Origin of the sequence: Phocaeicola coprophilus DSM 18228 = JCM 13818 (assembly GCF_000157915.1) — a bacterium.
In the GTDB taxonomy this organism is placed as follows: Bacteria; Bacteroidota; Bacteroidia; order Bacteroidales; family Bacteroidaceae; genus Phocaeicola; species Phocaeicola coprophilus.
The window spans coordinates 712,353-753,697 of the sequence record NZ_EQ973643.1; the positions used below are offsets into that span (position 1 = coordinate 712,353).

Consider the following 41,345-nt stretch of genomic DNA (forward strand, 5'->3'; position numbering starts at 1 on the left):
AAAAAGTTCCACCAGCACGATACAAAAGTTTTCTCCAGACGAAACCGGATAATCCTCTCTTCGGATGTACCAGATGAAACCTTTACTGACGCTGATCAGTCAGCCAGAGTCAGCGCTACAATACAGTCCGTATCCGGTTTCAGATCTGCTGTATGAAGCACCACTCCGCCATCAATACGCTCTGCCTTGACTTTCTCTCCACCATCAAAAAGTACAGCTTTCTTCACACGTTCCTTCAGAGGCAGCGTAATGAATGACGGCATTTTGTCGGCAAGGATATGTACATACAGCATATTTCCCTTCCGGGTAGTCGTACCCCATTCCGATGATTCTACACCACCACGGGTGGTACCATAAATCGTCTCACCGTATTTATTCATCCATTCTCCCATTCCTTTCAGACGATCAAGCGCCAAAGCCGGAAGTTCTCCATTCGGCTGAGGGCCGATATTCATCAGCAGATTGGCTCCTTTTCCTGCAGCACGAACCAGCAGACGAACCAAAGTAGGTACAGATTTATAGTTTTGGTCCTTCACCCGGTAGCCCCACATTCCGTTCATGGTTTCACAAGTTTCCAGCGGAAGCTGACCGATTTTTGACGTTCCGGAAAAACCGGCTTTGTTCTCACCGGGCAGATCACGTTCGAACATCTGGAAATCTTCGCCTTCGATAGGAGCCCGGTGATGGTTGTTACCAATCATACAAGCAGGCTGCAGTTTATGAATCAAGGCATACTGTTCTCCCAGTCTCCAGTCAAAATTCTTGTCGACTTCCCAATGATCCCATACTCCGTCAAACCAGATAGCTCCGACAGGTCCATAGTTGGTGAGCAGCTCTGTCAGCTGGTTGTTCATAAACTGGTAATAGGTATTCCAGTCTCCATGTTTGGTACGTCCGGTATTATGTCCGGTATATCCGTAAGGATAATAATCCTCACGCGTCCAGTCAAGGTGAGAATAATACAGATGCAGTTTGATTCCCTGTTTCTGACATTCCTCGGCAAGTTCCTTGATGATATCCCGCTTGAAAGGAGTTGCATCTATAATGTCATAATCCGAATAGCGGGTATCAAACATGGAGAATCCGTCATGATGACGGGTTGTGATGCAAATATACTTGGCTCCTGAAGCCTTAATGGCTGCCACCCATTCCTTTGCATTGAAGCGGGACGGATAAAAGCCGGAAGCAGCCTTCGCATACTCATGGCAGTCAATGCCCGAAGTTTCCATATACCATTCCCCCTGTCCGAACATACTGTAAATTCCCCAATGCAGGAAAATACCAAACTTGCTGTCGCTAAATTCCTGACGTGCCTGCAAATTCTCCGGTGTAGGCTGATAGCCGGTCTGTCCCTGTTGGGCAAACAAGGAAGAAACCCCGAGGAAAGTTCCCAACAGAACTCCCTGCCAACGATTACCTTTGTGTCTTTTCATGTTTCTACAATTTTAATTACTATATTAATTATGCAATAATTTTCTATTTATGTTTCCCCCGACTTCTTCTGCAGAATCATTCTTCTGTCATTTCCTTTTTCCGCTGCTGATAAAGCTGCCAGGAATTGACCACATTATGCCATACGCTATAAAAACCGGCTGCCACAGCTGTAACAGGAGTAAAGAAAGTATATCCCATCCAAATGGCAAGAACCGTATTTTTCTGTCCCAAAGCCTGCCCGGCACTGACAGCATCATTATAATGGCGTCCGATCTTGCGCCCCAGCCAGAACTGCAGGGCACAGCATACCAATGAAACAACAGCCAGTCCGAACTGGTATTCCCAGGAGACTTCACTATGGACAATACTTTTCACCGTCACGGCAATGGCCAGTGTCAAAGCGACAGCCCACAGGTAAAAAGAGAGCCCGGAAATATCTCCCAAGCGTTTGTGAAGTCCCGGAGAAAGATAGCGCAACAGGATAGCTGCGATAAAGGGTCCCAGCAACAAAGGAAACACTTTCCCCAGAATCAGCGCAAAAGAAGCTCCGAATCCCAATCCGGGATGCGGATGGATAGACGGAACAACCAGTGGCACCAGAAAGGCAACCAGCAGGTTGATCAGAATCGTATAGGAGGTCAGATGAGCTGCATCACCTTTCAGTTTCCGGGTAACAACCGCAGCAGCCGTCGCCGTCGGGCAAATCAGACAAAGCATTCCTCCTTCCACCAGCACATGAGCCGGAATATCCGGAAAGAGCCAGATCAGCAAAGCCAGCAACAGGAAAGCTCCTCCCTGAATCAGCAAGAGCCAGAGATGCCACCGGCACGGACGCAGTTCCGAAACGTTCACTTTACAGAAAGTCAGGAACAGCATCAAAAAAATCAGAACCGGCTGAACAATGGCCACAGCATGTTCCACATAGGGCTTCGTCGGCTCCAGAAATGGGATATTTACATACACAAAATAAAGGACAATACCCATCAGCATAGCGATAGGTAATGTCCAGTTCTTCATGAAACGTATAATTTTCATTTCTTTCTCGTATCAGGACTCAAACAGTTTGCAACGTGACAGCATACAAGCACCGACCACTCCTGCCTTGTCCTGTAATTTGGATAAAACAATTGCAGAATCCCTGCTTACCAGATTCAGAGAATATTTACGGACCGCGCTTTTTACCGGCTGAAGTACATAATCGCCCGTCAGGGCCAACGTACCGCCGATAACAACCAGTTCCGGATTCATCAGGTTAATCAGACCGGCCAGATAACGTCCCAGTTTACGTCCGATTTCCTCAACCAGTTCAATGCACAGTACATCTTCCTTATTGGTTGCCGCTATGATCTCATCCAACATCAGGGGTGTTTTGCCTGACAAAATCCTTTCTGACAGGATTGAAGACTGGCCGGCACGCACACGTTCACACAACACACGGTGTAAAGCTTCTCCGGAAACTTCTGTCTGCAAACAGCCTTTCTTTCCGCAACGGCAGATTATTTCATTATCAAAGACATTAAAATGTCCGAACTCTCCCGAGAATCCGGAACGTCCCGAATAAATCTTTCCGTCGATGACAAAAGCAGATCCAAGTCCCCAGCTCAGGTTGATGTAGACAATGTTCTTCTCACCTTTTACAACTCCTTTCATCAACTCACCATATGCCATAGCACGGGTATCGTTGTCAATGCTGACCGGATAATTCAGTTTTTCGCTCAAGATATCAGCCAACGGGCGTTCTTCAAAATTAAAGGTACTGAAACTATAGCCTTCTTCCGGATTGACACGTCCGGAAATATTAACACCAATCTGAAGAATCTTGGTCTTGTCAACAGGTGTCTGATCAATGAAGTTCCGGATATGACGGCAAAGTTCTTCCAGCCCTTCCGGAGTATTCTCCAGATGGCACTCTATCTCCATTTGCAGATCAATCATATCTCCCGTGAAATTCATCAAACCGATATTTATACAATACGATTTGATATCCACTCCCACCAGATATCCGGAATCAGGATTCAGACCATACAAATTAGGCGGTCTTCCTTCTGTACTCTCCTGCTTTCCGTAACTGACCAGATAACCGGCATCACACATTTCGGTTATGAACTTCGTAACCGTAGGAATGCTTAAATCTATTTCTTTCGCCAAGTCAGGAATCGTGGAAGAGTGATTATGCATATAATAGGTGATAATCCGTTTCTGGGTCATTACATTTTTTGAACCACTATCAAGTTCGCTAATCAACTGGTGCACCATAATTATTCAGGCAAAAAGGTTTCTTATATTTCTTAACAACCGAATCTTATCAACTCAGAGTTTGGCATTTTTCTTTTGAAGCGCTAAAATAACTATTTTATGCATCTTATCCAACAAAGTGAGACATTATTATTCCATAAATGAGCAAAAGCCATTATTTACGTCAGAATCAGAGCCAGATTCAAATTATTTTTTTAACTTCGGAGCAACTTAAAACCAACTTCACATGAGAATCATCCAATTATGGCTGACACTGTTCAGCATATTCCTGCTTCCCTTCACAGGTTCAGCACAAGAAAAAAACACCTGTTTATCCGGCCATCTGCCCGACTATCCCCTGCCCAAAGGTGTCTCTGCCCCCTTCGCCGGATTCATCGGAGACTGGCTTGTCGTAGCAGGAGGATGTAATTTCCCGGACATACCAGCCTCAGAAGGAGGGAAAAAAGTTTATTACAGCCAGGGATATGCACTGGACACACATGCAGCTTCTCCCCAATGGCTTCCCCTCCCCGACCTTCCATACCCCGTTGCCTATGGCGCATCCGTAGAAACTCCTCAAGGTCTGGTCTGCATCGGTGGCATGAATGCAGACTCCTGCCTGACACAAGTATACAGACTTACCTGGAATGAGGCAGAAGGATTCTCTGTTCAGCAGCTCCCCGCTTTACCGGAAACCATAGACAATGCTTCTGCAACCCGGGCAGGAAATAACATATATGTTACCGGAGGAAATCAGCAATATGGACAAAACAACCTGTACACTTTAAACCCGGAAACAGATTCCGTCTGGACCAAACTTACTCCCTATCCCGGTCCGTACCGGGTACAGCCGGTTCTTGCAGCCGGTAAAAATCATCTGTTTTTAGCCGGAGGATTCCAGTCTTTTCCGGAATCCAAAACCTGTACTCTTTCCTCCGACCTGCTGGAATATGACATCCATTCCGGACAATGGAAACAAAGTATTCAACTTCCTTCTGAAAAAGACGGACAACCCAGATGCCTGGTTGGAGGTGCAGGTGTCAGCCTGAACAATCAAATTATTTTTACCGGAGGAGTAAACTACAAAATATTCCAGCACGCTTTAGAGGGCAAAGCCGGAAAAGACTATCTGCAACATAGTCCCGAATGGTATCGTTTCAATGATGATTTGCTATTGTTTGATTTCCAGAAGGGAACCTGGAAAATCCTGTACGACATTCCCGGAATGGCCAGAGCCGGAGGAATACTGCTCCATCATAATCATACATTATATATGATATGTGGCGAACTGAAGCCTGGTATCCGGAGTGCACAGATCACGACATATCCGTTAAATAAATAACGACAGAAATAAATGTTAAAAGATTTGTGTTATTAAAAACATCATCTTATATTTGCCGATATAAATAAATAATTTTATTAAATACAACGCCATGGAAAAGATTATTGGACTAATTGACGCCCCTTTCACTCCTTTTTATGAGAATGGAGAAGTAAATTATGAACCTATTGAAGCCTATGCCAAAATGTTGGCCAAAAATGGCTTGAAAGGTGTATTTATCAACGGTTCCTCTGGAGAAGGCTACATGCTGACAGAAGAAGAGCGTATGAAACTGGCCGAACGCTGGATAGAAGTTGCTCCTGAAGGCTTTAAAGTAATCGTGCATGTAGGAAGCTGCTGCGTCAAAGCCAGCAAAATGCTTGCTGAACACGCCCAGAAGATCGGAGCCTGGGGTATCGGTGCAATGGCTCCTCCTTTCCCGAAAATCGGTCGCATTGAAGAATTGGTAAAATATTGCGAGGAAATCGCAGCCGGAGCTCCGGAACTTCCATTCTACTATTATCACATACCGGCATTCAACGGAGCATTCCTTCCGATGACGGCCCTGCTGGAAGCTGTAGACGGACGTATCCCGAACTTTGCCGGAATCAAATATACCTATGAAAGCATCTATGAATACAACCAGTGCCGCCTCTACAAGAACGGTAAGTATGACATGCTGCACGGACAGGATGAAACGATTCTTCCGTCACTGGCCATGGGTGGTGCACAAGGCGGTATCGGTGGAACAACCAACTACAACGGAATAAATCTGGTAGGAATTATTGATGCATGGAAAGCAGGTGACATCGAAAAAGCACGTGAACTGCAAAACTTCTCTCAGGAAGTTATCAACGTTATCTGCCATTATCGCGGCAACATTGTAGGTGGAAAGCGTATCATGAAACTGATCGGACTTGACCTGGGCAAAAACCGCACTCCGTTCCAGAACATGACAGACGAAGAAGAACAGCGTATGAAAGCTGAACTGGAAGCAATTCATTTCTTTGACCGTTGCAACAAATTCTAAGCACCATGAACTTAAATACTTATTTCAGCTACTGGGCAGAATTATATAAGGAAGACATGATGAACAACATCATGCCTTTCTGGATGAAATATGGTCTTGACACCCAGAATGGAGGTATCTATACCTGTGTAGGACGCGACGGCCAGTTACTGGATACCACCAAATCCGTATGGTTCCAGGGACGTTTTGCTTTTACCTGCTGCTTTGCCTACAACAACATAGAACCCTGTCAGCAATGGCTTGATGCAGCCAAATCTACTTTGGATTTCATTGAAGCCCATTGCTTTGACACCGACGGCCGGATGTTTTTCGAAGTAACAGCAGAAGGTACCCCTCTGCGTAAAAGAAGATATGTCTTCAGCGAAAGTTTCGCAGCCATTGCCATGGCTGAATATGCACTGGCAACAGGTGATCAGGCCTATGCACAGAAGGCCTTGTCTGTTTTCAAGGATATGCGCCGTTTCCTGAACACACCGGGAATTCTGGAGCCCAAATACCTGCCCAGCGTACAGGCTCAGGGACATTCCATCACCATGATTATGATTAATGTGGCCAGCCGTATCAAGAAGGTAATCAGTGATCCGGAACTGGATCTGCAAATAGACGAATCTCTGAATGCACTGAAGAAATACTTCATGCACCCGGAATTCAAAGCTTTGCTGGAAACAGTCGGTCCGAATGGTGAATTTATTGATACGATCAACGGACGTACCATCAACCCCGGTCACTGCATCGAAACAGCCTGGTTCCTGTTTGATGTAGCAGCCGACCGCAATGGAGACCGTGAACTGACCGACATGGCCCTGACCATTCTCAACTGGTCATGGGAATGGGGATGGGACAAAGAATATGGAGGTATCATCAACTTCAGAGACTGCAAGAATCTTCCTCCCCAGGACTATTCACAAGACATGAAGTTCTGGTGGCCACAGACCGAAGCCATCATTGCAACCCTTTATGCATACAAACTGACCAAAGATCCGAAATATCTGGAGATGCACAGACAAATCAGTGAATGGACGTATGCTCATTTCCCCGATCATGAATTCGGTGAATGGTATGGTTATCTCCACCGCGACGGTTCAGTGGCTCAGCCTGCCAAAGGTAACCTGTTTAAAGGACCTTTCCACATTCCCCGCATGATGACTAAAGGATATATGTTATGTAAAGAACTGCTTGCCGGTGAATAATCGGCAGGCAGATTTCCGTTAACTTGGTTATTTGAATATATATGAAGAACTCTAAAATATATCCGTGGGTAGTTGTTGCCCTTCTCTGGGGAGTAGCCCTGCTGAACTATATGGACCGCCAGATGCTGAGCACCATGAAGGATGCCATGCAAATGGACATCACAGAACTTCAGTCAGCCACCAATTTCGGCAGACTGATGGCTGTATTTTTGTGGATCTACGGTTTTATGAGTCCGGTCGCCGGTATGATTGCCGACCGCCTCAACCGGAAATGGTTAATTGTCGGAAGTCTGTTCGTGTGGTCAGCTGTAACTTACTTAATGGGTATAGCCGATACATTCCAGCAAATATTCTGGCTCAGAGCCCTGATGGGAGTAAGTGAAGCTCTTTATATCCCGGCAGGCCTTTCTCTGATTGCCGATTACCATTCCGGCTCATCCCGTTCACTTGCCGTAGGTATTCACATGACCGGTCTTTATACAGGACAGGCCATCGGTGGTTTCGGTGCAACGGTTGCTGCAGCATTTTCCTGGCACACCACCTTCCATTGGTTTGGTATCATCGGTATTGCATATGCTGTCGTCCTGATGCTTTTCCTGCATGACAAGAAAACAGAAAAGGTAAAAACCGAACGCCCCAGTCCGGGAACGAATCAAAGCAGTCTGGGCAAAGGATTACGGGTATTATTCACTAACACTGCTTTCTGGGTCATCTTATTCTATTTTGCAGCATCCAGCCTTCCCGGATGGGCTACCAAGAACTGGCTGCCGACTCTGTTTGCTGAAAATCTGAACTTACCGATGTCTGAAGCCGGACCGATTTCTACAATTACCATTGCCGTATCTTCATTTATCGGTGTCCTGCTCGGAGGAACCCTTTCAGACCGGTGGGTACAAAAGAATCTGCGCGGTCGTGTCTATACCGGAGCCATCGGACTGGGAATGACTATTCCGTCATTGCTCCTGCTAGGATGCGGTCATCACATAGTAGCTGTCGTCGGAGCCGGACTTTTGTTCGGTATCGGTTTCGGAATCTTTGATGCAAACAATATGCCGATCCTCTGCCAGTTTGTCTCCGCCAAACAACGGGCAACCGCTTATGGAGTGATGAACATGATCGGAGTATTTGCCGGAGCCTTCATTACAGACTTGCTGGGCCAGTGGAGCGACGGAGGAGATCTGGGACTGGGATTCTCCATGCTTGCGATCGTAGTGGCTGCTGCCTTATGTGCACAACTTTACTTCCTGCGCCCCAAAACCGACAATGTTGAATAATTAATTGTTATAGTTCTATGATTATCTCAAATTTACAGAATAGTTCAAGAGTGGAGTCCTTGCACCCACTCTTCAAAAAACTCTTTGATTATGTAAAGACGCACGACCTGCTGCATACAGAATGCGGACGCATCGAACTGGACGGTGACAACCTGTTCATCAACAATTCAAATCCTACTTGCGTTACTGCCGACCAGCAGGTTCTTGAAGTACACCGTGACTACATTGATGTACATATTCTTCTGGAAGGACAGGAAACCGTCGGATGGAAAGCTCTGGAAGATCTGACCCAAGAGACCAAAGTCTATGAAAAGGAAGGTGACTGCGCACTATATGCTGACCGTCCGACAACTTATGTAACCTTGCAGCCGGGACAATTTCTGATCGTTTATCCGGAAGATCCGCATGCACCGATCATCGGCGAAGGAAAGATCCGCAAACTGATCGGTAAAGTAAAAGTTAATTTCACTCTTTAAAGTATAGACACATGAAAAAGTTTTTATCACTGACTGCAGGTCTTCTTTCGGTCATGGCCGTACAAGCAGCCGACACCTTGTTTATTAAGGCGCCACAAGTGCCTATCCTGATAGAGCGCAATGACAATGTTCTCTTCTACATGCGTATGGATGCCAAGGAAACCAAAACCCTGGACGAAGTAACAGTCACCTTTGGCAAGGATGTTCCTCTTTCTCAGATCAAGTCCGTCAAGTTGTATTACGGTGGAACGGACGCCTCACAAGATCGGGGCAAGAAACGCTTCGCCCCCGTGGAATACATTTCCAGCAATACTCCGGGCAAGACGCTGGCAGCCAATCCATCTTACTCCGTACGCAAATCGGAAGTACAGCCAAAGAATGACCGCACTATCGTATTGAAAGGAGAACAGAAACTCTTCCCCGGCTACAACTTCTTCTGGGTAAGTCTGGAAATGCAGCCCTCTGCATCACTTCAGACCAAAGTCACTGCCGACATCACCTCGGTAAAGGCTGACGGCAAAGAAAATCCCACCAAACTGGTTTCAGACAAGAACATCGAACGAAGAATGGGTATCGGTGTACGTCATGCCGGCGACGACGGCTCTGCCGCATTCCGTATTCCCGGACTGGTTACGACCAACAAAGGAACCCTTCTTGGCGTATACGACGTACGTTACAACAGCAGCGTAGACTTACAGGAACACATTGATATCGGTCTGAGCCGAAGCACTGACGGCGGAAAGACTTGGGAAAAAATGCGTCTTCCCCTTGCATTCGGCGAATACGACGGCCTGCCTGCCGCACAAAACGGTGTGGGAGACCCCTCTATCCTGGTAGATACCAAAACCAATACCGTATGGATCGTTGCTGCATGGACGCACGGTATGGGTAATCAGCGTGCCTGGTGGAGTTCTCACCCCGGCATGGACCTGAACCATACAGCCCAGCTGGTCATGGCCAAGAGTACAGACGACGGAAAGACATGGTCAGCTCCGATCAATGTCACCGAACAGGTAAAGCTTCCTGAATGGTATTTCCTGTTGCAAGGACCGGGACGAGGCATTACTACAAGTGACGGAACACTGGTTTTTCCGATCCAGTTCATCGACAAGACACGCATTCCCAATGCAGGAATCATGTACAGCAAGGACCGTGGAGAAACCTGGAAAATTCATAACTATGCGCGTACCAACACCACCGAAGCACAGGTGGCAGAAGTTGAGCCGGGAGTGCTGATGCTGAACATGCGTGACAACCGGGGTGGAAGTCGGGCTGTCTATACAACAACAGACTTCGGACAGACCTGGAAAGAACATGAATCCTCACGTACAGCCCTGATCGAACCGGTCTGCATGGCCAGCCTCATCAGTGTCAAGGCCAAGGACAATGTACTCGGAAAAGATCTGCTGATCTTCTCTAACCCGAACAGCACAAGCGCCCGTAAGGATATGACCATCAAGATCAGTATGGACGGAGGAAAAACCTGGTCAGCCGATCATCAGCTTTTACTGGATGAAGACTACAACTGGGGATATTCCTGTCTGACCATGATAGACAAGGAAACAATCGGTATCCTTTATGAAAGCAGTGTCGCACATATGACTTTCCAAAGCATCAAGCTGAAAGATATCGTGAAATAACATACCTGCAATATATTGCATAGAAAACACACTGATTTAATGTCAGATGACAAAGGATGGGCTTCTACCGGATGAAACCCATCCTTCTTTTTTTGCCACAGGAACTGTCTCCGGCTCCATAGCCCCAGCCTGCAGATGCCATATATTTCCTGAGCCCAGCCAACCAATACATTTACAGGTCCTTTTGCAAACAAAGTTTGCAGAATTTGAAAAAATTTGCAAACTTTGCAAGAGAGCTTCATTCTCTAGACTAAAACATGAAAAACCTCTTAAAAACATAACAACAAAATGAAATCAAAACACTTACTCATGGCTCTCCTTTCAGGAGGACTCACCTTCGGCAGCTGTACTTCGACACCTCACGTACCGGAAGGTAAATATCTGATAGCAGGCATGCTAAAAAATGTACCCGACAGCACTGTTATCAGTCTATATAAAAGCGATGGGAAACTGCTCAAACAGATACAGACAGACACTGTCATCAATGGGAAATTCTCTTTTCAGGATACGGTCAGTAGCCCTTCTCCCCAACAGTTGATATTATTATCCGACAATGAAGGATTTCCCGGCGTATGGCTATACGTATGGGTACAGTCCGGCAAATATATTCAAATCACAGGCGAAGACCGTCTTTTACCCTTGTGGAAGGTAAGCAGTGAAATCGAAGAGCAACAGGCGACCAATGATTTTATGGCTTTATGTCCTTCGGAAAGAAAGCGCTCCATGCAGTGGCATGCCCAGGAATCCGATCTGTTCCGTGCTGCAAAAGGAAAGAATATCGACTGGAAGAAAATAGATTCTCTGCGTACATTGTATGACCCGTTGGACAGTCTCATCTATGTAGCCGAACTGAATTATATGAAAGATGCTCCGATTACAGCTACATGGCTGAACAACTACCAGTCGTACAGTTCTTTCCTGCAATACAACCCCGAATTCGGCCACAAAGAACTGATCCGTTCCCTCTATGCCCGAATGTCTGAAGCAGACAAAGCAACTGAAGCCGGACAAATTATTACCGGATATATGAATTTGCCGGAAACAGTCAACGTTGGTGATGAAATGGCAGACGGTGATCTGTATGATCTGGACGGCAATGTACGTCACCTTTCGGAATTCAAGGGAAAGTACATTCTGCTTGATTTCTGGAGCCAGGGTTGCGGTCCCTGCCTGCAGTCACTTCCGGAATTGGAAGAAGTCACCGAACAGTACAAGAACCAGATGGTAGTTGTCAGCATCAGTCAGGATTCTGAAAAGTCATGGAAGGAATTCATTGCCAAGAAACAGCTGAAAGGCAACCAGTGGAACGAACTGCTTAAAGGGAATACCGGTCTCGGAGCCGCTTATCAGGTAACAGGAATACCGCATTATGTCATGATCTCACCGGACGGAAAAGTAAAACAGATCTGGAGCGGATATGGCAAAGGCTCCCTGAAAGCAAAGATGAAAGAACTGATCCAATAACGGAAACAACTCACATAGCTATATAAAAAGGAACCGCAGTGATTACTGTCCGACTGATATTGTCTCCCGTAATCCCTGCGGTTCTTGTTTCTAATCTATATGTTATCTTCCTACCCTAGTATTTACATAGCTGTAAGCTCCAGCACATGGCTTTGTGTAGCAGCAAATCCAAAGACTTCAATACCTACCTTCATCAGATAATCACCGGTGTAAGTCTGTCCGTTTGATTTCAGTGCAGAATCAACACCCGGCATCAGGTTGATTTCTTCCACTTTATATGTCTTGTTCGGATCAAGTCCCTGCAACTTCACATTAATCAGTTTTTCCTGGAAGCGGGGATATACATCGTATGCAAACAATACAGCCTTCTTCTGATCTTTGCTGACATAATTGACAGCCATATGATTTGTTTCGTAAGGAGAAACCAGACGGTACTGGTCACCATCCATAATAGCTGGCTGCAAACGTTTCCAGTTGGCAACAGCATCCTGGCAATATGCCAGTTCATCAGCGGTCATATCTTTCAAGCCTATATCAAATCCCAGTTTGCACATGGAAGCAACATCTGTACGGAACTTCACGGAAGTATTCTTGTTCCAGCTTGTCACGTGTGCACACATGGCTTTTGCCGGGAAGAACTGTGAGAATCCCCACTGAATATATACTCGTTCCACCGGATCGGTATTGTCACTGCACCAGAATTCCGTGAAGTACTTCAGAGCTTCATAATCGCAGCGGGCACCACCACCGGAGCAAAGCATCATCGGCACGTTCGGATAGTTTTCTTTCACACGTTTCATCACATTGTAGACGCCACGCACATGATCAATGTACAACTGGCCTTGTTTATCCTTCAGGTAAGGAGAATAGATGTTCGTGATCGGGCTGTTGCAATCCCATTTGAAGAAAGCAATTTCCGGATTTTCTTTCATCAGATTTTCTACAACACCATATACGTAATCCTGTACGGCGGGGTTGCTTAAGTCAAGCACCAGCTGGTTACGGTAATAGTAAGTCTTTCTGTTTGCATCATGGATAGCCCAGTCAGGATGTTTCTCGAACAACTCACTCTTGGGATTCACCATTTCAGGTTCAATCCAGATACCGAACTTCACTCCGGCTTCCTTCGCAGCTTTCACAAGAGCAGGTACACCACCCGGCAGTTTGCTGTGAGTTACTTCCCAGTCGCCCAGACCAGCATGGTCATCTTTACGGGGATATTTGTTTCCAAACCATCCGTCATCCAGCAAGAACATATCTACACCCAGGTGTTTGGCTTCCTTCATCAGGTTGGCCAGAATTTCCTGATTGAAATCAAAACCGGTGTTTTCCCAGTTATTCAGCAGAGTCAGACGAGTACCCTTACCATCCTTCAGGCTGTAATTACGGGCCCATTCATGCAAATTGCGGCTTCCTTGTGAACTACCCTGATTGCTCAGTGTGAAGATAAATTCAGGAGTTGTAAACACTTCATCCTTTTTCAGTTCATAATTGGAAGCATATGGATTAATAGCCGGAATGACACGCAGGCTACCTGCATTATCCACTTCAAACGTAAAGCGGAAGTTACCGGTCCATCCCAGTGTTCCCATCAGGACATCTCCCTGATTTTCGCTGACGGACTGATCCAGTCCCACTTCGAAGAAAGGATGTGTGTGCATGGCTGCGCGGCTGCCCAATTTAGTATCGATCACTTTCTTTCCGAACTGCAGCTGCTGGCTGCTCATTCTTGCTTCCTTAGCCCAGTCACTGCTGAATTCAGTCAGGTAATAAGACGAACGGCAGAAGTAAAGCATGGTAGAAGCATAGGTAGACAGAATGATCGGTTTCTTTTCCTGATGCTTGATTTCACTCCAGGTCTTGATGACATTTTCTTTCGGATAAGCCACATAATGCAGGGTTACATCCACCGGATATTTGTCATCCCGCAAATTAATGGTAGTCTGTGTTCCGCCTTCAACCGGAGAAGTAGAGGAAGACACATAGTATAAATAAGTAGAAGTGTTTCCATCATTGTGGGTGATAGCTACAGCCGGTTCAAAATAATCTTCATTACCGGAACCACTGTATACTTCCCATCCGCGCTGACTGATACTTCCGTCTGAACCGGCATGTATATCCCAGGAAAAACGATTCACATCAGCTTCATGTAATAGTTTTTCACCTAAATAAGTCTGATAAAGACGACCGTTCTCACCTACTTTCAGAATCAGATCGGTCTGATCCGTTGAGATACGAATCACTTTACTCTCCTCTGCATTCATTTGAAGAGCAGCAAGTGTCAATGCACCTGCAAAAAGAATTTTTTTCATGGTTGATATCAATTAATGGTTATATTCTGTAATACTTCTATTTCCCCTCATTCATCAAAACTTGAGACTTGCAGAAAATTCAACGGTAAACGGACGAAGGTAACTACCGCTCATGTAACATCCTGCATATTGTGAAGCCTCATCTTTGGTAATCAGTTCCGAGCCACTGATTGTTCCTTTGGCACCTTTCTGATTCAGGAAGTTCACAACAGTCACACCCAGATCCAGATGTTTGTTGACAGCCCAGTTCACACCACCAAAGGTTTCCCAGCGGCCATTGAAATAAAGAGCTTCCTGCAGATTGGCATAAGTCTTGCCAAAATAACGAAAACTTAACCACAAACGCAAATCCTTTGTAATATTATAGCTGGGATCCAACTCTATTAATGTTTGAGGGATTTCCTTTACAATCATATTATTTGCATTCACTCCCATCTGCGTACCATCATTAAAGGTTACGCTGGCACTATAGTTTTTATACACCGGTTTCTGGTAAGTGAACAGAGCATGCAGATGGAATCCTTTAAACGGATCGATTTCAGCAGAAGTCGTCCAACCCAGAGTCTGGATATCATAGATCAGCAACACAGTCTTTCCTTCACTGGTACCCGGTTTAGTCAGGTTCTGCTGGTCAATATTGTTCGTCTTGGCAATGTAAGTCACCATGGAAGTAAGATCCAGCCAGTCATTCTTATAGAACAGTCCGCCACGTACCAAAGGAATAGTTACACGTTTGTATTGTTCTTCAGTAGGACCTGTACCGGCATATTCATTGATCCTCGGATAGCGTGTTGCTACGGTTCCGTCGGCTGTCAGACCGAATTGTTTGGTCACATTGTAGGTTACACGGGCTGTTGCCGCATAATTCAGTTTGTCTTTAGTCACTTTAGCCGGTGTGATTACTTCTCCGTCGGGAGCCGTATCGCCAATATAGAAACCAGAATAGCGAGAATGAGCAATCTGATCGGCAGACATACGGTAGTATTCCAGACGGGCACCATAATAAATATTCAGTTTCGGAGAAACCTGCCAGTCGTCTGTCAGATAAAGAGCCAGTTTGTTTTCGTAGCCCTTGGTGTATTCCGGACTCAGTTCATTAAAGCCACGGAAGCGGCTTCCGTCGGGAGCAGTAAGGATTTCAGGATATTCCTGCACTGAGCCTGTCCACTGGAAAGAAGAAGAATGATAATCCAGATGATAGTACCATTCATTCAATCCCAGACGCATCTGATGGTTTCCAAAACGCTGGGCCAGTTCCGAAGTTACCAGGAAGTTTTTCACTTTACCGAAGTGAAGCCAGGTACGACGTCCTTCCACCAGTCCTGCATAAGGCGTACCGTCAGACAAAGTATATCCGTCGCTTTCTGTCAGCTCACTGATGGTACTTCCACCAAAATCTACATAATTGGCTTCCGGTGCTGTCATATATTTCATATCCAGATTCCATTTCAGACCACTGTCGAATGTATAGTCTGTCAGGAACGTTACCTCATGAGAACGGTTGTCTTCCAGATCACGAAGATTGGCTTTCTTCATCTTGCCGTCCATGATATCCAGATACTCTATTTCGCCACTGGTAGGACCATATGAAGCCAGTCCCGGTTCAAAGCCCGGAATCTCCTTGATGGAACCATCACCTACATATATAAAAGGAGCTGCATTCAGTTCGTTACCGGAATTACGGCTATAAGCATACTTGTACATCAAGCTTGCCTTACCCTTCCGGTTGTTGAAAAGACGAGTCAGCCCGGCACGGTAGATTTGCATACGATCGGCATATTCATCAAACTTCACATCGAAAGTTCCCGGATCAAAAGTCTGATAAACACTTCCTGAATACAACCAGTTGTTACCGATTCCGCCGGAAACATTCAGATCAAACTGCTGAAGTCCGAAATGATTAGTCTTATAATTTAAGATTCCCTTGAATTCTTTTTGTCCAAGTTTGCTGGACGAGTCTACAGAATAAGCGATATTTCCCGTACGGATAGCTGATTCAGAAGGAGTCATCAGTCCGACTTCTCCCAGACTTGCATCACTGCGCCAATGATATTGCAGTTTATGAACAGCCGAAGAATAAACAGCCGGCAGTCCGTTTTCATAAACATTCACATCTTCACTTGGCAAACCAATCTGAATTTCTCGTGGTTTAGTGGCATCCGAAGCATTCAGCATCACGTTACGTTCACTGCCCTTCGCCTTTTTCACTTCCAATGAATCGTTGGAGATAACTTTCTTGTCTGCCTGTCTGGCATCCCGCTGTGCTGATGCATTTGCTGAAACCGACAGAAAAACCGCACACATTGCAAAAGGTAAAAAATTCTTTTTCATGAGGTTTAATTTAAGGATTCATATTCATCTATTCTCATTTTCCATCGTAAGTACTTCTGTTCCTCAATGGCGATAGCAAATGTAGATGATTTTATTTCATTCAGTTTTCAGGAGTAGAAGCCAGGTAGATGGAATACAGATATGCCGATCATATAAATAGCTGATAATTAACACTCATCAAAAAGAAATACTTGATATCAAAGTAGACCGAAGAACAGAGCCGGAAGAGTCTGATTCAGCAAGAATGCTTTTTTTATTTCCTCGATATAGAAAATTAAGACAAAATCACTAAATTTGTCTGAATGGTAATTTCTAGCCCCGACAAGAATATGAAACGGTACATTTATCTCCTTATTATATTGAGCCTGTTCAGTAGAAACTTCCTGCATGCCGGAACATCTGATTTTCCTCAATTATACAAGCAACTGGAACAGGTACTTGCACTGCGACAGGCCACTGCCCTGCACAAAGAAGCACGTATTGACAGTCTCCAGCAAACAATTCGTCCGGGCATGTCTGCTTCAACCCTTTACCAACTTTACGGCCAGATCTTTGAGGAATATTATGTTTACCGCTCTGACTCTGCTCTTTTCTATGTCGATCAGGCCGAGAAAATGGCAATCCGCCTCAATGATCTTCAAAAACAACAGCAGTGTATCATCAACCGTTCTCTGCTGCTTGCAACTACAGGCTACTTCTCACAAGCCCTTGAGCAGCTCAATGAAATCAATCGCGCACAGGTCGATTCAACCATGTTGCTGAGTTATTATACAGCCTACGAATGGGTATACAGTGTATGGAGCGAATATTCCAATGACGATGTCTATGCGCCTCAGTTCCGCAAGAAAGAAGTGCTTTATAACGATTCCATGTTACAAGTACTTCCCCGGGAAAGCAACGAATATTATTACTGGAAAGGAGAACTGAAAGCACGGACCGGCAATCAGCTTGAAGCCCAGCAGGCTTACGAAAAGGCTTTGCAGGGACTGGCAGTCAACACCCGTCTCTATGCGTGTGTCACTTGTGGTCTGGCCTTTGCCCACAAAAAGCAGGGTAATTTCCGGGAATATGAAAAATATCTGATTCTCTCGTCGATTTCCGACAACACCTGCCCGTTGAAAGAAAATCTGTCTATGCAGGAGTTGGCTATGTTTCTGTACGAAACTTCAGATCAGGAACTGGAAAAGGCCAACCGCTACCTGAATTACTCCATGGAAGATGCCATGTTCTACAACAACCGGCTGCGCATGCTTGAGATTGCCCGGAAGTTTCCTTCCATCGTCAGCTCCTACCAGCAGAAAAGCAATGACAAGAGTGAACGTCTGACACGTGCCATCTGCTTCATCAGCCTGCTGAGTCTCCTGCTTGCCGTTTCCATCTTCTATATCTACCGTCAGATGCAACAGCTCGGAAAGCAACGGAAAGCAGTGACCCACATGAACAACCAGCTGACTGAACTCAACAATGAACTGCTACGCACCAATCATATCCGTGAAGAATACGTAAGCCTGTTTCTTGATCTCTGTGCCGCTTACATCGACAAGCTAAACCGATATCAGGATCTCGTCAAGCGTAAAGTAAAAGCCAAGCAGACAGAAGATCTTGCCAAGCTGGCCAACAACAAGATGTCTGAAAATGATGCCAAACATTTCTTCGTAAATTTTGACACTACTTTCCTGACACTTTACCCGAACTTCATCAAGGAATTCAATGCCCTGCTCCGTGAAGGAGAAGAAATCATTCCGCAAAAAGGAGAAATTCTCAATACGGAACTGCGTATCTTTGCCCTTGTCCGATTGGGAATCAAGGACAGTTCACGTATCGCTACCTTATTATTCTATTCACCACAGACAATCTATAATTACCGGACTGCAGTAAGAAACCGTGCACGCGACCGGGAATCATTCGAAGAAAAGGTAAAGCAGCTTTGTCCCACCATTGATGAAAGCAAATAAGGAAAATCTCCCAGAAAAAGCCCGAAACGTTTTTTTAAAAGCCCGAAGTCTTTTCTTTCATTCGCCGAAACGTTTTTAAAAAAGCTGGAGACGTTTTTTCAAGAACAGTAAAAAAGAAAGGCCACTGAAAATCAGCGACCTTCGAACATCTTTGTGGAGCTGGAGGGAGTCGAACCCTCGTCCAAACAAGGAAGCCATATGCTTTCTACATGCTTATCTCTGCCTTCGGTTTTCGTGCATAAGCAAGACCAGAGCCACCCACTTATGCCTTAGTTCCTAAAATTTCATTCCGGCCGCGGAACAAGACCGAAACTATTCCCGATTTTACTGCACCGCTATACCAAACGCTTCGGAACAAGAGCTTTTGAGCGATGTCTCGTTTCCATCACTGTGACGGAAATAAAGCTAATCTACTGTACTTCGATTAAGCAGCGAGAGCATAATTTTCGTTGCCAGATAATTGTTCAGTAACTGAGATTATAGTGCAAATCACTGACGCACTGCATGCTTACATACCACATCTCTCGCTGTCAAAACCAAACAACCCCAGTTGTGATAATCATTGCAAAAGTAATGATTTCCCCGAACTTCGAAAAACTTTTCCTAGCTTTTCTTTCCGTTTTAATCTTCTTTTACAGAAAAATCAGGTTCCACACTCTTTCCTTTCTGACATTTCATCCGTATTATTCCCCTCCGGCCCTGCCGTTCCGAAACAACAGAAACGCCCGATTGCCATATCCTCTTTGCAAAAGCGACATCCGGTCTATTAAAATAGTGAAATTTTTCAGTAATTAAAGCCAAAGACCGTTTATTCCGCCGCATTTAGCTTCCAAAAGATTAGTATATACCACAGAACTTTCCTATCTTTGTAGCGCAAGATTAAAACAGGATATACTCTTTTATAACATAACTTAAATAATAAGAATTATGGAATTTGTAACAAACGAAAAACTTACCATTGTTGGTGCTGCCGGTATGATCGGTTCTAACATGGCTCAGACTGCTATCATGATGGGCTTAACTCCTAACATCTGTTTGTACGACCCGTACGCTCCAGGTCTGGAAGGTGTTGCTGAAGAATTGTTCCACTGCGGTTTCGAAGGTGTTAACATCACTTTCACTTCAGATATCAAAGAAGCGCTGACTGGTGCTAAATATATCGTAAACTCAGGTGGTGCAGCTCGTAAAGCTGGTATGACTCGTGAAGACTTGCTGAAAGGTAACGCTGCTATCGCAGAAGAATTCGGTAAGAACGTTAAACAGTACTGCCCGGATGTAAAACACATCGTTGTTATCTTCAACCCGGCTGACATCACTGGTTTGATCACTCTGTTGTACTCTGGTTTGAAACCGGGTCAGGTTACTACTCTGGCTGCTCTTGACTCTACTCGTCTGCGCAGCGAACTGGCTAAACACTTCGGCGTATCTATGGACGCTGTTGAAAACTGCCGTACTTACGGTGGCCACGGCGAACAGATGGCTGTATTTGCATCAACTGCAAAAGTTAACGGCAAACCGTTGACTGACATCATCGGTACTGACGCTCTGACTAAAGAACAGTGGGCTGAAATCCAGCAGAAAGTTACTAAAGGTGGTGCAAACATCATCAACCTGCGCGGTCGTTCTTCATTCCAGAGCCCGTCATACGTTTCTATCGAAATGATCGGTGCTGCTATGGGTGGTAAAGCATTCCGTTGGCCGGCTGGTACTTACGTTTCTAACGACAAGTACGATCACATCATGATGGCTTGGGAAACTTCTATCACAGCTGATGGCTGCCACTGCGCTGAACTGAACGGTACAGCAGAAGAACAGGCTGCTTTGGACAAGAGCTACGAACACTTGTGTGCTCTGCGTGACGAAGTAATCGCTATGGGCGTTCTTCCTCCGGTAGCTGAATGGAACAAGCTGAATCCGAACATTAAGTAATCGAAACTTAATCACCTCTATAAAAAGGGCTGAAGGGAACATTTCCTTTCAACCCTTTTTTCATATCCTGCCCACAATTTGTATTTTTTCATAAAAAACGTATTCTTAACCAAATACGATGAACCTTTTGACAGACTTTCCGTTATATAGAATTTAAAATTACACGACGGAAACCATGACACTCTCTAAAACCTTTATCCTGATCAGTCTGTCATTCTCTTCCCAGTTGCTGCATGCACATTCCAATTCCGACAGTCTGTACATACACTACAAAGATTCACAACTCCTTAACCGGACAACCCGCCCTACCCTGCAAGTAAACGCACGCGAAAGTTTTCGGAAAGAATTCTCTTATATGGGAATCCCGTTCATAGCTTCCGGTCTGATCGTCAAAAAAAGAAACAGTGACTTCCGTACATTACGCAACCGGTTTCAACCAGCTTTTCATCTGCGCTATGATGACTACACACAATATGTTCCGCTGGCTGCCACCTGGGGACTGAAACTGGCTGGACTGGAAGGACGAAGTTCATGGAAGGAACTGACAGTCAGCAATGTCTTTTCCGCCGCTCTCATGGCTGGTTTTGTCAACGCACTGAAATATACCACAAAAGAAACCCGACCGGACAATTCTTCAAACAACTCGTTTCCATCCGGACACACAGCCACTGCCTTTATGTGTGCCACCATCCTTCATAAGGAATACGGGATGATCAGTCCCTGGTTTAGTATCGGAGGATATACGTTTGCCGGACTGACAGGCATTACCCGTCAGCTGAACAACCGGCATTGGATCGGTGACGTACTGGTGGGAGCAGGTATCGGAATGATTTCGACCGATTTGGGTTATTTCCTGTCAGATCTGATATTCAAGCGGAAATATACGGATACATGGAAAGGAAAAACAGATTATGACCGCTATGATGCACCTTCTTTTCTGAGTTTCAGTATGGGAGCAGCCTCAGGCCCATCCCTTCTGCGCACGGCTGAACTGTATGATACGGAAAACGGCTCTCCACTAGGGATGAAGCTTAAAGCAGGAACCGCTACGACAGTCAGCATAGAAGGCGCTTATTTTTTCAATACATACTTCGGAATAGGTGGACGACTGAAAGTAGCTACGCTTCCAATAATCGCGGACATCCCGGAAGAAAACAAGAAATTTTTCGATATGGATGGTGACCGATATCAGGGAGCTCCGGTCAACATGTTCCTGCTTGACGGTCTGGAATCAGACCACCTCGGTATGTTTGATATGGATTTGGGAGTATATGGTTCTTATCCGGTCAGCCGCCATTTCCTCATTGGAAGCAAATTGCTGATAGGACGAAGAATGAATGCCAATTTCAGTCTGAATTCCGTCTGCCGGATCAATCCTCAGATTTTTGATCGCAGAATTGTCAGTGAGGAAGCCTACAAACAATTTTATCAGGAAGATGTAACGTACTATATGCAACAGGAAGATCTGACACACGAAGACTTGTTACAGAATCAGTATGTGGACGATGACTTCCTGAGTATCCGGAAAAGTTCTACCTGGAAAATAGGAACCGGAATCTCATTGACCTACCGCTATAAAGAAGACGCTGCTTTCCGGCTGTTCTGTGATTATGATTTTGCTTCTCCCCGGCTGACTTACGATCTGAAAAATACATGGACAGATGAAGAGGGGAAGCGGCCTTCCCGTTCCTACAGCCGCCGCACTCCCATGCATAATGTCACATTCGGAGGGGCCATCGTCTTCGTTTTCTGAACTGAAAGTCGTTGCACATTCTACTTATTTTTATTATTTTCGCCTCCCGATATGATAGACCAAGCCACCATAGACCGTATTCTTGATGCCGCCCAGATTGTGGATGTGGTATCTGAGTTCGTGACTCTTCGCCGCAGAGGAGTCAACTATATCGGACTGTGCCCCTTTCATAACGAAAAGACTCCTTCATTCAGCGTATCACCCAGTAAAGGTCTTTGCAAGTGTTTCAGTTGCGGAAAAGGAGGAAACGTGGTTCATTTTATCATGGAACACGAGCAGCTTACCTATTATGAAGCACTGAAATGGCTGGCTAGAAAGTATAACATTGAAATCAAAGAACGCGAACTGACTGATGAAGAAAAACAGGCACACAGCCTGCGCGAAAGTCTGTTCGTGGTAAACCAATATGCGGCCGAGTATTTTCAGGACATTCTTTACAACAACATTGACGGGCAGCGTATCGGTATGACCTATTTGCGGGGACGAGGATTCCGCGATGATATCATCAAGAAGTTCCAGCTCGGTTACAGCACAGACAGCCATGATGCCCTGGCCAAAGCTACCATTCAGAAAGGATATAAAGCCGACTATCTGGTAAAGACCGGACTCTGCTATCGCAAAGATGATGGCTCGCTGAGAGACCGGTTCTGGGGACGCGTCATTTTCCCTGTACATACGCTTTCGGGCAAGGTAGTGGCTTTCGGAGGCCGTGTGCTCAATGCGGCTACCAAAAACGTGCAGATGAAGTACGTAAACTCCCCTGAATCGGAAATATACCACAAGAGCCGCGAACTCTACGGTATCTACTTTGCCAAGCAGGCCATTGTCCGTCAGGACCGCTGCTTTCTGGTAGAAGGATATACCGATGTCATTTCCATGCATCAAAGTGGTATTGAAAATGTCGTTGCCTCATCGGGTACGGCACTGACAGCCGAACAGATACGGATGATCCATCGCTTCACCAATAACATCACTGTACTCTATGATGGTGACGGCGCCGGAATCAAAGCCAGTATCCGGGGTATTGACATGCTGCTGGAAGAAGGGATGAACGTAAAAGTCTGCCTGCTTCCTGACGGAGACGATCCGGACAGCTTTGCCCGGAAACATAATGCAACGGATTATCAGGCATATATCAACGGACATGAAGTAGATTTCATCCGTTTCAAGACCGACCTGCTGATGGAAGAAGCCGGAAAGGATCCGATCAAACGGGCCTCTCTGATTTCAAGCATTGTCAAGAGTATTTCTGTCATACCGGATGCCATCGTGCGTTCTGTATATATCCGTGAATGCAGCCAGATGTTGCAGATGGAAGAGAAGATCCTGGTGGAAGCGACAGCAAAACTTATTGAACAGGCTCGCGAAACCCGGTTCAAGGAAGAACAACGCCGCCAGCAACGGGAATCCCGTCAGCAGACAACAGCCTACCATACAGAAAGTACAACCGGAAATAACACATATATTCCCGTTCCCTCTCCTGCTGAACCTCCGGCAGAGAATCTGGTTCCTGTGCCTCCCACATCGGAATTCTTGCCGGAAGAATATGGAAGTCAGCCGGTTTTGCCAGAAAACATACCTCCGTTTACTCCAGAAGACGCAGCAGCCTCCTTGCCTGCGGCAGACATCACTCCAGCAGAAGCTCCGGAATCATCCCCAGCTTACACTTCTTATATACCTCTGGAAGGGAATGAGAAAAAAGTCTTTTATGCCAAAGAGGAAGAACTGGTACGGATGCTGATCAGATACGGAGAAAAGATCATGTGTTATCTGGAAGACGAAAACGGAGAAGAGCGGCCGCTCACAGTAACCGAATACATTGCATCCGAACTGAAAGAAGACGAACTTCAGTTCCATGATCCTCTGCACCGCCTCATCCTGAAAGAAGCGGAAGCCCATCTGCATGACAACGGATTTACCACAGAACGTTACTTCATTGCACATCCGGATCCGGCCATCAGCAAACTGGCTGCCGATCTGGCCAGTGAACGGTATCAGCTCAGCAAATATCATTCCAAGAACCAGAAAATAATAACAGACGAAGAACGTCTCTACGAACTGGTTCCCCGCCTGCTTCTGGATTTCAAGCTAGCCATTGTGGAAGAAGAAATGAAACACACCCTACAGGCATTGAGCAATCCGGCAATAGCCAATGATCCGGAACAATGTCTTGCCATCATGCAGCGCTACAAGGAATTACAGCAAACACAGAGCCTGATGGCTCAAAATGCCGGCGACCGTGTAGTCCTGAAAGCGTAGGATGTGCCCTGCTTATTGTCTGTTACGGATCAGATTCATAAACTCTTCACGAGTCTTTGCCTGATTGAATGCTCCGGTAAAATCAGACGTAGTGGTCACAGAGTTTTGTTTCTCTACTCCCCGCATCTGCATACACATATGCTTAGCCTCCACAACAACCATTACACCTAATGGATTTAAAGTTTCCTGGATGCATTCCTTGATTTGCAAGGTCATACGTTCCTGCACCTGCAGACGATGGGAAAAGATGTCTACAACACGGGCAATCTTGCTTAAACCAGTAATATAGCCATTTGGAATATAAGCCACGTGTGCTTTGCCATAGAAAGGCAGCATGTGATGTTCACACATCGAAAAGAAATCTATGTCCTTAACGATGACCATCTGGCTATAAGGTTCCTTAAACTTCGCAGCATTCAGCACAGCTTTCGGATCAACCTCATAACCGCGGGTTAAAGTCAGCATGGCTTTTGCCACACGTTCCGGAGTCTTCAGCAGTCCTTCACGTTCCGGATCTTCTCCCAGCAAGGACAGAATTTCCTTGTAATGGGACATCAGTTTAGCCACTCTCTCTTCAGGCCAGTTCACCAAGTTTGTATCAATCATCGTTGTTCGGTTTATTCAATAGGGATATTAATCTGTTCACGCACAATGGCAACTTCTTTAAAGTTACCGGTACTTTTCAGCTTACGCATAGCTACATGTGCTTCTTCTATACTCTTAAAGTCGCCTACACGACATAACCAGCGGGGAGGTTGAAAGTAGGTATAAACCGGCATCTCAGGGAATTCTTCTTTCACCTTCTCTGCCACACGGTTAGCCTCATTACGGGCTTGCCGGGAGTTGTTGCCTGCATACACCTGCACACGGAAACCTCTGCTTTTCAGTGTACGCTGTGCCTCAGTTGCAGTAGCCTTCACATAACGCGAACCAATCAGTGCCGTTATGCCGGCATCCTGATGTACTGTTACCTTACCTTGTCCGGGACGGTCGGTCTGCAAGCTTTCCACAATATTCCGCTGTGCACTCGCCGCAGTAACAGATAAAAGAAAAATAAGAGACAATAGATATTTAATCATAGCCGGATTGTTATTTGTATTGACAAAGAGAATATTCTTTTCTCATATTGATTCGGGAACTCCTTCCGAAGTCCGTCTTTGTGTAAAACAGAAGTCGGAGAGGGTTTATCATATCCCTCCCCAACTTTGTTTGTCTTATCAGTTCAGATTATTTGAAAGCATCGATGATACCCTTGAAGTCAGCAACCTTCAAAGCAGCACCACCAATCAGACCACCGTCTACATCCGGGTTAGCGAACAATTCTTTTGCATTGCTCGGCTTGCAGCTACCACCGTACAGGATAGAAGTGTTTTCAGCAACTTCCTGACCATATTTAGCAGCAACCAATGAACGGATATGTGCGTGGATTTCCTGAGCCTGAGCCGGAGTAGCAGTCTTACCAGTACCGATAGCCCAAACCGGTTCGTAAGCCAAAATAACCTTGCTGAAATCTTCAGCAGACAGAGAGAATACAGAAGCCAGCTGAGCTTCTACAACTTCATTCTGCTTGTTAGCTTCACGTTCTTCCAGAACTTCACCGATACAGAAAATAGGTTTCAGGTTGTTAGCCAAAGCCAATTTAACCTTTTTCTTCCAGGATTTCTACAGTTTCGTGATAGTAAGCACGACGTTCTGAGTGACCCAGGATTACATACTGAGCACCAGTTGAAGCAACCATTTCAGCAGAAACTTCACCTGTGTAAGCTCCAGATACTTTATCTGCGCAGTTTTCAGCACCTACGCCAATGATGTTCTTGTCAACAATCGGAGTAACAGAAGCCAGGTGAATGAACGGAGTACAGATGATAACATCACAGTTAGGTTTGTCTGCGATCAGTGCTTCATTCAGTTCCTTAGCCAAAGCGATACCTTCCTGCAGGTTCTTGTTCATTTTCCAGTTACCTGCTACAATGTTCTTTCTCATTATTACAAAAAATTTAAAGGGTTAATATTTCTTTTTATAATCTCTATTCCAACTTTTCCTGTTCCGTTTTCGATACGGCACGTCTTCTCCGCGCCTTGATTTGCAGCCAGATCAGGTCTGCAGCCGTAAACAGCAACAGCGGACCAACGAACCATCCGACAACTTCCAGAATCCGGTGAACCAGTGTCTTGCGGCTCAGATGAGCCAGCGGAAGTTTCTCCAGCGGAGCATTCAACTGATATTCATCCGGAATGGACGCAGAACTCCATTTATTGATCACTACTCCCTTCTTGAGCAACATCAGTCCGGGATTAGAACGGATCATGGTCTTGAGCGTTATTTCATCTGCCAGTGCAAAAGGGTATTCCGCCCCTGTATTTTCCTGCCAGGCAGCTATCGCCTCATCACCTGATGCAGTCAGACACAGAAAACGGTATCCATGTTCTACACTATAATCATAGACTTCATTTATCAGATCCATGCTGCTGTCGTCTGCTCTCTCCAGCCAGGGAGCTACCAGCAGGAATGTATAATTGTCATCTCCAAGTATAGTGTCTGTCAGTTCCAGACCATCTTCCTGCGAGACAATATGAAAATCCTGAATCGGCGGTTCATATCCTTTCTCCTTGACGATTGTCTTTGAATCAACAAAAGTCCAGGTGGTATCACCAGGAAGATTGTCAATGGTAAAGACCTGTTCCTTCCCCTCTTTGGCATAGATGAAAACTGTTTCCAGCACACTGGGTTTCTCACCTTCCGGAATTTCCATCTTCTCCCGAATATCGGATCCGATATGATAAGGCCGGAAATCAAAGACAGGAAGATGCCTGAATGTAAAAGTGGAGAAAAAGATAATAAAGACAAAACTGTAAAGAGCTACCAGCCAGTCTACCTTATCCGTAACCAGTTTAAACAAATGCCTGCTGCCCCGGAAAACAGATACAGCCGCTATCAGCAGCACGACATTCTTGGCGAAAGTTTCCCAATTAGTCAATACAACAGCGTCACCGAAGCATCCGCAATCAGATATCGGATTCGAAATGGCGAGCCATAGAGTAAGAGGAGTCATGAAACACATCACCAGCAAAGTAAGAAAGGGAGCCAGCCGGCGACGGATACCAAACAACAGATAAATACCCAGTGCAAACTCAAATACACCGACAGCCAGAGCCAGGACATACGGCAGGGCGCCCGATTTCAGAGAAAGCAGTCCCCACGCTTCCAGATAATCCTGAACCTTATAAACAGTCCCTAACGGATCGTTGGCTTTGATAAATCCGGAAAACGTAAAGGCCACTGCCAGCAGAAACCGGCAAGCATTGGTCCATATCACAACGGCTCTATGTATCTGTTTATTCTCCAAATTCCAATTTTATCAGTCCAAATACCGAATAGTTAATCATATCCATATAATTGGCATCAATGCCTTCTGAAACCAGAGTCTCACCATTCAAGGCTTCAATCTGCTTGGTCCGATAAAGTTTCATCAGAATCAGATCGGTGTACGAAGTGATCCGCATACTGCGCCATGCCTCATCGTAATCATGGTTCTTGGCCAGCATCAGTTCCAATGCTTCCTTCGCATATTTATCATAGAAAGCCAGCGCGGTCTCTTCCGTCATATCATCCGTTTCTGCATAACCTAATTCCAGCTGAATCAGTCCGATGATTCCATAATTGACAATAGCCATGAATTCCGGCCGGATTCCTTCACCCACCAAAGAAACTCCTTTTATTTCCAGACTGCGAATGCGGTTCGCCTTGATAAAAATCTGGTCGGTTACCGATGAAGGTCTCATAATGCGCCATGCAGCTCCGTAATCATGCAGCTTCTTGGCAAACAGGTCACGGCACAAGGCAATTACATGTTCAAATTGTTGCTTAGTATCTTTCATTATCAAGTCTTATCCGAAATCAGTGCGACAAAGTTACTGAATTTTCGGATAAATACATTATTTTTCAGGCACGGATTACATGATCGCATGCGGAAATAGCGTCAACCGCAAAAAAATCAGTAATCCGTGCCTGAAACGGAGTCCTCTTCAGAACTCTCAATATATCAGCTCGTCATCAAGAGCATTTCAATACTTGTCCCGGACGCAAAATAGTCGTACGCTTGATTCCGTTCAACTGACACAAACGGTCAATAGATACATGATAGATTCTCGAAATCCGGCCCAGCGTATCTCCTTTCTTGATCTTATGGTAGCGAACGGAAGAGTTTCCTTCCGAAGCCTGTTGCTTGGCAACAACCTGATCCATTTTGCCGCTCTTCACAGCAGCCAAGGCACGTGTACGCTGATAAGCATAGCGGTTGGCACCCTTGATAAACAGATAACTGTCGGCTACGATATCCTGATTGGGGAAATCAAACATAAATTCCGGATTGATAACTTCACCCAGGAAGCGGGTTTCAAAGTGAAGATGAGAACCGGTTGAACGTCCTGTATTACCACCCAGTCCGATCGGATCTCCAGCCTTTACATATTCATTCTCAGCAACGATCTGTTTGGACAGGTGTCCGTAAATAGTTTCCAGACCATTGTCGTGACGGATCACTACATACTTTCCGTATCCGCGACGTTCATACTTAACCATACGTACACGTCCGTCAAAAGCAGCACGGATCGTATCACCGATATACACTTTGATGTCCAGTCCATTGTGCATACGTCTCCAGCGGGGACCGCACTTGGAAGTAATCTTGGTGTGAGTGGTAGGCATGCAGAATCCGGAAAGATCAATCCGAAAAGTATCGGGAACGGAAACGGTGTTTCCATATGCGTGAACACGCTGATTTTCCCAGGTAGGATACAAACTGTAAGCGGGATAAACCGCCTGTTCCGCCTTAATCTGGCGCACTAAAGCCAAAGAATCTACGGCTTTCAGTTTTCTGTCGATGGGAGCCTGACGAGCCAGCAAGTCCTGCCCTGCCACATTGATGCTCACCATCGCAAAGGCTACTGTCGCAACCGTTTTAATACATTTTAAAATCATTCTTACAACGTTTTCCAATGTATCTTGCGTTTGATCATCTTACACAATCAAACGCAGGATAAAATCGATATTTAAATTAAAAATAATTCAATAGCAAGAGAATAAATGACCCTTATTACAACTAAGGTTCTGAAAAAATCGTCTCAAAGATAATTTTTTTTTCGTTAGAACGGGGCACTTAATTAACTATTTTTTCATCTATTTTCATTCAATAATCTGAAAACGCCTATTATTTATGTTTTAAAACACAATATACAGAAAAACAATTTATTGATGTGACAAAACAAATACAACCGGAACCTCGCAGCACGCAGAGGTTATTTCTTCGGCTGAAACTTTCCGTCTCTCCATTCATATTCCAATTGCTTCATATTCAAGCTGGAAGTCAGACGGTCTGAATTTTCCTTATCCATATACTCCGGAGTGGTGTAGACAAACGACAATGTCTTTCCTTTCTCCGACAAGGAAGCCTTCAGCAGATACATGTCGGCATACTTCCGTACGTCTGCCAGCGAATCAGCCTGAGCCGTTGTTTCCGGTGTCTTATAAAACACACTTTCTGCAGGAAGCTGTATAAACTGAGAAACAGGAAGTTCTTTCCATGCCGTATCGTAAAAAGAAATGCGGCTGTCGGCAACCGGTGCCTGATAAGTCTGCACCATGCAAATGATATTTACAGAATCGTTTACTGGCAAAAGTTTCATTTCCATCGTACTGACGGAAGTAGACTGCATCAGCAGATAATCGTCTGTCAACTTCAGCATTTCAGAGAAATTGCCAAAACGGTTACGTACCCGGGCCTTCATGTTACTGGCCAGAAAGTCTCCAAAATCAGCACGATTCACTTCTGTCCACAATGGAGACAGGGAATCGGGCATTGCCACAAACAAAGACTTCAGATCTTGTGCCTGAACCATCAGACTACAAAACATCAGACATATCAATAATAACCGTTTCATAAACACATTCTCTTTTCGTTTTCTTTTTTAGCGGGCCAAATATACAGATTTTTATCGGTTCGGATTCTCTTTTCTTATTTTTTAAGAAGACGAAAGGCCGATTCTATTTTTTCCGCTTCAAAACCGCCGTCGGATTCTCCCCGAAATATTCCTTATAACACTTCGTGAAATAAGAAGGAGAACTGAACCCTACCTCATAAGTGATTTCGGAAATCGTCTTTTCCGTGGAAGCCAGCAGAGAAGCAGCTTTCTTCAGACGAGCAATGCGCAACAGTTCATTAGGCGAATAACCGCAAAGGGCCTTCGTCTTGCGGTAAAGTTGTACCCGGCTCAGCCCGATCTGTTCACCCAGTTCTTCCACACTGAGATCCGGATCCGACAAGCGTTCCTCGATCAGCCGGTGAAGTTTTTCCAGGAATCCCTTATCAACTTCTGCAACCGGAGTCTTCTGCAAAGAGACATTACTGATGTCTGCAAAAAGACTCTGCAGACGACGGCGGTTCTCGATCAGATTACGCAGACGTACGGTCAGCAGACGGGCACTGAACGGCTTCGAGATATAAGAATCTGCTCCACACTCATATCCCTTGATTTTTTGCTCGTCAACAGCATAAGCCGTAAGCATCATAACCGGAATATGGGAGGTCTGTACCTCTGATTTCAGACGACGGCAACATTCCATACCGTCCATGACCGGCATCATGACATCACAGATAATGGCATCGGGCACATATTTCATGGCCTGCTGAAGCCCTTCCTGACCATTGGCAGCTTCGATCACATTGTATTCATCCTGCAAAACCGAACGTACATAGTCCCGGATATCCAGATTGTCATCAATCACAAGAATCGTTTCCTTGTCATCCGGAGTTGACTCAGGAGCAACAGCCTGCAAGGTTTCCTGATCGGCAGCCAGCACGGCTCCTTCCTTCAGATTCGTCAGGACGGCACTGCGGGTCGTATCCGGATCAAGCGTTCCCGACTGACAGGCCGGAATCTCAATGGTAAAGCAAGTTCCCTGCCCTTCGGTTGTATCCACCGAAATTGTTCCATGATGCATCTCCACAAAGGATTTGACCAAGGCAAGTCCGATACCCGAACCGGCATGATGGACATCTATCTGATAGAAGCTGTCAAAAATATGCCGTACGTGTTCGGCCGGCATACCGACTCCGGTGTCCGTCACCTGCAGGCGGACTGCCGGTTCTCCATTTTTCGTGCAAGAAGACAGATGCATGCTGATCTGTCCGTTCTCGGGAGTGAACTTAAAGGAATTCGACAGCAGGTTATACACAATCCGCTCCAGTTTCTCGGCATCCGCTGTCACCGTAAAATCCGTATCAGCATCTGCATCAATCTGGAAATGGATGTGTTTCCGGAAAGACAAGGTCCGGAAAGCATCAGCCCACTCCAGCAAAGAGGCATGCAGATCAAACTGACTCAGACGCAACTGCAGCTTTCCATCTTCAAATTTCCGGAAATCCAGAATCTGATTGACCAGACGAAGCAATACAGCCACATTCTTGTGAACGATATTGAGCAGGAACCGTTCGTGTTCATTCAGATGATGGCTCTGAAGAAGCTGATCAACCGGATCTGCAATCAAAGTAAGCGGCGTACGGAAGTCATGTGAGACGTTTGTAAAGAAAGACAGCTTGGCATGAGTTGCGTCCTCCAGCTGGCGGGACAAGGTAATCAGCTGGTCACGTTGTTCCTCCAGCTGCTGCTTCTGTCTGGACAATTCCGTATTAAGCCGGTTCTTGGTCCAAAAGGCACGAACGACAAAGAAAAGTAAAGCTCCGACCAGTGCAATGATCACGATACAGGCATACAGGAACATCCGCTGGGCAGAATAACGCGAGAGAAAGGCATCCAACTGACCGTTCAGCTTTTCTATCTTTGCATCCAGGGTACTGATGTGCAAAGTCTGCATCTGCATGATACGGGCATTCTGCCGGTTTACCAGAGCTGTCGAAAGCAAAGTCTCACGCGGGAAACTGCGCTTTTCCAGAATATCCATGGCCACCTGAACCACCCGGTCACCTCCCGTCGGGTAGATAAATGTGGCGTCAAGCGTTCCGTCTGCCACCGATTCGACTCCCAGTCCTTCACCCGAAAGAGCATCCACACCGACAAAAAGCATGTCTTTGTCACGTCCCCGTCCTCTGGCAGCCTCACAGGCTCCCGAAGCCATCGGGTCATTGTGGGCAAAAACCAGATTGATCTGAGGCTGCTTCACCAGAATGGAATCAAATGCCGTCTCAGCAGACTGCTTGAGCCAGCCGGCATCAGCCGTAGCAACAATATGAATATCCGGAAAATCAGACAGTGCATCAATCAGTCCATGATGGCGGTCACGTGCCGGAGTGGAGCCTTTCAGCCCCGTCAGTTCTACAATATTTCCTTCTCCCCGCAAGCGGCTGGCAATATAAGTTCCTATCTGACGGCCCATCTCATAGTTATCGGCTCCGATATAAGCCGTATAACGTTCCGAATCAATCTTCCGGTCTACCAGTACCACCGGAATGCCCTTGTCGTAAGCCTTTTCTACCACCGGTGTAATGGCATCCGCTTCATTGGGAGCCACGACAATCAGATCCACCTCCTGACGGATAAAAGATTCTATATCAGCAATCTGCTGCCGGTTGTCATCTCTGGCCGAACGGATTCTGATTTCAACTCCCGGATAGAAAAGAGCTTCCCGGCGAATCTCCTTGTTCATCTGGGTACGCCATTCGTCATCACTGCACTGTGACACGCCGATCACATAGCGAGGCTCTTCACGGTCACAAGCCGTCAACAAGCAATTCAACATGCACAATACAAACAGAAAGTATACAGAGAAGTATTTCATGACCGCTAATTATTGGTTAGATTTACAAAGGTAACAAAATAATCCAATTCACCGGTAAAAGGGAATATTTTTCCAAAGACCGGCCTGCGTCAGGACGATGCTCCGGCACCATGCTGACAAAGATCTGATATCATGCAGACAATCCCCCTGGTTTATGCAGACAATTCCGGAGTTTCGTGCAGACGAAACTTTTGTATCGTGCTGGTGAAACTTTTGTTTCATGCTGGTGGAACTTTTGTTTCGTGCTAGTGGAACTTTTATATCGTGCTGGTGGAACAAAAATTTTCTCCTGAGAAACCACCTGTTTCATGCAGAAAAAACGGGTGAAATGTCCAGACATATTTTTCACAACGTGCTTTCTGCCCCGAACAATCCTCAAACAAAAAAAGGCGGATCTCCTGTTCAGAGTATCCGCCCTTCCCTAAAAAATATTATCATTTATGACAACCGACCAATCAAAGTTTCGGGAAATACAGGCATAGCCCCCTGTTGTGTGCAGACAAATGCCGAGGTATCTACAGCCAGACGATGTGCTTCTTCTACCGAACGGCCCTTCAAGATCGCAGCAGTGAAAGCAGCAGTAAACGAGTCACCGGCTCCAACCGTGTCAGCAACCTCCACTTTCGGAGTCTCTACAAAAGAGATATGTCCCGGAGTAAACACATAACTTCCGTTCACACCACAAGTCAGAATCAGCATCTTCAGATTATATTTAGCCAGCAGAATCCAGCATTTATCCTTCAGGTCGATACCGGGATAGCCAAACATCCGGCTTACGGTAACCAGCTCTTCATCGTTAATCTTCAAAATATTGCAACGGCTGAACGAATCACACAAAATTTCCTTTGTGTAAAAGCTCTGACGAAGATTGATATCAAAGATCTTCAAGGTATCAGGACCTTCAGGCATAGCATCCAGGAACTGATGAATCGTTTCACGCGACACAATGCTGCGCTGTGCCAGCGAACCGAAACATACCGCACGCGTCTGACGGGCCAGCCCTTCAAGCGCTTTGGTATAAGGAATATTATCCCATGCCACACCTTCCTTGATGTCATAACAGGGTACGCCTTCTGCATCCAGTTCAACCTGCACCGTACCAGTAGGATAAGGCACGGATTCAATCATACAATTCAAGTTCTTTTCACGGAAGTTTTCCAGAATCTCTGCTCCCAGTTTATCCTGTCCTACGGCACTGACCACACGGCTGTTCAAGCCGAACTGCGAAACATGATAAGCGAAGTTGGCCGGTGCACCACCTAATTTCTTGCCTTCGGGAAGCACGTCCCACAGTGCCTCACCCATTCCTACGATAATGTCATTCATGGTTTTCGGTTATTTTTTAAGTCTCAATGTATAAATTATCAAATAAATCACTCCTACACTCATTACGGCAACAGCTCCATTCTGACCGACGGCATCGCTGGCCACTCCCATCAGCAAAGGGAAGACCGTTCCACCGAAAAGTCCCATAATCATCAGACCGGAAACTTCATTCTTCTTGTCAGGAACCATTGTCAATGCCTGTGCAAAGATAATCGGGAATACATTGGAGTTACCAAAACCGATCAATGCAATGCAAACGTAGATCACATAGTGTGCTTCGGAAACCAGCAGTCCGACCATTGCAACCAGCATACATACGACACTGACAGCCAGGAAACGGCGGGCTGAAAGGTGTTGCAGGATAAATGTACCCAGCAAACAGCCTGCAGTACGGAAAATAAAGTAAAGGCTGGTGGCAAATCCTGCTTCCTCAAGAGTCAGGCCGACACGTTCCATCAACAGCTTGGGAGCTGTTGTATTGGTACCCACATCAATACCTACATGGCACATGATACCGATAAAACAAAGCAGGATAAACGGAGTTCCCAATAGTTTCAGGCAGTTCACCAGACCAGATGCCTTATCCGGTTTTTCTTCATCAATCGGAGTTGATGAAAGCCAGACAATGGCAATGATGGCTACCACCATATAGACCGGGAAAAGTACACGCCAGCCCAGTCCGAAGGTCGGCATTGCCTGTGTAGCTCCCCACATGGCGATATAGGGTGCCAGGAAAGAGGCTATGGCTTTGACAAACTGGCCGAAAGTCAAGGAACTGGCCAGTTTGTCACCCGAGATAATATTGCTCAGCAACGGGTTCAGCGAAGTCTGCATCAGTGCATTACCGATTCCCAGCAAGGAAAAGGAGCAAAGCATCAGTCCGTATCCGTCGCCGAAAAGAGGCAGCATCAGTGAAACGGCTGTCACTGCCAGACTCAGCAATACGGTACGTTTCCGTCCGATACGGTTCATCAGCATTCCCGTAGGAACAGAGAATATCAGGAACCAGAAGAATACAAGTGACGGAAAAATATTAGCCTGAGCATCCGTCAGTGCCAGATCGGCTTTTACATAATTGGAGGCAATTCCGACCAGATCCACAAAACCCATGGCAAAAAAGCAGAGCATAACGGGAATCAGCCTTCCGTATTTCATTTGTTGTTTAGCTGTCATAATGGTTACGAATTAGGTATGGATAATTTACAAGCCCAGTTGATGTACTTTCAGATTCTTCACTTCAGCCTCGCCACCTTGTGTATAGAAACGCAGTGCATTGTAAGGAATTGTCGGGAAGACCAGGTTGGTCATGGCGATACGGCCACCGTCCACAAAGATCTCAACGGAACATTTGTCCACAAATACATTCAAATGATAAGTCTTGCCTTCACACAATGAAAGAGGTGCCCATGTACCCAGCGCGAAGTCATTCACATAGTTCACAGATTCAGTCTTGCGGTGATCATCCGTTTCCTTTGCATGAGGTTCTGACTTCTCGCCAAAGGCTACAAGTCCGCTCTGTGTACGGTCCATCACCAGACGTCCGGCTTTCAGATCCAGATAGATGTCAGTCTTTTCACCCTTGTCATTCATCAGCTGGAAGCCTACTGTCTGAGCCTTGTTCGGCGTAATGTCCATTTCGAGTTCGCAAGCTCCTTCCTGACCGGTTGCCAGCGGACTAACCAGATGTTCATCGGTCATAACGAAATCGTTTACATACGCAGTTCCCTTACGCAGGCCTTCTGTTTCTTTCACAGCATTGGCTGCCATATAGATTTCTCCATCCTTCGTATAGAGAGACAGTTCACGAGGCAAGGCATTGGCTCCACGATACTGGCGGATCGGAGTTACGTTGGCATACTGCCAGTTGCTCATCCAGGGCACAGCTACTACACGTTCACCCAGATTAGAGAAGCAGACCGTAGCGTAATGATCCTTACCAAAGTCAAGCCATTTGGTCACACTCTTGTCAGTATCACAGTGGAATTCCTTTCCGTCGAAATCACCTACAAAGTATTCTGTTGCACTGCCACCGAACGGACATCCCGGATTGATATTGACAATCATCACCCATTTCATCTTGTTCTTGTCACCGTCAACAGGCAACTGGATGAAATCCGGACATTCAAACTGATTGGGCTGTACACCGTATCCTTCACCAAACTGGCTCAGATATTCCCAGTTCTTCAGATCCGTAGACGAATAGAAACGCATGTTCTTGTCGGCAGAAACAATCATATACCATTTCTGGGCCGGTTCATACCAGAAAACTTTCGGATCACGGAAGTCCTTCAGTCCGTCAAACGGAGTCAGAATCGGATTCTTTTCATATTTCGTATAAGTACGTCCGTTGTCAGTACTGTAAGCCATACACTGGATCTGTCCGTGTTCGTCACTGGCAGAAGTATAGAACGCAATCATGGCATCCTTTCCATAACCGGCACTGTTGTTTTTGTCAATTACCGTACTTCCGGAGAAAATATGTCCCAGAGTGTCGCGCGCAATAGCCGGATCCAGATGATCCCAATGAATCAGGTCTTTGCTGACTGAGTGTCCCCAGTGCATGTTTCCCCACTTCGAACCGTAAGGATTATACTGGAAATACAGGTGATATTCTCCGTCCTTGTACACCAGTCCGTTGGCATCGTTCATCCAGCCGTAAAGCGGAGTATGGTGATAAACCGGACGATAATAGTCCGTATTGGCAGTATTAAACGTATCAGCCAGCTGAATGCTGTCCCAGCAGATAGCATCTGCTGCTACACGGCCGATCGTCAGCGTTGCTTCCTTAGCACCCTGAGGCAAAGCAAAAGGCACATAATATTCCACACTGTCAACAGCCAGCCGGACATCCATGGCCATATCGGCAGGGCTTCCGGTCACAAGCTTCACCTTTCCTTCATTACAAGATTCCTGAATGGGGAGAATTAAATATTTAGTCGGGTTTGTGATGTGAACAATAGTAAGTGTATCACCCTGATGTTCAAAACTGATGGCACTCTTTTGCGGTTGACAGGCAGCCAGCGCAGCAGCTGTTGTCAAGGCCATTGTCAGATGATAAAAATTCTTTTTCATGGTTGCAGTTTATTTATGCGTTAAAGATACTATGTTTAAAAACTTTTCTGTCAATAAAATCATTATTTTCAGTTATCAGAACTTCAGACTGGCACTGAATTCCACTGTAAACGGACGGATATAGCTACCTGCCATTACGTGTCCGGCATACTGACCGGCATCTTCTTTTTCAATCAGTTCAGCACCGGCAATACTTCCTTTCGCACCGGTCTGGTTCAGGAAGTTTACTACTGTACAGCCCAGAGCCAGCTTCTTGTTCACCTGCCAGTTCAATCCTCCAAAGGTTTCCCAGCGGCCATTGAAATAGTAGGCATCGTTGATGTTCGCATAAGTCTTGCTGAAGTAACGGAAGCTGGTCCAGATTTTCAGATCCTTGGTAATCATATAGCTCGGATCGATTTCCACAATCACTTCCGGAATTTCAGCTACGATATTGCCCGTAGCATTGATGCTGCCTACATATCCGTCAGAGAAAGTAACGGAAGTTTCATATTTCTTGTAGGTCGGTTTCTGATAAGTGAAGAGGAAGTGAAGATCAAATCCCTTGAACGGACGTGCAACAACATCAGTGGTCCATCCCAAAGTCTTGATATCATAATTCAGCGGAGCCGCCATGATTTCAGTCTGTCCGGCAGCTGTCTTATGTTGCAGATTCAGTGTAGAGTTGTTGTTTGTCTTTGAAATATAAGAGAACAGTGAAGTCAGGCTCAACCATTCGTTGTTGTAATAGATTCCGGCACGTCCCAGAGGTACGGAGATTTTATCCGTGTTCGGTAAGGTAGCTGGAGCAAAATTTTCAATCTTCGGATGCTGGGTGATGTAAGTAAAGTCACCGGTAAATCCGAATTCCTTTGTCAGTTTATAAGTAACGGCAGCAGTCAATGCATAGTTCAGCCAGTCATAACTCATTGAAGTCGGAGCAATTTTAGTTCCATCAGGCGCTGTTGCTCCCAGATAATAGTTTGCAAAACGACCGACATACTCGCCATTTGCATTGGTTACGGCTGCGTTCTCACCGCGCAAAGCCTGATATTCCAGACGGGCACCATAATACAGGTTCAACTTATCTGTGATATCCCAATCATGCGTAAAGTAAAGAGCCAGTTTGTTTTCATGGCCTTTATAATATTCAGAAGCATTCTTGTTGAAATCATAGTAACAACCGCTTCCGGCATAAGTGCGGCCGGAGTATGTTGCGTAATCAGCATTATACAAACGCACCGGATAACTTCCATCCATCGGAACTGACTGGTCATACATGGTTGTAGATGAGGTATAGTCTACATCGTAGTACCATTCATTCAGGCCCAGTCGCCAGGTACTGTTGTTTACCTTTCTTGACAACTCTGTGGTAAACATGAAGGAATCGATAAAGCCACGGTTCAGACAAGACATACGGCTCTGTACATATTCACCGGTGTATGGCTGCATGCTGCCGTCAACGGCTTCATACAAATAATTGATTCCGGCTTCATTCTGATCAAGCGACATCGGAGTCTGATAAACCAAAGAACCGAGTGAATGATCATATTTCATTACTGTTTTCCAGTTCAGTCCGTTGTCCCAGGTGTAATTATTCATCAAAGTAAATTCACTACCCCTGTTCTGGCTGGCATCATACAGATTGGTCTTCTTAAGTTCACCGGTACGCATGTCGCGATAAACCATCTCATTGTCAACCGGCAAATAAGAAGTGGTACCCAATGCAAAATCACCAAACTCACGGACACTACCGTCACCTACATAAACGAAAGGAGCTGACTGTGTAGCGTAATTATATACCGGATGGCTGTTGCTGTAATGATAGATGGCTGTCAGTTCACCCCGGTTGTCATTATACTTCTTCGTAAGAGCAAACTTATAGATCTGCGTACGATCCTGGAAAGGAGTAGATTTAATCTTAAAGGTTCCCGGATCAAAATCCTGGTAAATACTTCCACTATAGAACCAGTCCTTGGCAAGGCTTCCGTTCAAGTTCAATGAAACCTCCTGCATTCCAAAATGATTGGTCTTATAGTTCAAGGTACCATGAAAGCCTTTTTCTCCAAGTTGAGTAAAAGAATTGACTGCATAACCGATGTTTCCGGTAGTAATGGCAGTTTCTGAAATCTTCAGCAAGCCCACATGACTCAAGCTGGCATCTGCGCGCCAAAGAGAATTGACCGAATGCGGATTCGTGGCATAAGTAACCGGAATTCCATTCTCCAGGACATTGACATCTGCAGAAGGAAGGCCGATCTGAATTTCACGGGGACCATTGGCACTGGCTGCATTCAGCATTACATTACGATTGCCTTCTTCTTTAGAAGTAGAACCATCTTCACCTTTGGAAGAATTGTTTTCTTGTGCATATCCATTCACACAAGCTAAAGCGAGCAGCAATACAACTGCTTTCATACGATTCATTTGTTTACTTTCTGACTTCATAGCATTAAAATCTTGCATGAGTTAATACCAAAGTTTTTTGTTTGCTGCGAAATTAGAAAGTCTCTCTTTTTCAATATAAAAGAAATGTTTCATAAACTATCAGGAATGTATCAGTGTAACATCCCTGATAGTTTATGAAACATTTCTAGCAGTCTTAAAAATGGATTCAGAACGCTTCTTTACGTTTCTTACAGGTGGCTATCAGCCAAATACCCAAAAGGATCAACGGAACACTCAGCCACTGTCCGATATTCAAAGTCATTCCAATTTCTTCTGCAACCTGAGGATTCTTCATGAATTCCAGTCCAAAACGTGCTCCAAAGAAGATCAGCAAAGAGACACCGGTTATCAGACCAACGTGCTTCTGCAAATGATATTTGCGATACATCACCGTAGAAGTAATCAACGCAACCAGACAATAAAGCATCTCATAGATCTGAGTAGGATGACATGGCAAAGCTTCTCCATTCTGATTATACAACTCTTGCCACTCACGCGAGCGAATAAATTCAAATCCCCACGGAAGCGTTGTAGGGAAACCAAAGATTTCAGAATTCATCAGATTCCCGAAACGGATACACATACATACCACTGCTACCGCCGGAATCATACGGTCGAACAACCACCAGACACTCTTTTGGGTAACTTTCTTAGAATACCAGATCAAGGCCAATATCAAGGCAAAGACACCACCATGACTGGCAAGTCCGCCCTTCCATATTTTCAGAATCTCCAAAGGATGGGCACCATAATAGTCCCACTCATAAAAAAGACAATGTCCCAGTCTGGCTCCCAAAACACTGCTGACAATACAATAAATAAATAATTTATCAGCCCATGCATCCGGATAGCCTTCTTTCTTGAACAAACGGGAAACCATTTCATAAGCCAATATGAAACCTAAGCCCCACATTAATCCGTACCAACGGATTTCCAAAGGTCCTAAATGAACCAGCACAGGGTCCACATCCCAGACAATATTCGCAAACATCATTTTTTCCTTTTTATTATTTACCTGTTTGCAAAGGAAAGAAAAAAATAGCGATCTGCATAAACTTTCAACCGTTAAGTTTTTATTTTATATCTTCTTATCCCCTATCAGTCATTAATTGTCCTTCACAGC

General features: G+C 45.5%; 28 protein-coding genes, 1 other RNA gene and 1 pseudogene. 11 read left to right on the forward strand and 19 right to left on the reverse strand.

Annotated features, from left to right (window positions below; all coding sequences use genetic code 11):
- Nucleotides 1–95: 95 nt before the first annotated feature.
- From BACCOPRO_RS10980 to BACCOPRO_RS10990, 3 genes are all read right to left on the reverse strand, one after another.
- Nucleotides 96–1,433 (reverse strand): alpha-L-fucosidase, encoded by a 1,338-nt coding sequence (locus BACCOPRO_RS10980; RefSeq protein WP_008143623.1) that lies wholly within the window; start codon nt 1,431–1,433, stop codon nt 96–98.
- A gap of 76 nt (nt 1,434–1,509) precedes the next feature.
- Nucleotides 1,510–2,469: a bile acid:sodium symporter family protein gene (locus tag BACCOPRO_RS10985; protein ID WP_008143624.1), complete on the reverse strand. Its 960-nt coding sequence runs from the start codon at nt 2,467–2,469 to the stop codon at nt 1,510–1,512.
- Between the two features lie 12 nt (nt 2,470–2,481).
- Nucleotides 2,482–3,690: an ROK family transcriptional regulator gene (locus BACCOPRO_RS10990; protein ID WP_008143625.1), complete on the reverse strand. Its 1,209-nt coding sequence runs from the start codon at nt 3,688–3,690 to the stop codon at nt 2,482–2,484.
- 226 nt (nt 3,691–3,916) lie between these two features.
- Between BACCOPRO_RS10990 and BACCOPRO_RS10995 the strand changes: the two genes are divergently transcribed.
- From BACCOPRO_RS10995 to BACCOPRO_RS11030, 7 genes are all read left to right on the forward strand, one after another.
- The gene (locus BACCOPRO_RS10995; protein ID WP_008143626.1) at nt 3,917–5,011 is read left to right on the forward strand and encodes a cyclically-permuted mutarotase family protein; all 1,095 of its coding nucleotides are present in this window, start codon (nt 3,917–3,919) and stop codon (nt 5,009–5,011) included.
- 91 nt (nt 5,012–5,102) lie between these two features.
- Nucleotides 5,103–6,020 (forward strand): dihydrodipicolinate synthase family protein, encoded by a 918-nt coding sequence (locus BACCOPRO_RS11000; RefSeq protein ID WP_008143628.1) that lies wholly within the window; start codon nt 5,103–5,105, stop codon nt 6,018–6,020.
- Between the two features lie 5 nt (nt 6,021–6,025).
- Nucleotides 6,026–7,210 carry an AGE family epimerase/isomerase gene (locus BACCOPRO_RS11005; RefSeq protein ID WP_008143629.1) on the forward strand — a complete coding sequence of 395 codons (1,185 nt, stop codon included), beginning with the start codon at nt 6,026–6,028 and terminating at the stop codon, nt 7,208–7,210.
- A gap of 41 nt (nt 7,211–7,251) precedes the next feature.
- Nucleotides 7,252–8,484 (forward strand): MFS transporter, encoded by a 1,233-nt coding sequence (locus BACCOPRO_RS11010; RefSeq protein WP_008143630.1) that lies wholly within the window; start codon nt 7,252–7,254, stop codon nt 8,482–8,484.
- A 17-nt stretch (nt 8,485–8,501) separates the two neighbouring features.
- On the forward strand, nt 8,502–8,960 hold the full coding sequence (locus BACCOPRO_RS11015; protein WP_008143631.1) for a NanQ anomerase/TabA/YiaL family protein: 459 nt from the start codon (nt 8,502–8,504) through the stop codon (nt 8,958–8,960).
- Between the two features lie 11 nt (nt 8,961–8,971).
- Nucleotides 8,972–10,600 carry a sialidase family protein gene (locus tag BACCOPRO_RS11020; RefSeq protein ID WP_008143632.1) on the forward strand — a complete coding sequence of 543 codons (1,629 nt, stop codon included), beginning with the start codon at nt 8,972–8,974 and terminating at the stop codon, nt 10,598–10,600.
- 288 nt (nt 10,601–10,888) lie between these two features.
- The gene (locus tag BACCOPRO_RS11030; protein WP_008143633.1) at nt 10,889–12,064 is read left to right on the forward strand and encodes a TlpA disulfide reductase family protein; all 1,176 of its coding nucleotides are present in this window, start codon (nt 10,889–10,891) and stop codon (nt 12,062–12,064) included.
- Between the two features lie 122 nt (nt 12,065–12,186).
- Here the strand turns inward: BACCOPRO_RS11030 and BACCOPRO_RS11035 are convergent, their stop codons facing one another.
- Both BACCOPRO_RS11035 and BACCOPRO_RS11040 read right to left on the reverse strand, forming a co-directional pair.
- Complete coding sequence (locus tag BACCOPRO_RS11035) at nt 12,187–14,376, reverse strand: alpha-galactosidase (RefSeq protein ID WP_008143634.1); 2,190 nt, start codon at nt 14,374–14,376, stop codon at nt 12,187–12,189.
- Between the two features lie 54 nt (nt 14,377–14,430).
- Nucleotides 14,431–16,707, reverse strand: a complete 2,277-nt coding sequence (locus BACCOPRO_RS11040; RefSeq protein WP_008143635.1) for a TonB-dependent receptor — start codon at nt 16,705–16,707, stop codon at nt 14,431–14,433.
- Nucleotides 16,708–17,036: 329 nt separating this feature from the next.
- Here BACCOPRO_RS11040 and susR point away from each other — a divergent pair, with 329 nt between their 5' ends.
- Nucleotides 17,037–18,662 (forward strand): SusR family glycan utilization regulator, encoded by a 1,626-nt coding sequence (susR, locus tag BACCOPRO_RS11045; protein ID WP_040311441.1) that lies wholly within the window; start codon nt 17,037–17,039, stop codon nt 18,660–18,662.
- 151 nt (nt 18,663–18,813) lie between these two features.
- Here susR and ssrA read toward each other — a convergent pair.
- Nucleotides 18,814–19,210, reverse strand: a transfer-messenger RNA (tmRNA) gene (ssrA, locus tag BACCOPRO_RS17555).
- 379 nt (nt 19,211–19,589) lie between these two features.
- Between ssrA and BACCOPRO_RS11050 the strand changes: the two genes are divergently transcribed.
- The 3 genes from BACCOPRO_RS11050 (at nt 19,590) to dnaG (ending at nt 24,603) form a co-directional block, all read left to right on the forward strand.
- Nucleotides 19,590–20,591, forward strand: a complete 1,002-nt coding sequence (locus BACCOPRO_RS11050) for a malate dehydrogenase (protein WP_008143641.1) — start codon at nt 19,590–19,592, stop codon at nt 20,589–20,591.
- 175 nt (nt 20,592–20,766) lie between these two features.
- Nucleotides 20,767–22,344: a phosphatase PAP2 family protein gene (locus BACCOPRO_RS11055; protein ID WP_155819163.1), complete on the forward strand. Its 1,578-nt coding sequence runs from the start codon at nt 20,767–20,769 to the stop codon at nt 22,342–22,344.
- A gap of 51 nt (nt 22,345–22,395) precedes the next feature.
- Nucleotides 22,396–24,603, forward strand: a complete 2,208-nt coding sequence (gene dnaG / locus BACCOPRO_RS11060; protein ID WP_008143647.1) for a DNA primase — start codon at nt 22,396–22,398, stop codon at nt 24,601–24,603.
- A gap of 12 nt (nt 24,604–24,615) precedes the next feature.
- Here dnaG and folE read toward each other — a convergent pair whose 3' ends face one another.
- The 13 genes and pseudogenes from folE to lgt all read right to left on the reverse strand — a co-directional run bounded on the left by folE (nt 24,616) and on the right by lgt (nt 41,213).
- The gene (gene folE / locus BACCOPRO_RS11065) at nt 24,616–25,209 is read right to left on the reverse strand and encodes a GTP cyclohydrolase I FolE (RefSeq protein WP_008143649.1); all 594 of its coding nucleotides are present in this window, start codon (nt 25,207–25,209) and stop codon (nt 24,616–24,618) included.
- Nucleotides 25,210–25,220: 11 nt separating this feature from the next.
- Entirely contained in the window at nt 25,221–25,682 is a 462-nt protein-coding gene (locus tag BACCOPRO_RS11070) for an SPOR domain-containing protein (protein WP_008143651.1), read from the reverse strand.
- A gap of 148 nt (nt 25,683–25,830) precedes the next feature.
- Nucleotides 25,831–26,587: pseudogene (tpiA, locus tag BACCOPRO_RS11075) on the reverse strand (triose-phosphate isomerase).
- Between the two features lie 43 nt (nt 26,588–26,630).
- Nucleotides 26,631–27,950, reverse strand: coding sequence for a BT_3928 family protein (locus BACCOPRO_RS11080; protein ID WP_008143657.1), 1,320 nt, complete (start codon nt 27,948–27,950; stop codon nt 26,631–26,633).
- Nucleotides 27,940–28,482, reverse strand: a complete 543-nt coding sequence (locus BACCOPRO_RS11085) for a DUF1599 domain-containing protein (protein ID WP_008143659.1) — start codon at nt 28,480–28,482, stop codon at nt 27,940–27,942. Before BACCOPRO_RS11085 ends, BACCOPRO_RS11080 begins: the two co-directional genes overlap by 11 nt.
- Before the next feature lie 175 nt (nt 28,483–28,657).
- Nucleotides 28,658–29,584, reverse strand: coding sequence for a peptidoglycan DD-metalloendopeptidase family protein (locus BACCOPRO_RS11090; RefSeq protein WP_008143662.1), 927 nt, complete (start codon nt 29,582–29,584; stop codon nt 28,658–28,660).
- Between the two features lie 317 nt (nt 29,585–29,901).
- Nucleotides 29,902–30,543, reverse strand: a complete 642-nt coding sequence (locus tag BACCOPRO_RS11095) for a DUF3256 family protein (RefSeq protein ID WP_040311375.1) — start codon at nt 30,541–30,543, stop codon at nt 29,902–29,904.
- A gap of 103 nt (nt 30,544–30,646) precedes the next feature.
- Nucleotides 30,647–33,397, reverse strand: coding sequence for a hybrid sensor histidine kinase/response regulator transcription factor (locus BACCOPRO_RS11100; protein ID WP_040311376.1), 2,751 nt, complete (start codon nt 33,395–33,397; stop codon nt 30,647–30,649).
- A gap of 438 nt (nt 33,398–33,835) precedes the next feature.
- A complete protein-coding gene (locus BACCOPRO_RS11105) occupies nt 33,836–34,723 on the reverse strand; it encodes a carbohydrate kinase family protein (protein ID WP_008143665.1) in 888 nt (295 codons plus the stop codon).
- 9 nt (nt 34,724–34,732) lie between these two features.
- Nucleotides 34,733–35,896, reverse strand: a complete 1,164-nt coding sequence (locus BACCOPRO_RS11110) for an MFS transporter (protein ID WP_008143666.1) — start codon at nt 35,894–35,896, stop codon at nt 34,733–34,735.
- Between the two features lie 27 nt (nt 35,897–35,923).
- A complete protein-coding gene (locus tag BACCOPRO_RS11115) occupies nt 35,924–37,795 on the reverse strand; it encodes a glycoside hydrolase family 32 protein (protein ID WP_008143667.1) in 1,872 nt (623 codons plus the stop codon).
- Nucleotides 37,796–37,870: 75 nt separating this feature from the next.
- Complete coding sequence (locus BACCOPRO_RS11120; protein WP_008143668.1) at nt 37,871–40,240, reverse strand: TonB-dependent receptor; 2,370 nt, start codon at nt 40,238–40,240, stop codon at nt 37,871–37,873.
- A gap of 148 nt (nt 40,241–40,388) precedes the next feature.
- A complete protein-coding gene (lgt, locus tag BACCOPRO_RS11125; RefSeq protein ID WP_040311442.1) occupies nt 40,389–41,213 on the reverse strand; it encodes a prolipoprotein diacylglyceryl transferase in 825 nt (274 codons plus the stop codon).
- Between the last annotated feature and the right edge of the window lie 132 nt (nt 41,214–41,345).

Excerpts from the sequence above, each read along its gene's own strand:
- BACCOPRO_RS10980 (WP_008143623.1), bottom strand. The coding sequence starts at position 1,433 with ATGAAAAGACACAAAGGTAATCGTTGGCAGGGAGTTCTGTTGGGAACT.
- BACCOPRO_RS10985 (WP_008143624.1), bottom strand. The coding sequence starts at position 2,469 with ATGAAAATTATACGTTTCATGAAGAACTGGACATTACCTATCGCTATG.
- BACCOPRO_RS10990 (WP_008143625.1), bottom strand. The coding sequence starts at position 3,690 with ATGGTGCACCAGTTGATTAGCGAACTTGATAGTGGTTCAAAAAATGTA.
- BACCOPRO_RS10995 (WP_008143626.1), top strand. The coding sequence starts at position 3,917 with ATGAGAATCATCCAATTATGGCTGACACTGTTCAGCATATTCCTGCTT.
- BACCOPRO_RS11000 (WP_008143628.1), top strand. The coding sequence starts at position 5,103 with ATGGAAAAGATTATTGGACTAATTGACGCCCCTTTCACTCCTTTTTAT.
- BACCOPRO_RS11005 (WP_008143629.1), top strand. The coding sequence starts at position 6,026 with ATGAACTTAAATACTTATTTCAGCTACTGGGCAGAATTATATAAGGAA.
- BACCOPRO_RS11010 (WP_008143630.1), top strand. The coding sequence starts at position 7,252 with ATGAAGAACTCTAAAATATATCCGTGGGTAGTTGTTGCCCTTCTCTGG.
- BACCOPRO_RS11015 (WP_008143631.1), top strand. The coding sequence starts at position 8,502 with ATGATTATCTCAAATTTACAGAATAGTTCAAGAGTGGAGTCCTTGCAC.
- BACCOPRO_RS11020 (WP_008143632.1), top strand. The coding sequence starts at position 8,972 with ATGAAAAAGTTTTTATCACTGACTGCAGGTCTTCTTTCGGTCATGGCC.
- BACCOPRO_RS11030 (WP_008143633.1), top strand. The coding sequence starts at position 10,889 with ATGAAATCAAAACACTTACTCATGGCTCTCCTTTCAGGAGGACTCACC.
- BACCOPRO_RS11035 (WP_008143634.1), bottom strand. The coding sequence starts at position 14,376 with ATGAAAAAAATTCTTTTTGCAGGTGCATTGACACTTGCTGCTCTTCAA.
- BACCOPRO_RS11040 (WP_008143635.1), bottom strand. The coding sequence starts at position 16,707 with ATGAAAAAGAATTTTTTACCTTTTGCAATGTGTGCGGTTTTTCTGTCG.
- susR (WP_040311441.1), top strand. The coding sequence starts at position 17,037 with ATGAAACGGTACATTTATCTCCTTATTATATTGAGCCTGTTCAGTAGA.
- BACCOPRO_RS11050 (WP_008143641.1), top strand. The coding sequence starts at position 19,590 with ATGGAATTTGTAACAAACGAAAAACTTACCATTGTTGGTGCTGCCGGT.
- BACCOPRO_RS11055 (WP_155819163.1), top strand. The coding sequence starts at position 20,767 with ATGACACTCTCTAAAACCTTTATCCTGATCAGTCTGTCATTCTCTTCC.
- dnaG (WP_008143647.1), top strand. The coding sequence starts at position 22,396 with ATGATAGACCAAGCCACCATAGACCGTATTCTTGATGCCGCCCAGATT.
- folE (WP_008143649.1), bottom strand. The coding sequence starts at position 25,209 with ATGATTGATACAAACTTGGTGAACTGGCCTGAAGAGAGAGTGGCTAAA.
- BACCOPRO_RS11070 (WP_008143651.1), bottom strand. The coding sequence starts at position 25,682 with ATGATTAAATATCTATTGTCTCTTATTTTTCTTTTATCTGTTACTGCG.
- BACCOPRO_RS11085 (WP_008143659.1), bottom strand. The coding sequence starts at position 28,482 with ATGAAAGATACTAAGCAACAATTTGAACATGTAATTGCCTTGTGCCGT.
- BACCOPRO_RS11090 (WP_008143662.1), bottom strand. The coding sequence starts at position 29,584 with ATGATTTTAAAATGTATTAAAACGGTTGCGACAGTAGCCTTTGCGATG.
- BACCOPRO_RS11095 (WP_040311375.1), bottom strand. The coding sequence starts at position 30,543 with ATGAAACGGTTATTATTGATATGTCTGATGTTTTGTAGTCTGATGGTT.
- BACCOPRO_RS11100 (WP_040311376.1), bottom strand. The coding sequence starts at position 33,397 with ATGAAATACTTCTCTGTATACTTTCTGTTTGTATTGTGCATGTTGAAT.
- BACCOPRO_RS11105 (WP_008143665.1), bottom strand. The coding sequence starts at position 34,723 with ATGAATGACATTATCGTAGGAATGGGTGAGGCACTGTGGGACGTGCTT.
- BACCOPRO_RS11110 (WP_008143666.1), bottom strand. The coding sequence starts at position 35,896 with ATGACAGCTAAACAACAAATGAAATACGGAAGGCTGATTCCCGTTATG.
- BACCOPRO_RS11115 (WP_008143667.1), bottom strand. The coding sequence starts at position 37,795 with ATGAAAAAGAATTTTTATCATCTGACAATGGCCTTGACAACAGCTGCT.
- BACCOPRO_RS11120 (WP_008143668.1), bottom strand. The coding sequence starts at position 40,240 with ATGCAAGATTTTAATGCTATGAAGTCAGAAAGTAAACAAATGAATCGT.
- lgt (WP_040311442.1), bottom strand. The coding sequence starts at position 41,213 with ATGTTTGCGAATATTGTCTGGGATGTGGACCCTGTGCTGGTTCATTTA.